Annotated in this window: 37 protein-coding genes and 1 pseudogene (1 of these 38 running past the window's edge); 22 read left to right on the top strand and 16 right to left on the bottom strand. The window is 62.4% G+C overall.

Going from position 1 to position 57,671, the window contains the following annotated elements; genetic code table 11:
- Positions 1-132: the start of a sulfolipid-1 biosynthesis phthioceranic/hydroxyphthioceranic acid synthase gene (pks2, locus tag AC5Y4F_RS25955; protein ID WP_499999458.1), read on the bottom strand. Its footprint begins 6,213 nt before the window's first position; 132 of the gene's 6,345 nt are visible here — the first part of the coding sequence; its start codon is at positions 130-132; its stop codon lies off the left edge, out of view.
- Positions 133-805: 673 nt separating this feature from the next.
- Here pks2 and AC5Y4F_RS25950 point away from each other — a divergent pair.
- The gene (locus tag AC5Y4F_RS25950; protein WP_067933392.1) at positions 806-1,036 is read left to right on the top strand and encodes an MbtH family protein; all 231 of its coding nucleotides are present in this window, start codon (positions 806-808) and stop codon (positions 1,034-1,036) included.
- Between the two features lie 70 nt (positions 1,037-1,106).
- Here the strand turns inward: AC5Y4F_RS25950 and AC5Y4F_RS25945 are convergent, their stop codons facing one another.
- Positions 1,107-2,540, bottom strand: coding sequence for a hypothetical protein (locus tag AC5Y4F_RS25945; RefSeq protein ID WP_499999455.1), 1,434 nt, complete (start codon positions 2,538-2,540; stop codon positions 1,107-1,109).
- Positions 2,541-3,470: 930 nt separating this feature from the next.
- Between AC5Y4F_RS25945 and AC5Y4F_RS25940 the strand changes: the two genes are divergently transcribed.
- Together AC5Y4F_RS25940 and AC5Y4F_RS25935 are read left to right on the top strand one after the other, a co-directional pair.
- Entirely contained in the window at positions 3,471-4,721 is a 1,251-nt protein-coding gene (locus AC5Y4F_RS25940; RefSeq protein WP_499999451.1) for a hypothetical protein, read from the top strand.
- 348 nt (positions 4,722-5,069) lie between these two features.
- Entirely contained in the window at positions 5,070-6,623 is a 1,554-nt protein-coding gene (locus AC5Y4F_RS25935; RefSeq protein WP_499999449.1) for a glycosyltransferase family 87 protein, read from the top strand.
- On the opposite strand, the gene AC5Y4F_RS25930 is transcribed toward AC5Y4F_RS25935, so the two are convergent.
- Complete coding sequence (locus tag AC5Y4F_RS25930; protein ID WP_067933379.1) at positions 6,565-7,503, bottom strand: GNAT family N-acetyltransferase; 939 nt, start codon at positions 7,501-7,503, stop codon at positions 6,565-6,567. The genes AC5Y4F_RS25935 and AC5Y4F_RS25930 overlap by 59 nt on opposite strands.
- Before the next feature lie 296 nt (positions 7,504-7,799).
- Entirely contained in the window at positions 7,800-8,555 is a 756-nt protein-coding gene (locus AC5Y4F_RS25925) for a class I SAM-dependent methyltransferase (protein ID WP_067933377.1), read from the bottom strand.
- 327 nt (positions 8,556-8,882) lie between these two features.
- Between AC5Y4F_RS25925 and AC5Y4F_RS25920 the strand changes: the two genes are divergently transcribed.
- Positions 8,883-9,809 carry a glycosyltransferase gene (locus AC5Y4F_RS25920; protein WP_067933375.1) on the top strand — a complete coding sequence of 309 codons (927 nt, stop codon included), beginning with the start codon at positions 8,883-8,885 and terminating at the stop codon, positions 9,807-9,809.
- Positions 9,810-9,893: 84 nt separating this feature from the next.
- On the opposite strand, the gene AC5Y4F_RS25915 is transcribed toward AC5Y4F_RS25920, so the two are convergent.
- The 3 genes from AC5Y4F_RS25915 to AC5Y4F_RS25905 form a co-directional block, all read right to left on the bottom strand.
- The gene (locus tag AC5Y4F_RS25915) at positions 9,894-11,012 is read right to left on the bottom strand and encodes a DegT/DnrJ/EryC1/StrS family aminotransferase (protein ID WP_067933374.1); all 1,119 of its coding nucleotides are present in this window, start codon (positions 11,010-11,012) and stop codon (positions 9,894-9,896) included.
- Positions 11,013-11,142: 130 nt separating this feature from the next.
- Positions 11,143-11,577, bottom strand: coding sequence for a sugar 3,4-ketoisomerase (locus tag AC5Y4F_RS25910; protein WP_067933373.1), 435 nt, complete (start codon positions 11,575-11,577; stop codon positions 11,143-11,145).
- Entirely contained in the window at positions 11,574-12,131 is a 558-nt protein-coding gene (locus AC5Y4F_RS25905) for a sugar 3,4-ketoisomerase (RefSeq protein WP_082947555.1), read from the bottom strand. The genes AC5Y4F_RS25910 and AC5Y4F_RS25905 overlap by 4 nt, the downstream gene beginning before the upstream one ends.
- 291 nt (positions 12,132-12,422) lie before the next feature.
- Here AC5Y4F_RS25905 and AC5Y4F_RS25900 point away from each other — a divergent pair, with 291 nt between their 5' ends.
- The gene (locus AC5Y4F_RS25900; RefSeq protein WP_499999443.1) at positions 12,423-14,030 is read left to right on the top strand and encodes a pyruvate, phosphate dikinase; all 1,608 of its coding nucleotides are present in this window, start codon (positions 12,423-12,425) and stop codon (positions 14,028-14,030) included.
- Positions 14,031-14,090: 60 nt separating this feature from the next.
- On the opposite strand, the gene AC5Y4F_RS25895 is transcribed toward AC5Y4F_RS25900, so the two are convergent.
- Positions 14,091-16,703, bottom strand: a complete 2,613-nt coding sequence (locus AC5Y4F_RS25895; protein WP_499999441.1) for an NAD-dependent epimerase/dehydratase family protein — start codon at positions 16,701-16,703, stop codon at positions 14,091-14,093.
- A 697-nt stretch (positions 16,704-17,400) separates the two neighbouring features.
- Between AC5Y4F_RS25895 and AC5Y4F_RS25890 the strand changes: the two genes are divergently transcribed.
- The 5 genes from AC5Y4F_RS25890 to AC5Y4F_RS25870 all read left to right on the top strand — a co-directional run bounded on the left by AC5Y4F_RS25890 (position 17,401) and on the right by AC5Y4F_RS25870 (position 23,155).
- Entirely contained in the window at positions 17,401-18,936 is a 1,536-nt protein-coding gene (locus tag AC5Y4F_RS25890; protein WP_082947559.1) for a glycosyltransferase 87 family protein, read from the top strand.
- Positions 18,937-19,373: 437 nt separating this feature from the next.
- Positions 19,374-20,066 (top strand): WbqC family protein, encoded by a 693-nt coding sequence (locus tag AC5Y4F_RS25885; RefSeq protein ID WP_067933436.1) that lies wholly within the window; start codon positions 19,374-19,376, stop codon positions 20,064-20,066.
- A 439-nt stretch (positions 20,067-20,505) separates the two neighbouring features.
- Positions 20,506-21,672, top strand: coding sequence for a dTDP-4-amino-4,6-dideoxygalactose transaminase (gene rffA, locus AC5Y4F_RS25880; protein ID WP_197520527.1), 1,167 nt, complete (start codon positions 20,506-20,508; stop codon positions 21,670-21,672).
- Positions 21,669-22,499 carry a class I SAM-dependent methyltransferase gene (locus AC5Y4F_RS25875; protein WP_499999436.1) on the top strand — a complete coding sequence of 277 codons (831 nt, stop codon included), beginning with the start codon at positions 21,669-21,671 and terminating at the stop codon, positions 22,497-22,499. Before rffA ends, AC5Y4F_RS25875 begins: the two co-directional genes overlap by 4 nt.
- A 2-nt stretch (positions 22,500-22,501) precedes the next feature.
- Positions 22,502-23,155, top strand: coding sequence for a class I SAM-dependent methyltransferase (locus AC5Y4F_RS25870; RefSeq protein WP_499999434.1), 654 nt, complete (start codon positions 22,502-22,504; stop codon positions 23,153-23,155).
- A gap of 290 nt (positions 23,156-23,445) precedes the next feature.
- On the opposite strand, the gene AC5Y4F_RS25865 is transcribed toward AC5Y4F_RS25870, so the two are convergent.
- The 4 genes from AC5Y4F_RS25865 to AC5Y4F_RS25850 form a co-directional block, all read right to left on the bottom strand.
- The gene (locus tag AC5Y4F_RS25865; protein WP_067933337.1) at positions 23,446-24,189 is read right to left on the bottom strand and encodes a class I SAM-dependent methyltransferase; all 744 of its coding nucleotides are present in this window, start codon (positions 24,187-24,189) and stop codon (positions 23,446-23,448) included.
- A gap of 167 nt (positions 24,190-24,356) precedes the next feature.
- Positions 24,357-25,568: an ATP-grasp domain-containing protein gene (locus tag AC5Y4F_RS25860; RefSeq protein ID WP_499999432.1), complete on the bottom strand. Its 1,212-nt coding sequence runs from the start codon at positions 25,566-25,568 to the stop codon at positions 24,357-24,359.
- Positions 25,561-26,517 carry a glycosyltransferase gene (locus tag AC5Y4F_RS25855; protein ID WP_499999430.1) on the bottom strand — a complete coding sequence of 319 codons (957 nt, stop codon included), beginning with the start codon at positions 26,515-26,517 and terminating at the stop codon, positions 25,561-25,563. Before AC5Y4F_RS25855 ends, AC5Y4F_RS25860 begins: the two co-directional genes overlap by 8 nt.
- Positions 26,518-27,094: 577 nt before the next feature.
- Positions 27,095-28,609, bottom strand: coding sequence for an MFS transporter (locus AC5Y4F_RS25850; RefSeq protein ID WP_067933334.1), 1,515 nt, complete (start codon positions 28,607-28,609; stop codon positions 27,095-27,097).
- A gap of 514 nt (positions 28,610-29,123) precedes the next feature.
- On the opposite strand from AC5Y4F_RS25850, the gene AC5Y4F_RS25845 reads away from it, so the two are divergent.
- From AC5Y4F_RS25845 to AC5Y4F_RS25830, 4 genes are all read left to right on the top strand, one after another.
- Positions 29,124-29,945, top strand: coding sequence for a class I SAM-dependent methyltransferase (locus AC5Y4F_RS25845; protein ID WP_499999427.1), 822 nt, complete (start codon positions 29,124-29,126; stop codon positions 29,943-29,945).
- 261 nt (positions 29,946-30,206) lie between these two features.
- Complete coding sequence (locus AC5Y4F_RS25840) at positions 30,207-31,226, top strand: putative sugar O-methyltransferase (RefSeq protein WP_499999425.1); 1,020 nt, start codon at positions 30,207-30,209, stop codon at positions 31,224-31,226.
- Between the two features lie 275 nt (positions 31,227-31,501).
- A complete protein-coding gene (locus AC5Y4F_RS25835) occupies positions 31,502-32,749 on the top strand; it encodes a glycosyltransferase (RefSeq protein ID WP_499999423.1) in 1,248 nt (415 codons plus the stop codon).
- 290 nt (positions 32,750-33,039) lie between these two features.
- The gene (locus AC5Y4F_RS25830; protein WP_499999420.1) at positions 33,040-34,041 is read left to right on the top strand and encodes a Gfo/Idh/MocA family protein; all 1,002 of its coding nucleotides are present in this window, start codon (positions 33,040-33,042) and stop codon (positions 34,039-34,041) included.
- A 35-nt stretch (positions 34,042-34,076) separates the two neighbouring features.
- On the opposite strand, the gene AC5Y4F_RS25825 is transcribed toward AC5Y4F_RS25830, so the two are convergent.
- Positions 34,077-35,717 (bottom strand): GMC oxidoreductase, encoded by a 1,641-nt coding sequence (locus AC5Y4F_RS25825; RefSeq protein WP_499999415.1) that lies wholly within the window; start codon positions 35,715-35,717, stop codon positions 34,077-34,079.
- Positions 35,718-36,115: 398 nt separating this feature from the next.
- On the opposite strand from AC5Y4F_RS25825, the gene AC5Y4F_RS25820 reads away from it, so the two are divergent.
- Positions 36,116-37,381 carry a glycosyltransferase gene (locus tag AC5Y4F_RS25820; RefSeq protein WP_499999413.1) on the top strand — a complete coding sequence of 422 codons (1,266 nt, stop codon included), beginning with the start codon at positions 36,116-36,118 and terminating at the stop codon, positions 37,379-37,381.
- Positions 37,382-37,455: 74 nt separating this feature from the next.
- On the opposite strand, the gene AC5Y4F_RS25815 is transcribed toward AC5Y4F_RS25820, so the two are convergent.
- Both AC5Y4F_RS25815 and AC5Y4F_RS25810 read right to left on the bottom strand, forming a co-directional pair.
- Complete coding sequence (locus AC5Y4F_RS25815; protein WP_499999465.1) at positions 37,456-38,529, bottom strand: NAD-dependent epimerase/dehydratase family protein; 1,074 nt, start codon at positions 38,527-38,529, stop codon at positions 37,456-37,458.
- Positions 38,530-38,916: 387 nt separating this feature from the next.
- Entirely contained in the window at positions 38,917-41,112 is a 2,196-nt protein-coding gene (locus AC5Y4F_RS25810) for an acyltransferase family protein (RefSeq protein ID WP_499999411.1), read from the bottom strand.
- Positions 41,113-41,386: 274 nt separating this feature from the next.
- Here AC5Y4F_RS25810 and AC5Y4F_RS25805 point away from each other — a divergent pair, with 274 nt between their 5' ends.
- Positions 41,387-42,655, top strand: coding sequence for a glycosyltransferase (locus AC5Y4F_RS25805; protein ID WP_499999408.1), 1,269 nt, complete (start codon positions 41,387-41,389; stop codon positions 42,653-42,655).
- A gap of 10 nt (positions 42,656-42,665) precedes the next feature.
- Here AC5Y4F_RS25805 and AC5Y4F_RS25800 read toward each other — a convergent pair whose 3' ends face one another.
- Positions 42,666-44,339 (bottom strand): GMC oxidoreductase, encoded by a 1,674-nt coding sequence (locus tag AC5Y4F_RS25800; protein ID WP_067933417.1) that lies wholly within the window; start codon positions 44,337-44,339, stop codon positions 42,666-42,668.
- Between the two features lie 236 nt (positions 44,340-44,575).
- Here AC5Y4F_RS25800 and AC5Y4F_RS25795 point away from each other — a divergent pair, with 236 nt between their 5' ends.
- The 6 genes and pseudogenes from AC5Y4F_RS25795 to AC5Y4F_RS25770 form a co-directional block, all read left to right on the top strand.
- Positions 44,576-46,180, top strand: a complete 1,605-nt coding sequence (locus AC5Y4F_RS25795; RefSeq protein ID WP_499999401.1) for a GMC oxidoreductase — start codon at positions 44,576-44,578, stop codon at positions 46,178-46,180.
- A complete protein-coding gene (locus AC5Y4F_RS25790) occupies positions 46,181-47,158 on the top strand; it encodes an aldo/keto reductase (protein WP_067933315.1) in 978 nt (325 codons plus the stop codon).
- 309 nt (positions 47,159-47,467) lie between these two features.
- Entirely contained in the window at positions 47,468-48,433 is a 966-nt protein-coding gene (locus tag AC5Y4F_RS25785; protein ID WP_067933314.1) for an FkbM family methyltransferase, read from the top strand.
- 65 nt (positions 48,434-48,498) lie between these two features.
- Entirely contained in the window at positions 48,499-49,767 is a 1,269-nt protein-coding gene (locus tag AC5Y4F_RS25780) for a glycosyltransferase (protein WP_499999398.1), read from the top strand.
- Positions 49,768-50,488: 721 nt separating this feature from the next.
- Entirely contained in the window at positions 50,489-50,719 is a 231-nt protein-coding gene (locus AC5Y4F_RS25775) for an MbtH family protein (RefSeq protein WP_067933312.1), read from the top strand.
- Between the two features lie 23 nt (positions 50,720-50,742).
- Positions 50,743-57,671 (top strand): annotated as a pseudogene (locus AC5Y4F_RS25770) (amino acid adenylation domain-containing protein); the annotation flags it as partial.

Below are 57,671 nucleotides of genomic sequence, written 5' to 3'. Positions count from 1 at the left end.
TCCCCCTGGAAGTCGGCATGCCACACCGATAATGGCGACCGGGGTGGCAGGCCTGGCGGTCGCACCGGGCGAACAATTCAATGAATCCGACCGACGTGCGTCATCTTCATTGATGGCCCGGAATGCAACCATTCCGCCTCCTTACGGGCAATGACCACTGGCATTGCCCCCACTGCTTGACTCAAGATCTGCAGATCCCCCGACTGCCATCTCCACCACCGACGCCTATTGACCCTCCTCAAGTCGGCGCTTCGGTGCCGCAACCGGCGTAGATGGCAGGGAGATGGTAATACGCACGCGGCAGGCGAATATAAAAAAACGATAAGATCGTTACCTAACCGTGATATTAGCTGGGCTGCCTTCATTGGGAAGTCTGTTAACAGATAGGGAAAGCGTGATGAAGTCCGCCGTTTCGGATGTCATCCGACCATGACGCGCCAGCGCTCGGCAAAGATGTTGACCAATGCATGGCCGCGGATCAGTCCAGCTGAGGGCCTACGTGGGCGTCAATAAACGAAATCTCCCCAATCAGCGCTCTGGTGTGGCTACCGAGACGTATCGGGTGGCGCGCTGCCGGGGCACGCGTCGGCTTGACGTGCACACCGCCAACCGCGTCGCGGGAGTGACGGAGTGTTTGCTCGCGGCACCTGACCGCTCGGACCGCGACCCGCCAAGGCGAGCCGCGTGTCAAGGCAGGGCCGCGTCGCGGAGTCAACAAATCAGGGGAGACCCCGCACAACGCTGCGCGCCTCCACTATGGTTTGTAACGGTCTTACTCACCTCGACTAGGCGGGCTGGAGAACTTGTGAGCATTAATCCATTCGACGACGACAGCGGCAGCTTTTTTGTCCTGGTTAACGACGAGGAACAGCACAGCTTGTGGCCCACCTTCGCCGATGTCCCGTCCGGCTGGCGGGTGGTGTACGGCGAAGCGGACCGCGCCGCATGCCTCGAATACATCGAACAGAACTGGCCCGACATACGGCCGAAGAGCCTTCGCGACAGATTGGCGGCCAACCGCGCCTCTGACGGTTGAACCGCCTGGTCCTCATCTAGCGGCAGCGCGCCGGCGAATCAGTCACGTTCGCCCGGAGTCGGGCGGTTCGTCAATCGATCTCGCCGGTGAGGTCGAACTCAGCCAGCGTCCGCGCGGCGAGCTCACGCAAGGCGGGCTTTGTGTTCTCGCCGCCCGGTCGGTAGGCCTCCACGGTGATGCCAACCTTGTCGCCGATGCGCCAAGACTGAATCGTCAATTGCCCGCCCGCTCGCTCAAGCCATCGTCTGGTGACGTCCTGGCCGATCACACGTATGAGGTGGAGCGGATAGAGTACGCCGGAGATGGTGGCGTACTCGGTTTCATTGTGGGCGAGCGCCAAGACCATCGGACCGAGGTCGCGCAAATTCGAACAGAACACTGGAAGATCGGGATCGTCGACTGCCGCGTCGGCCAACCGTTTCAGCAACCGTTTCGGCGCATATGGGGCCAGCCATAAGAGCTGGCGCTCGTCTTCATCTGGCGTTTCGCGCAGCGTGGTCAGCGCCTGCTTGAGTGCAGCGCGGACGTCGCGCAGATCCGTCGTGACCCCCGTCGGGTCCACGCTGACGCGCGAAAACGACACCGCGACCGCACGCGTATCGTCTTGCGTGCGTTCGCTCATCGGTAGTTGCAAAGTGACGGCGCCGTCGCTGGCGCGTCGCCGGCCGACGTGCTCGGCGAGTTTTGCTGCCAACCCGGCGACCAACGTGTCACTCGTTCCGCCAAGCGCCTTGGCCCGGGCGTCCCAAGCCTCCGCGTCGATGTGGATCGTGATAACCGGCACAACGGCGATTTCATCGCCATCACTTCCATCTAGCACGACGGGTTGTGGCGCTGGTGCTTGGGCAGTGTCGCGGCGCTGACGACGGGCCAGTCTTGCCGCCGCGCGAAGCGCCCGCGCCGCCTGTGGGACGTCCTGCGCTGTTTGGCGGGCATCCTGTAGTACGGCGCGTAGCCGAGTTTGCGAACGTGGCGGTGGGTAGCCAAGGTCGCGGCCGATCTCCAGTGCTGCCTCAGCTATCGTCAGCGCCAGCCCGAAACCGTCTACGAGGTAATGGGATATCACCAGGCTGACCGCGTGGGAGCCGTCCGAAAGTGGAACGACACCGAGATGCCACCCGGGCCCCCGTTCCAAGTCAATCGGCAGCTGCGCGCGTTCGTCAGCCCAATCGGTGAGTTCCGCGCGCGGGCGGGCACGCTCCGCGATGTCGATGTCTGCCGGCCCCGGATCTGAGACCCACCGATGACGGGCTAGTAGCGGCGAGCGCTCGATGCGCCGTCCCGCCAACCCGTTGGCGAGATTGCGCCTTAATCTCCTCACGCTGTCGATGTCGAAAGCATCGTCATAGATCCACACAACCTGGATGACTACGCTTCGGCCGATGGCGCGATGCTGCGCGTACAGAGCGTGGTCCATGATGTCGAGCCGATGGTCCGGCCGCCCATCACCGTTGGTTGCACGGCGGGCCAAGGATGCGCGTGCACGGCGTATACGAGAAGGCACTAATCAGAGCCTTCGCAAAGATGGATCGGGTTCCGCGTGCTGCCTTCTGGGGCGTACATCTCATGTCGGAAGGCGATAATGTGCGGCATGAGATAGGCCGCGGTGGGGCCGAACCAACGCATCGCATCAGAGTAACCGATCCCTATGGCGGCATGGACGAGTTCGCATCAAGGCATAGTCCAACTAGACGATCCGCAGCTACGACACAAGCCTTCGAGCATTGATCAAGCGTGCCTATCGAATTGAGTGCCGTGGCATCATCACCAGACCTTCTTGGGCTTTTTCAAGCAGATCGCCGCGCCTGCCTCGAGCGGAACCTGAGACCCCGGCGATGGACAGCTACTCGACGCGCACACACGCCGAACTGAGGGACTGGCTGGCAGCCGACTAGTACTTGGGCCCGACCCTGCGTTCTGACTCAGCCTGGTCGCGGTATGGTCTTCCGTCATCGAACGCCATCTCGTGCAACCGGCAGCTCAACGAGCGTGCGCGATCACGTAAACGCCGTCAGAAATCGGTCGTGTCGTGGAATGATCGCCCAAACCCTTCGTCTGGACCAATATCGCCGATGACATCGTCAACAAAGCCAACAGCAGAACAACTTCAAACCCGTTCCACTGGGCCGCTACGCGCTGGATCTGGCGGAGTATCTTTTGTCGCGCGGCGTACGACCTCCGCACACGTTGATCGACGTTTACCCATCGCTCTGCCTTGGTTAGTCGGGCCGATCGCGCGCGAAGATGTAACGACTTATCGCGAGCGCAGCGGGAGTTGTGTTGAGCCATTTTATGTTTGGCGCGGTCGACAAGGTTGCTCCGGTCGACGTCGAACAGTAGTGGCCGGCGAATCCCCGTCCGCGTCCTTCAATTGCGCAATCGCTCGACCGACCTGGTGGGAGATGCAACCCAGCGCTACGGGAGTGCCTTCGCGATGACCGAGGTCGGAGGTACAGCAGCCGCCACCGGTCCGGTCGCGCGGGGCAACGTCGCCCGGGTCGGCACGGCGACCGCATTGACCTCCATTTGTGGTTACGTGGCGCTCTATCTGGCGGCTCGTGACCTGGCCCCCGCCGGATTCTCAGTGTTCGGGGTCTTCTGGGGAGCGTTCGGCCTGGTCACCGGGGCCACGAGCGGCCTGTTGCAGGAAACTACCCGCGAAGTCCGCTCGGCACCGTCGAACGACATCATCACGGGCCGTCGTACCCATCCGCTACGGGTGGCCGGGATTACCGGCGTCGTCGCGGCCGTGGCGATCGCAGGCAGTTCGCCGGTGTGGAGCAAGCAGGTATTCGTCGACGAACGCTGGCTGTCTGTGGGTCTCCTCAGCTTCGGGATGGCCGGCTTTTGTCTGCATTCCGCCCTGCTGGGCATGCTGGCCGGCGGCAACCGCTGGACACAGTACGCAGCGCTGATGGTGACCGACGCCGTCATCCGGGTGGTGGTCGCTGTGGCCGCGTTTGTGCTCGGATGGGGCCTGGCGGGATTCCTGTGGGCCACCGTCACGGGCGCGGCGGGATGGGTGCTCATGCTGCTGGCCTCGCGCACGACGCGAGCCTCGGCCCGGGTGCAGACGCCCGGGGGGACCGCGAAGTTCCTGCGCGGCGCGGCGCATTCAATGACTGCGGCCGGTGCCAGCGCGATTCTGGTGATGGGATTCCCGGTGTTGCTCAAAGCGACCTCAAATGAGTTGGGGGCGGCGGGCGGCGTCGTCATCCTGGCGGTCGCCTTGACCCGCGCGCCGCTGCTGCTCCCGCTGGGCGGGATGCAAAGCAACCTGATCGCTCATTTCGTCGACCAACGCGCGGATCGGCTTCGGGCGCTGATTACCCCGGCTGCGATCATCGGCGGGATTGGCGCAGTCGGCGTGCCGGCCGCAGGACTTGTCGGCCCCTGGTTGCTGCGCGTCGGGTTCGGTCCCGACTATCACGCCAGCGGGGCGCTGCTGGCCTGGTTGACTGCGGCGGCGGTGGCCCTCGCGATGCTGACGCTCACTGGCACCGCCGCGGTTGCCGCAGCGCTGCATCGGGCGTATTCGCTGGGCTGGGTCGGTGCGACGGTGGCGTCGACGTTGTTGCTGCTGCTGCCGCTACCGTTGGACATGCGCACGGTGATCGCGTTGTTATTCGGTCCGTTCGTGGGAATCGCCGTACATCTGGTTGCGTTGGCGCGGCCAGTCGGCTGATCTGGGGCTTACCTGGTTGGGTCGGCAGGGGTAGAGGCTGAAGTCTGGCCGTTGTTCGAGCCGGGCACGAGGCAGGCGGAATCGCCGATGGGCACTTGGTTTTCGGTCGAACCTTCTGTTTCGACGATGGGGGCGGCGACACCCTTGGCGGGATCGCCTCCGCTACGGGCGGGCCGGGCCCACCAGCGCGCCATACGCTCAACCTGGGCCGGACCTTGTCAAGGGCGCGGTGGCGGAGACCGCGCCGCGTAGCAAACCTCTTGGCTGCGGTGTTGACGCCTACTTTCCGTCAATGTTCGTTGCCGCCCACTTTGCTCCTGTTAGCGTCTGGCGAAGCAGGGAGGAGGGATGCGGTTGATTCGACCCCTTGAGTTGGTTCGCGGCGGAATCACCGCGATGCGGGAGCGGCGCCGGGCGGTCACCTCCCGATCCGAGCGCGCCCGGCTGCTCCGCACCATCCTGCTGGTGTCCGCGGCTTCGGTGGCCATCGGCTATGTCCTTATCCAGTGCGCCTCGGCCAACGTGCTGTCCTCTTTGTTGTGGATCCCCCAGGACTGCTGGCTGGATTGGGGCACGAACATCGGTCGCCACTGCTTCAGCGATTACTCCATGGTCGTAGACGCCGGGATGCGGCCCAACCCCTGGACCTACCAGGAGTTCTTACCACCGGATTACCAACCCACGCGGACCGCCTACCCGGCCGCCGCAATGATGCCCCATCTGCTGTTTGGGGCTCCCGCGAAGTGGTTGGGCGGGCCGCGGCTGGGTCTGGTCGGTTACCTGCTTGCGCTGACGGTTGCAGTTCTTTCACCGGCGGTCTGGGCGGCCCGGGGGACGCGTGGGCTGGAGCGTCTGGTGGTTTTTGTGGCTCTGGGGGTTGTGGCCATCCCGGTCTGGGCGGTCATTGACCGGGGCAATTCGGCGGGATTCGTGGTGCCGATCGCGTTGATGTTCTTGGTGGCGTTACGGCGGGGGCACTGGGGTGCTGTCACGCTCATGGTGGTGTTGGCCGCGGCGGTGAAACCCCAGTTCGCCGTCTTGGTGGTGGCGTTGCTGGCCGCCCGCCGTTGGCGGTGGAGCGGGATAGCCATTGTCGGTGTCATGATCGCCAACCTCGCCCCATATCTGTTGTGGCCCCGCGACTTTCCGCAGACAATCGCACAGACCATCCACGGTCTGTCTCACTTCGGTAGTTCGGAGCTAGGGCTCACTGACGTGAAGAACCTGTCTTTTGCAAGAGCGCTGCTGTTGTTCCCGGACGCCGTCGAGGCCGCCACATCGGGCGGCAAGCTACCGGAGGGCTTCCTGGCCGGTCCGCGATTGCTGATCGGGTATGTCGTCTTGATACTTATCGTTGTCTCGCTACTCGCTCTGGGCCGACGGATCCCGCCTGTCATGGCGGGTATTGTGCTGCTGGCCGCGGCCGCACTGTTCCCCTCCGAGGCGATGTACTACTACCTCGTATTCGTCTTGCCAGTCGCCGCGCTCGTCATCCGAGACCCGGATGGGCGGCTCGGTGAAGGCATATTCGACCGGTTCGCGATCAATGGCGACTGTCGTCGCAGGGTGGGCGCATGGGTAAGAGTGGCCACCGCGCTCAGCATCGCTCAGGTTGCCATCCCCGGCCAGCCGGTACCGGTACCGATCTGGGGACAGTTCGGGGCGAGGGGGGTCGTCGGCAGCACTCCGATCGTTCTCACCACGGCACCTTTGACGCCGATCTTGTGGATCATCGCGTGCGCGGTGATCATCGTCTCCTACGTGCGCAGACCGGCCAACTTCCAGGATGGTGACTCAGCGTCGCCCCTGGATGGTCTCCCGGAGACGGCTGTCAGCACCTCCTCTACAGCCTCATGCGATACCGGTCGGAGACCACAGCTCGGAGGCCGAAGCCTTCTTTGAAGTGCTGAAGTCCCGCGTTCAGCACGCGCCCCTTTTCCTCGGTGGATGTCCCGTAATCGAACCACTTCTTGTCGCGAAAACGATTTCGCAGAAGTTCGACCGCAATTAGGTTCTGGGCCCCCAGAACTCGACCCTCTTCGGTGGAGCCGGCGTACTGAATGTGCACGACGTTGACCGTCTCATACGCGACGAAGCCCGCCAGTACAGTTGACCCACGTTGGGCCAAGAACAGACGTATGTTCGCCGGGAATCGCGACTTCAGCAGTTTGATCTCGGACAGCGAATGCACGGGAGCCGCTTGATGTCGGGCCGCGAGATTGTGCTCCAAGATAGGCCAGAAGTCTTCGAAGCGCTCAGATTCTTGCACTTTGATGCCGGCCTCTTCTGCTTTCTGGATCCACCAGCGCACGCCTTTCGGGGGTCGCCCGATTTCGGCTGGACAGGCACAAGCTCCCACGTCCCGCTGAATGAGTTGCGCTTTCAGGCGAAATAGGGCGTACAGGTCCTCTTCGCAGGGCTCGAGATGATATATGTGAGGGACCGGCTTGTAGATGAATTCGCGGATCCCCGAGGCTGCTAAGAACTCCCTCGCTCGATCAAATACATCCAGCATCGACGCGGTGCGCGTCGATGCATCGACGATAAAGCCCCCGTACGTCAGTCCGTCGTGGCTGATGACACGGTCCTCCGCGCGATTGGCAGGGAGCATGGCCCTGATGCGACCTTGCTTGTCCCGGACAACCAGGGAGAAGTCTTCGAACCGGTCGGCGTGATACTCCATGTAGTCACGATCGAACAGAAAGGTGCCGTTTCGGCTCCTGCGGACGAAGGTGTTCCATTCGTCTTGCAGCTCAGGCCGATACCGCTCAACGCTGTGCACCGGTCAGCCCCGATCTACTGTGGAGGGTCGAAAGTGGTTCCATGGTTTCGGTTTTGGATGACTATGCATACGCTGCGCTTCGCTGGGGCAGCAGCGTGGGGGCTGGGATAAGCGACGGTCATCGATGCGATTCTCGGCAGCGTTGTTGGCTACCGATCCTGCGTTGGATGCTGAGACTGCCTCTCGCGCAGAGGTTTTGCGTACAGTCATGGTCGCCTTAAGGGCGCGCGATAAGCCGTGGTCGGCAGACGGGACGCGGTCGGGACCTGCGTGCGGACTCGCCTGCATGCGGCCGGTCAGGGCCTTCTGCAGAGCAGGTCTTCGCGACGGTTGGCGAAAGGAAGATCCGGTCTCTGCGGAACGATATAGGCGTCGAATCCTGCCGCGCGCGCCCGCAGCATGAGGCCGACCAGGACGCCATCGTCGATTTTCTCGAATTCCAATTTATTGAATTCCACCTCAGGCTCGGTATCGGTGCCGGTGAACGACTTGTGGAATGCTCTTCCGGCATCGCTGCTGAAGAACCGTCGGCGCATCGACTGATTGGGGATGTCGGCGACGAGGAGTTGTCCCCCCGGTGCGAGCAGGTTGAGCGCCCGGTCGAGAAAGTCGAAGGGGTTCCCGTCGAGCACAACGACATTGAAGACACCATAGGCGATCACCACGTCTGCCTTGCCTGCCAAGTCCACCAGCGATGCAGCGGATTCCTGTGGAAATCGCCCGCCAACTTTGCGGACGTGAGGCTCGTCGGGCAGGTGCCTGAGCACCTCGGCAGAGTCCACGAGGACATGAAGGTGGCCCATTTCTTTGCACAGCGAAATGAGCCTGAAAACCAGGGCACCGCAGCCGCAGCCGATGTCGATGACTCTGCGTCCCGGTGTGTCCAGGTTGGACAACTTTGTCCTGATGTCCTGCAAGATAGCGTCTTGGCGGCCTTCATAGTATGAATCGGGGACGCCAATGCGCTCGTGGATCGATAGCCCCTCTTCGGTGGCGAGTGTTTTGAAATCGTCGTAGCGCAGCTTTGCGAATCGGCCCGGATCGACCGGCATTAGGGCTCCTTCCAGTGAATTCGTAGCAACGCGCCATCGGTCTCGATTCGTATGTATTCAGGATTGCGAGCCCCGAACGTCACGATGTACTCAAGCCAGGTGGCTGCGCGACCTACATCATCAGATGATCCCACACGGGTCTCGCGGGGGTTCCCTATCCGCCGTTCAGCAAATTAGCGTCTGAGATGTTCATAGGATGCACCGCAAGTACTTCTTATATCGGAGGTATTACAGCATGAGTGCAGCGCGGACCGGCCGGTACCCGTTCCGGGAACGCGGTAACCCGCTCGACACCCCGCCGGTGGGCCGGCCGCTGAAGGAGAAGCCATGAAAACGGTCTCGGTCGTGGTTCCGGTCTACTACAACGCCCAATCGCTGCCGCTCCTGTTCGCCGAACTGCGAGAAGTCGAGAGGGAACTCCACGAGCGCGACTGCGGCATGGAACTGATCTTCGTCGACGATGGTTCGGGTGACGAGTCGATGATCGAGTTGATGAAGATCAAACAGCAGCGTCCGGATACCCGAGTGATCAAGCTGACACGGAACTTTGGCGCGATACATTCCTCCAAGGTCGGGCTCAACTATGTCACCGGCGACTGCACAATGTGGCTGGCGGCCGACCTGCAAGACCCGCCGGAACTCGTAGTCAAGATGACCGATCAATGGCTGGCGGGGTCAAAGTTCGTGATTGCGCTGCGGCAAAGCCGGGTCGATCCGCCGCTGACCACATTCTTCGCCGGCATTTATCACTGGCTGGTGAGGAGGGTGATCAGCAAGGACTACCCAAAAGGCGGTATCGACATCTTATTGATGGACGCGGCGCTGGTGCCACACATTCGCGACAGCAGCAAGAACGTCAACACCGAACTGCTCGCACACTGGTTGGGCTACAAACCGGCGACTGTTCCTTACCAGCGACGGAAGCGGCAACACGGCAAGTCACGCTGGACGTTCGGCAAGAAGCTGACCTACTTCTTCGACTCGATCCTTGGCTTCTCGGTGTTACCCATCCGCTTCATCTCGCTGACGGGCTTCCTCGTCGCGCTGCTGTCGTTCGCCTACGGCCTCTACATAGTGGTCGATGCGATCTTCGGCGGCCACCGAGGCGTTGCAGGGTTCCCCACCCTGGTTGCCCTGATCAGCTTCTTGCTGGGCGTGGTGATAATCATTCTGGGCATCATCGGGGAGTATGTCTGGCGGATTTTCGACGAAGTCACCACACGACCGGAAGCTGTGGTGGATGAGGTCTATTGAACGTTGACCGAAAGGCCCCATTACCGAATGCATTCCAAACATCCCGATCTCCAACAACTTTCACAAACAGTCGACCTTGCCTGGTTATGGGCGAAACGAGCGACAGGCATCGATCACTCGAGTGACGTTTTCCTCCGATAGATGGGGACCTATGGGCAGGCTGAGGTGGGTTCGCGCCGCCCGCTCTGCGATGGGGAACGTGCCCTCGGTCAGTCCAAGTGAGGCAAACGCACCCGACAGGTGCGGGGGGATCGGATAGTGCACCAATGTTCGGATCCCGTTGGTAGCCAGGTGCTTCTGCAGTTCATCGCGCGACGCATGGTCGACGACGTACAGGTGCCACACGTGTTCGCGGCTCGGCGCGGTATCCGGCAGATGTAGACCCGGGATATCGGCGAGTTGTTCGGCGTAGCGGTTTGCGATGGTTCTTCGCCGAGCGTTCCAGCTGTCAAGATGTTGCAATTTGACACGCAATACCGCCGACTGAATCTCATCGAGTCGGGAGTTCATCCCGGGAAGGTCGTGCACGTACTTCTGGCTGGTTCCGTAGTTGCCGAGGGAACGAACGCGGGCAGCGACACCGGCGTCGTCGGTGGTCACCGCGCCCCCGTCACCGAAAGCACCCAGGTTTTTGGCGGGATAGAAGCTCCATGCCACCGCGTGGGCATGAGCACCGACGCGACGGCCGTTGTAGCGCGCCCCGTGGGCCTGTGCGGCATCCTCCACGACCACCAGCCCATGTCGTTTCGCCACCTCCAAAAGCTCATCAAGGTCAGCGGGTTGACCGAAGAGGTGTACCGGAACGAGGGCGCGAGTTCGGGGAGTAATAGCTTCTGACACCCGAGCGGGATCAAGGGTCCACTGACCATCGATCGGCTCCACCGCTACCGGACGAGCACCGATGTGCGCTACCGCGAGCCAGGTCGCAATGAAGGTGTTCGTTGGCACGACGACCTCGTCACCGGGGCGGATGCCGAGCGCCCGCAGCGCCAGGCCAATCGCGTCCAAGCCACTGCCCACTCCCACCGCATGCTTCGCGCCGGTGAAAGCAGCGAACTCCCCCTCGAATGCTGCTGTTTCTTCACCCCCCACGTAGCGGCCGCTGCGCACGACTCGGTGAACGGCTTCCTGAACGGGCGCTTCGATCTCCCGCGTGGCGGCCTGGACGTCCAGAAAGGGCACCGCATTGGGAGGATTGGTCATTGTCGCCCTCCGAGCCAGGACCTATGATTTCCCACGATTAATCCAGCACGATGCAGTCCGGCGAACCCTGGCCGGCTTCGCGTCATCGGCCGTCAGAGGTGCCAAAACCCCGGCAAAGCTGATCAGCCAGTCAGTTATCGAGGCCGCTGTTGGTTGGGCTGCGGACCGTCGTCAGGAACTCGTGATAGTCACGAATGTAGTCGTCTTCGTCATAGGGCAGCGAGGCGAACACCAGGCAAATGGCTCCCGTGCAAAAACCCGTGAGCTCCCGCCAGATCATCGTCGGTAGGTACAGGCCATAGTAGGAACGGTCGAGGGAAACGGTTCGTCGACTCCACCCATCGTCGAGAGTCACCGCGAACGATCCCGTGGCAGCCACTATCAATTGTTGGAGCGACCGGTGCGCGTGCCCGCCGCGCTCGGATCCACCGGGAAGGTCGTACATGTAGTAGACCCTCTTGATCGCGAAGGGAACGTGACTCTCACCATGGAGCGGAGTCAGGTTCCCTTGATCGCTCTCGAACTTCTCAAGATGGACCAGTCTGCAGTCGTCGATGCGACTCATTTCGCCCTCTTGAGTCGCAAGAATTCTTCGTAGTCATGCACGTAATCGTCTGGTGCTAAGGGGCTGGAGGCGAGGACGAGGGCCACCGCATTCGTAGAGAAGTTGGTCATCTCCCGCCAGACGAGATTCGGAACCAACAAGGCATGGTAGGAACGATTCAACGTGTAGCGGCTTCTGCGTGAACTGTCGTCCAGCACGACGTCGAAGCTCCCGGACAGCGCCAGGATGCACTCGTGGACTGATCGGTACGCGTGCCCTCCTCGCATCGAGCCGCCCGGAACGTCATAGATCCAAAATGCTCGGTCTACCCCGAACGGCGTGTGCCTACCCGCTTCGATGAATGTCAAATTTCCTCGAGGGTCCTCAATTCTGGGCAGGTCGATCAGCCTAGGTTCATGACCATTGGCCAGAGGCGACGCGATCGGTGTGACGTCCGTCTGCCGGCCGACGCCCCGCGCTAGAGGTGGCTTCGGGGAGGTGGCCGGGGGCGCGCCACAACGTGAGCTGGCCCCCAAGCTCCGCCCGAGTAGCAGTCTTTTGCCGCTCGAAGCCATTTGCACCGTACCCCGCACACCGAATACCAAGTCGTGCTGGGATGATACGTATAACTCCCTCCCGCCACAATCTATTCATAGAATTTGCTAAACCGTGTACTGGGGACACTGTGACCGCGTTGAGTGTGCGCGGGCGAGGGATGGTCTGGGCCGAATCATCGGCGCCAACCTCGCGAGGTGTGCGACAAACTGAGAGGTGGTACCGAGTATGTCTGTACGTTTAGGCTCCACTCTTGCTCTTTCCGCGACACAGGGTGGCCGGCCCTGACCGAGGAACCGCTGGGGGCGGACATGCGAGACACCGGCAATCCGCGGGTCGTAGTGCTCGATGGCAGCACGAATCTGCCCCGCGAGCTCCTTGGCAATAAGGGCTACGGCATCAACGCGATGCGCAAGAACGGCTTGCCCGTCCCGCCTGCATTCTGCGTAACGGCTGACGTATGCGCCGCCTGGTTCGCCGAACCCGGACCCGCGGTCGATGAGGTGCTGCGTGACCACGTTCGCGACAAGATCGCCTACCTGCAAGTCCTGACTGGGCGTACTTTCGGGCACGGGCCGCGTCCGCTGCTTGTGAGCGTGCGAAGCAGTGCAGCGCAGTCCATGCCGGGGATGCTGGATACCGTTTTGGATCTCGGGATCAATGACGAGGTCGAGAAGGCGCTGGCCGAATTACATGGTGCGCGTTTTGCCGCGGACACCCGGCGCCGATGCCGCGAGATATATCGGCGCATCGTCTCCGTCGACGATGTTGCCGTCCCCGACGATCCTTACGATCAACTTCGGGGTGCGATTGAAGCGGTGTTTGGCTCGTGGAACAGTGATCGTGCACGAACCTATCGCAGTCACCATGGTCTCGACGACCTCAGCGGTACCGCAGTTGTCGTGCAGGCCATGGTGTTCGGCAACATGGACGATGACTCGGGCACGGGAGTGCTCTTCTCGCGCAACCCGATTACCGGAGTCGACGAGGCTTTCGGGGAGTGGCTCAAGTGCGGCCAGGGTGATGACGTCGTATCAGGCACGTCCGACGTCGAAAGCCTAACTGCCTTGCGCGACGAGCAACCCGCCGTCTACGGCGAGTTGACGGCCGCAGCGAAAAAACTCGAAAAGCTTGCCGGAGATGTCCAGGACATCGAATTCACGGTGGAAAAAGGCCGGCTGTGGCTGCTGCAGACACGGACTGCCAAACGTTCAGCGCAAGCCGCGGTGCGGGTCGCCTTGGCGTTGCGGCACGAGGGTCTTATCGGCGAGGCCGAGACCCTACGCAGGGTCACGCCCGAGCATGTGCGGACGCTGTTGCTACCGACGCTACAGCCGGAGGCCCGTCTGGCCGCGCCGCTGCTCGCCAAAGGCTTGCCCTGCTGCCCAGGAGTTGCGACCGGTATGGCCTACACCGACGTCGATGACGCCATCGACGCGGCCGGCTACGAAGATGTCATCCTCGTTCGCCCGACAACCAGCCCCGACGACATCCAGGGGATGATCGCGGCGCGCGGCATCGTCACCGAGATCGGTGGCGCCACCAGCCACGCCGCAGTCGTCAGCCGTGAGCTTGGTCGTCCATCCGTGGTGGGGTGTGGTACCGGTGTCGCCGCACGGCTGTCGGGCAAGTTGGTCACGATTGACGGCACCGAAGGTGAAGTGCGCGAAGGAATTTTGGAGGTCAGCGCTTGGTCTGAAGTCGACTCGCCGGAACTTATAGAACTCGCGGAGCTCGCGCGCAAGCACAGTCCACTGCGCGCCCACACCGCTGGTGACCATCCGCGCCTGGACAGCTCGACCAAGGATGAAATCCGTGCGGCGATGGCCGAGGGGCATACGGACGTGGTGTCGAGTACCCCTCTGCCCATCATGCTGATTGCCCTTGGGATCAACGACTCGACGCGTAGTGACACGTGACGTAATCGGCTGCGCTGCAGATGAAGTCGCGTCGATCACCGCGGATCCCTACACCGCTGGTTAGCTTTCGTCGATGATACGGACCGTGCCAGCCGTGCCGTCGACCTCAACCAATTGGCCATCTTTGAGCCGTTGGGTCGCGATCAGTGTGTTGACGACGGCGGGTACCCCGAACTCGCGGGCCACGATCGCCGCATGCGACAACATGTCGCCGATGTTAGTGACCACTGCGGCGGCGCAGCCGAAGAAGGGCGTCCACCCGGTGTCGGTGACATTGGTGACCAGAACCTCTCCGGGTTCGAAGTCGTCGTCGGCCTCCGCCATGATGCGTGCTCTGCCTCGAGCTACGCCTGGCGAGACGGCAAGCCCACTGATAACTTGCTCGTCATCGACGGCAACTTGGGCGGCCGGTCTCCACGGATGGCGGAAGTGGATCGGAAATTCCAATTCCGCGAGGCGCTTTCGTTCGGCCCGACGTCTGGCCACTCGATCCGGGGAATCTGCAGGCGGATAGTAGGCTTCCTCAACCGCAAGATAGTGCACGTCGTCGGCGGACTCCAGCGTCCCGCGTTCGACCAGTCGCCGTCCCCATTCGCGCAGCGCGAGTCGGAGCTCATAGGCGATGCGCATGCACACGTCGCGCCCACGCTCCCGTCGCCCGATGGCAGCGCCAGCGAGGCGAACCAAAACCTTACCCAACGTTGTCGGTACTGAAACCCCCTGGGCGGCACGGCCAGTGCGGATGCTACCCATCACCGAGCGAAGGAAAAGCTCCGGGGCGTCGATGTAGACGGGATTACTCAATTCTGTCTCGCCCGGTCCGCGGTGCCCGCATTCGGCCAGCAGATGGTCGAACTTGGCGGCGAATGCCGGTGCGTTGCCGCGTAGTCTGTCCAGCACCGTTTCGCTAGGGCTGTCTTCGATCAATCGGCGCAGACCGTCATCCGCCGCCACGATTTCGGCGAGTTCGAGCACCCCGCCGAGCAGGGTGGTGCTGCGCAGATTCTCGGTGCGCAGGTTCATCGCAACGTCATCCCCGTAACGCTGCGCGATGACATTCGTTAGGAGAATGACCATGAACGTTTCGGTCAGGTTGATGTCCCACGTTCGGACCACCATGTCGCTGGCCAACTCGATGCGGGCCAGCAGTTTCTGATCGGTGAGGGTCCGCAGGTCTGGGCGGTGAGCGATCAGCCGCAGGGCCCGGCGCTCCATTTCTGAGAGCTCGCTACTTAGACCGGCGAATTGGGGGCCGGCCTTGACTGCTGCGCGGACGCCGGTGAGTGCCTCGGCGGCGGACATGGCGACCCCCCGGTACCCCTCGGGCAACGGGGTGCCGTTGATGTGATGATCGAAGCTTTCGGGTGTCTGGCCGGGAATGGCTTTTGCCAATTCCTTCATCACCGTTACGTTGTTGTAAATCCGATGCCCGATGGAACCCACTTTCTTGGTGTTGACCAAGGTCGCCAGGTCCGGCTCGAGCGGGAAGAGTTGCTCGAATAGGCTTGCCGCACTGAACATCACGCGAGTCGCCAGACCGAGTGAGAAGGGTGTCATCGGACCCGGAAACGCCTCGGCGACATTCGCCGCACTCCACTCCGGGAAGGCTGGATCGCCGGTAACGTTATCGAACTCGCCTGTGTACTCCGGCGGTACGATCCGCACCGCGTTCCCGTCGGAGCCAGACGTTTGGCGCGGGTGGACGACCGTCGGGGCCAACCGGCTGGGCTTGCGGACCGAGCGTGCACCCACCGTCCACACGGTCGAGGACCAGTCGGTCATGTCGGCCACGGCCTCGGCCGAGCTGTAGGCGCAGGTGAAGCCGAACGTTTCACGAAGGTTGCATGTGTCACCAAGCGGGTAATGCGTCAACAACTCGATGACGTCTGGCATGAACTCGTAGGTCTCGGCCCTGCCGATCGAGTTGGCCAGCAGTCGGGTGAACCCCTTGCCGGGATTCACGACGCGCCGTCCGATGATGTCGGCGATCTCGGTGAAGGTCAGTGCATCATCGGCGTTGAGATTGACGGTTCCGGTGGGCCCGCCTAACGCCGCGGATGCAATGAACCGGCCGACGTCGTCGACATGGACCAACTGCATGCGCGCGTCACGGCCAGGAGTGACGATTACGGGCTGGCGGAAGATATTCGCCCGCGCGCTCCAGGCCGAACGCCCGACAATCACGGTGGGCCGCACGATGACCGCCGCGACGCCGGACTCGGCGATCATCTCCTCCGCTCGCACCTTGTTGCGCTCATAGGAAAGTGAGGCCGCGGGTTGCGGTGTCTCGTCCTCGGTGAACGGCTGTGGATGGTCAGGGCGGCCGCCGTAGACGGTGAGCGAGGAGGCGAACACCATCCTGCGGCAGTCGTGGTCGGCCATCGCGCGCAGCACGTTGGTGGTACCGCCGATGTCGATACCCTCAGTGCCCTTGGCGCTCCACATTGCTGCGGGAGTCCAGGCGAAATGGGCTACCGCATCGCAACCCGCCAGCGCGCGCGACACCCCTTCTGAATCCTGGATGTCCGCAACCACATAGGTCACGTCGACTACCGGTACCGCCGGCGGGCGCCGGGCCAACACGACGACGTCTGCTCCCATTCGCCGCAGCCATTTGACGGTTGCCGCGCCGGTCGCGCCGGTGCCTCCGGTGACCAGAACTCTTCCCGACATCTCACCTCCAGCCATCGTGGAACCGGCAGGATACCGATCACCAGGCCGCCGTACTCCGCTGCATTGTCGCCGACGGAATAAGGCATGTTTCCCGCTTCGGACAATTCGGCGCACCACGACGAACGAGCGGCAGCGATGGCTGCGTGTTTTCGGTCCCGCCGCGGCCGCGCTGCGTCGGGCGTATTCGCTGGGCTGGGGCCGACCGACGGTGGCATCGACTACTTATTGCTGCTGCCGACACCGTTGCAGACGCGCGCGGGGAGCCGCTGTTATTCGGTCCGCTGATAAGAATCAACATGCATCTGATGCGTTGCCGCGGCGGCCCGCCGGCCGTATCCAATAGATTCCACGTGGTTGGCCCGGCATCTGGATCGTCGTTCCAGCCGGCAACTCACCCAGACGGAATCGTTGATGGGCACTCGGCTTTCGAGCAAGTCGAGCGCGGAGATGAAGTAGCAGCAATGGCCCGGCGAGATCGGCCTGCGAGCGGAGCCCGCTCAGCGCGCCATCCGGCCCACCTGGCCAGCTTGCGTCACCAGACTGGTGCCGTTTAGCACCGTGTCAAGGATGTGGCCGTGATGATCAATTGGCTCAGCAAACCGCCCTGCACCGGAGTTGCTGCCACCTTTTCGGGCAAGGCCCGTTGCGACCCGTTTGCTCCTGTTAGCGTCTTGCCGAAGGAGGGAGGACGATGCGGATGATTCGACCTCTTGGGGTGGTGCGCGGTGGGGTCGCTGCGATGCGGGAGCGGCGCCGGGCACTCACCTGCCAATCCGAACGCACTTTGATGCTGGGCGCCATCCTGCTGGTGTCGGCGGTGTCAGTGGGCACTGGCTACATCCTTGTCCAGTGCGCCTCGGTCGATGTGTTGTCCTCTTTGTTGTGGATCCCCCAAGACTGCTGGCTGGATTGGGGCATGAATATCGGGCGGCACTGCTTCGGTGACTACGCGATGGTCGTGGGTGCTGGAATGCAGCCCAATCCCTGGGCCTACCAACAGTTCCTCCCCCCGGATTACCAGCCGGTGCAGCTCGAGTACCCGGCGGCCGGATGGCTGCCGCATATGTTGTTCGCGCTTCCCGCGAAATGGCTGGGCGTCCCCAGACTGGGGTTGATCAGTTATCTGCTTGCGCTGACGGTGGCGGTTTTTTCGCCGGCGCTGTGGGCGGCGCGGGGGACACGTGGGCTGGAGCGGGTGGTGGTTTTTGTGGCGCTGGGGGTTGCGGCCGTCCCGGCGTGGGCGGTGATCGATCGGGGCAATTCGGCGGGGTTTGTGGTGCCGATCGCGTTGGTGTTCTTGGTGGCGTTGCGTCGAGAGCGGTGGGGCGTTGTTGCGCTCATGGTGGTGTTGGCCGCGATGGTCAAGCCTCAGTTCGCCGCCTTGGTGGTGGCGTTGTTAGCGGCGCGGCAATGGCGGTGGGGCGGTGCTGCCGTTGTCGGGGTCGTGGTCGCCAACCTGGCCGCCTACCTGTTATGGCCGCGTGACTTTCCGCAGACAATCTCCCAGTCGATCCATAACCTGTCCCACTTCGCTACTTCGTTCGGGGGGCTCACCGATGTGAAGAATGTGTCGTTCGGCAGAGCGCTCTTGTTGATCCCGGATGCCGTAAAGGGTGCTCAAACAGGGGGCAAGCTACCGGAGGGCTATTTGGCCGGTCCGCGGTCGGTGATCGGCTATGCCTTGCTGATCTTGGTCGTGCTATGTGTGCTGGCGTTGGGGCGGCGCATCCCGCCAGTGATGGCGGGCATTGTGCTGCTGGCGACCGCCACACTGTCTCCCTCTGTGGCGATGCTTTACTACCTAATATTCGTGTTGCCAGTCGCTGCACTCGTTGTCCGAGATCCCAACGGGCCGCCCGTGACTGGATTATTCGACCGGCTTGCACTTCACGGTGACGGTCGTCGTACGGTGGGCATCTGGGTGAGTTTGGCCGTGGCGCTCAGCATCGCTCAGGTTGCGATACCCGGCCAGCCGGTCCCGATACCGATCTGGGGACAGTGGGGGGCGCGGGGGGTTATCGGTACCACACAAATCGTTTTGACGACAGTGCCTTTGACGCCGATCCTGTGGTTGATCGCTTGCGTGGTGATCGTCGTCTCCTACACGCGCAAACCGGCTCCGGCAGTTGACGATACGCGCCAGCCGACTCGACGAGATCTCCCGGATACCGATGGCGGTACCTCCTCATCGACATTCGAGCTGATGACGCAGTCCGAACAAAGTTCGGCGTAATCAGCCGAGAGTTCTTGCGATAGGAAGGCTGCCGGCGCTAACGCGAGGCGTGGAGAGTTTTGACTAGCGTATGCCGCCGCGTGCATGGCAAACGCCCCCGATTCGCCTCGATGCAGGTCTCTCCTGTATCTGCTTTCGGCTCGGTGTTGTTCGCGTCCTTACCCCGCGACGGCCTAAAGCAGTATTGACAGCCAATTCTCAGGAATCACGTTGTATTCGGTCGGGATATCCAATTTCCGAAAATCTACCGGCCAGAATATCCGCTGCCCGAACCGCTCGTAGCCGCTGGCGTGATTGGGGGGATGGCCAGCGCGAAGTTCCAGCGTGTCGATGTTTTACACTGACGTCAAAACGGCGTATTGTGCGTGTGTGCAGTGCCGTCCAGCCGTGTGCGGCCTGCTTGGATGTATACGTTTCCGTTTCAGGGGGGTGCCTCATTGAAGCGTGTCGCGATCCTGCAGTCGAATTATGTCCCCTGGCGTGGATACTTTGATCTGATCGCATCCGTTGATGAGTTCATAATCTATGACGATGTGCAATATACGAAGAATGATTGGCGGAACAGAAACCGGATCAAAACCAGAAAGGGCGTGCAGTGGGTGACTGTCCCTGTGCACGTGAACAGCCTCCAGCAGACGATCCGTGAGACACAGATCCACTCAACCCACTGGGCGAAGAAACACTGGCGAACACTAGAATATAACTATCGTCCGGCTCCGTACTTCGTAGAGATAGCTGATTGGCTCGCGCCTATCTACCTCGAAGAACGGTACACAAATCTTTCACAGCTCAACCGGCGTCTTTTGGAAGCCATTTGTGGCTATCTCGGTATTGTCACCCGCTTGACAAACTCGTGGGATTATGAATTATCGGGTGGTAAGACAGAGAGGCTGGTCCACCTCTGCCGCCAGGCCGGGGCAACGGATTATGTCTCTGGCCCCGCGGCCCGCTCCTATCTCGAAGAGCAATTGTTCGACGACAGTGGAATTCGGGTCAATTGGTTCGACTATGACGGGTACCTCGACTATACGCAATTATGGGGAGCGTTCGAGCCGGCGGTGTCAGTTCTGGATCTCCTTTTCAACGTTGGAGAAAAAGCTCCACGTTATTTGAAGTATTGTCCGAGTTAGATTCTCCTCGTCTCCAAGCTTTGTCGTCGAGGGACATGGCGATTCAGCCGTCGCATCGCGGTGGAGTGCACCGGCCAGCGCGAGGCGTGCCGAGTATCACGCCGCAATAGCGGCGCAGGATGATCTCAGCGCGTTGAAGTTGTTGGTGTTGCTCGGATTCGAGCTCGCAGACGTCATCTGCCCGGTCGATCTGCCATACCGCGGGTGTCCTCATCCGAGGGCACGGCTCGGCGCGGGCCACGGCCGGTGGAAACCTCTCCGACTCCGACAGTGCTTGACTTTCGCGCAATCGGGCCAATCGCGATGCAGGCTCCCAAGGCGCGTCGCGGCCGAACATGTATCTCACCAGGTCATTCGGGCCTTGGGTTCTGGTTTTACGTCAGCAGAACATGGGGGAAGTTGCTGCGGTTAGCAGCGGATTGCGATACAAAGGCACGTGATGACGATCCGCATCCCGTTCAACAAGCCCTCCGTCGTCGGGTCCGAGCTGACATACGTCGGCCAGGCAGTCGCGGGTGGGCATGCTAGCGGTGACGGGCCCTTCACCAAGAGTGCCCAGGCCTTGCTGGAGAAAGCCTTCGGCGCGCGGCGGGTGCTGCTGACCACGTCCTGTACCGCGGCGCTCGAACTGGCTGCGCTGCTATGCGACTTGCGGCCGGGTGACGAGGTGATCGTCCCCTCCTACACATTCGTCTCCACGGCCAACGCCTTTGTGCTGCGTGGTGCCAAACCGGTGTTCGTGGACGTCAGGCCCGATACGCACAACATCGATGAGCGCCTGATCGAGCAGGCGATCACTGCGCGTACGCGCGCCATATTCCCCATCCACTACGCGGGCGTCGCGTGCGAGATGGACGCCATCATGGACATTGCTGGCCGCCATAATCTGTTGGTCGTGGAGGACGCCGCTCAAGGCGTCTACGCCCGCTACAAGGATCGTTGGCTGGGCACGATCGGTCACCTCGGTTGTTACAGCTTCCACGAGACCAAGAATTTTTCTTGCGGCGAAGGCGGCGCGCTCGTCATCAACGATCCGGCCATAGAACAGCGTGCGGAAATTCTGCGCGAAAAAGGCACCAACCGTAGCCAGTTCTTGCGCGGCCAAGTTGACAAGTACACCTGGGTGGACGTCGGCTCCTCCTACCTCCCTTCCGATATGCTTGCCGCGTTTCTGATGGGCCAGCTCGAGAACATGGAAAAGATAACCAGGCGGCGTGGCGAGATATTCGCCCGTTACGCCGCCATTTTGGCTCCGCTGGTGCAGCGCGGCTTGATCCGGATTCCCGTTGCGCCGCCGCACTGTACCCCCAACTACCACATGTTTTATGTCTTGACTGCCGACATCGGGGAGCGGACGGCGCTCATCGACCATCTGCGGGCGGCGGGCGTCCTTGCGGTGTTCCATTACGTGCCGCTGCATTCGTCGCCATTCGCGCAGTCGCTCGACGTGCCACAGAGGCACTTGCCGAGGACCGACGAGGTCAGCGCTCGATTGGTAAGGCTACCAATGTATTTCGATCTCACCGACCAGGAGGTAGAAGAGGTGGCTGGTCTGGTGTTGGACTTCTACCAAACCCATCACTCGCGGCGGATGCATTTCGCATGATGCTGGACCTTGCCAGCGTTGCCCCTGGCCTTGAACGGGGCGCGGACGGCATCTGGTTTGCCGATCGCCAGGAGCCGGTGTCGTATCCCGAGCACGCCAATGCGACCTGCCTGCAGGTCGAGGATCGCTCCTTTTGGTTCCGGCACCGCAACCGTTGCATCGCAAGCGTGGTGCGCCGCTTCACGCCTGCCGGGGTCCTGCTCGATATCGGCGGCGGCAACGGATATGTCGCGAAGGGACTAACCGAGGCCGGAATCCCTTGCGCGCTAATGGAACCGAGCATTGACGGTGCACTCGCGGCCAAGGCGCGCGGCGTCGAACCGGTGATCTGTGCGCGGTTGGAGGACAGTGGCATGGCTGCGGGCAGCATCAGCGCCGCCGGTATGTTCGACGTGCTCGAGCACATCGAGGATGAGGCCGATGCGCTGCGGCGGGTTCATGAGTTGTTGCGCCCAGGCGGGTTGCTGTTCTTGACGGTGCCGGCCTATGCCTTTTTGCACTCTAGCTACGATGTCGCGGTGGGGCATTTTCGCCGTTATACGGTGCGCAGCTTGCGGCAGGTCGTGACCGCTAATGGGTTCAGGCCGTTATACGCCACCTATTTTTTTGCTCCGCTGGTGCCTGTGGTTTTTCTGCTCAGGACGTTGCCCAGTCTGTTGGGTGTGCGGCGACAGGCTGATGCCGAGCTGTACTCCGCAGAGCATGTGCGGCAGGGGTTTTCAGTGGGCAGTATCGACGGGCTGCTTGGTGTCGAGGCGCGGCGGATCTTGGCGGGGGGCACTATTGCATTCGGCACGAGTTGTCTTGCGGTCTGCGTTAAGGATTGAGCATGGCGAGCGAACGTACCCACGGCCTTTATGCGGCTTTGCGGCATCCGACGTTGTACAAAGTGGTGCAGCGTGCGATGGGGGCCGACAGCGGGTGGCGCCGCTTTGCGCAGGATTTCGTGCGTGCTCAGCCGGGGGATCGTGTGCTGGATATAGGTTGTGGGCCCTCGGATCTGCTGGCGTACCTGCCGGAGGTGGAGTATGTCGGCTGGGAGCCTAATGCTGCCTATGTGGCGAAGGCGCGCAGAACTTTTGGGGACCGTGGGACATTTTATGAAGGTTTTTTTGGGCCCGAGCAGGCGCGCGTGCTGGCCCCTGTTGATATCGCCATCGTTTCGGGGGTGTTGCACCACATGGACGATGCGCAGGCGAGCCAATTGTTCGCGCTGTTACGGCAAGTTGTTAAACCCGATGGGCGCGTGATCACGGTCGATAATGTGTTTGTCGAGCGGCAGAATCCGATCGCGCGGTTGTTCATCAGTCTTGATCGTGGTCGGCATGTGCGCTCGCCGGCCGGTTATGAGGCATTGGCGCGCAGCGCGTTCGGCGATGTGCACGGCACGGTCGTCGCGCAGGTGTTTCCGCCCTACACCTATTTCTTCATGACGGCGCGGATGTCGCCCATCGAGAACTCGGCGGGCAGCGATCCCAGCTAGACACCGATTGCGCGGCTGCTAAACCCGCTACCAGCTGCGGATCTCGACCGTGCCTGCGCGCGCAACCCGTCACTCCAACGTTGGCTCGACCTGGCACTATCCGCGTGTGGGAGTTTGCTCACGCGTCCCAACCGCTGACGTCCTCGTTGTCCGCCTGCGCTCGGGTTAATCGAGGCCGCCGTCGGCATCCTGTGCGGATCCCAAGGCAAGTATGTGCGCGAGCCCTTTGCGGCCTTTTTACGCATCCCGGCAGGGCAGTCCCAACCGTGAGCGCAGCGAGGCTGCCCCAGTCAGGGCTTTTCGAGTGAGAGGACGGTGTAGTCGGCGAGCAGAGAGGGAAACCGTTGCGTAAGCCGCTCGCTCGACTCATAGACGGTGCGTGTCACCCCTGGGAAACGCTCGAACACGGGCTCGGCAAGTACCATCCGCGCGGGGAAGCAGAGGAGCCCGCCGCGATACAGCTGACGTAGACCCAGCGAGGTGAAGAGGGCGGCGACCTCCGCCGGCTTCATTTTGCAGCCACGCGTGAGCAGCCGCCCCGTGTGGAACGGTTCGATCAGCGTGACGCGTCCGCGTGGCTTCAGAGCTCGGGCAATCTTGCTTGCGACATCGGGAAGCGTCGCCGTCGTGCACGCCGTGGAGACGCAGCCGAGAGAAAGGATAAAGTCGAATCGTTCGGGCGGATATTCGTAGTCCGCAACGGTGGCTGCCACGAATGACGATGCGAGCGCGGGGAACCTGCGCCCCGCCTCGGCGACCATGGTGTCGAGATCGACGCCCGTGTAGCTGTCGAACCGCGCGGCGAGCCGCTCTGCGACCCGCCCGGTGCCGCAGCCGAGGTCGAGAACCGCGCCTCGCTGTTCGGGCAGTGTCGCCTCGATGATGGACCACTCGTCACGGTCGACGAGATCGTTGAAGACACGGTTGTGCCACATCACGCTCATCGTGCCAGGATCGTCGGCGCGCTCGCGCCAGTAGGCAACGTCGAACCCGTTGCTTCCGACGGCGATCCGCCGTGCGATCTTCTTCCACATACAATCCTCCTTTGGCACTTCGTGTGCGAAAGATCGGGATCGGCGGCGGCGACTGTCTCGACCAAGGTGGCTGCACCGCGCCTCGGTAAGCCCGCTCGCCGGAATTGATCCTAATCTTTGGGTGAGGTCAACGCAGTCATGATCGCTGACCTTTTGCGATTTCGCATTCACATGATCCGCAGGTCAAGTGTTGTACATGCCTGCTCTATAGCCGCGTCAGCGGCCTCTGTTGTCATCCCCTGCGCGATGATCTCGCCGAATCGATGACGCCCGTTCATGAAAGGGGAAACCATCTTTCCGGGATCCCAGTCGAGGACAATGCGTTTGACGCCCTCGACCTTTCCAGCGGCGGGTAGCCGACCCGGATCGTATTCCAGTCGTCCTCCTTTGCGTGAGTGCAGAAGCACAACTTTCGAGGTGCCGGCGTACGGCTGCTGCTCGGTGATGGACGCCGTACCGGTGAGTGCGAGATCAATCGCGAGGTCCTCCAAGGACAAATTGCAATGGTAGAGGGCAAGCTGGCTCAAAGAGTTCCCCCCCAACCTTGGAGTGAGCTCCAGAAATTTGGGCTCATCGCCGCTCCAGACGAAATCGGCGTCGAACACCGTATCAAAGATAGACAGAGATGTGAGGAGCTTTTGTACGTCGTCGAGAACTCGCTCGGTTTGGTCTGGAGAGAGACCAGAAGGAATGGTATGCCCTGCGGTGGCGAGCACCGGCGGCGCAGGAATGTGTCTCGCTGTAACGAAGGAGAAAGCGATCTCTCCGTTGAGAAGGCACCCTTCCACGGTTCCCTGGAAACCGGCTTCGTAATGCTGTACCAGGGCCCGCCCTGACGAGGAGTGGTGTAACGCAAGCTCGATGGCGGATGTCAAGCGTGCCGGGTCGCTGACCAGCGTGACCCCCTTGCTGCCCGACGAGTCGTCTGGTTTGACAACGCAAACCGGAGAAGGCGGCAGATAGACCTCTGATGGAGCGTAAGAGGTCAGACAGTCAAACTGGGGGACGGCAAAGCCGAGTTCGCGTGAGTAGTCGAAGAACGCTGATTTGCTGGTAAGAATACGCGCCGCTGAAGGGCGCGGTCCAAATAATCCCAGCTCGTCCGCTACGATGGCCTGGGTGGTGACGGCGACATCCGTTGCGGGTGAGATGATTCCATCGATTTCCGAATCCTTGGCGATGCGCAGGACGTCGTTTAATTCTGTAGTGCTGACGACGTGTGACTCGTCAGCAATCCCATGTCCGGGGTTGTCCGCGTATGCATCGACTACGACAACTCGTATGCCTCTTTGTCTGGCCCGGTGGATGAGGTGGCATTGATACGTGGAGGCGCCGAGCACCAACAGTGTCTGAGGTTTAGGCATAAACCAGCTACTCAATTTCGGCGAGTCGATTGCTGAGCCGGCCCGAGACGACCGTTAGGTAAATCCGAGAGAGGTAGATTCCGAATACCAAGAGCGCCAGCAGGATGAGCCCGTTAAAAAAGGTCGTGACCACGATCAGGCTCGCCCAACCGGGGACACTGACGTTTTGAGCAAGCGCGTTCCACACTGTTCCTATCGCTAGGACAGTAGAAAAACCGAAGGCTACAGCGCAGAGGGTAGCGACGAACACGATCGGATAGGCCGAGTACGAAAAGATCAGACTCGCCGCGAGGGACACGCTCTTGCCCAGCGTGTAATTCGAAGTTCCGTGCGCTCGCGGTTCATGGACGACCGGGATATTCACTCGGTTTGCGGAATTAGCCAGCAACATTGCGGTTATGTATGGTCGGTCGCTGGCCTGTCTAACCGCACCTTCCGCGACCGAGCGTTTCATCGCACGAAAACTGGTGAGCTCGAACGAGCGCGGCAGATTAAAGAGGCGCTTTATTAGCGAATCAACAAGCGTGCCCGCGGTATTGCGCATCGGATTGTGATTTTTATGGGAGTAGCTGCCGATCGCAAGATCGTATCCTGAGCACACAGCTTCCACTAGATTGGTGACGTCCGCCGCCCGATGCTGAAGATCATCGTCCATCGTTACCACGATGTCCCCGGTTGCCAAGGATAATCCGGCCTGAATAGCCCGGTGTTGTCCCCCATTTGTGAGGGCACGCGCAATACGAAGCTTGGACCCGTACGTCGCTTTTGCCCTTTTCATAGCCGCCCATGTGTCGTCCGGACTGGCATCGTCCACTGCGACGACCTGCATTTCCCAGCCGTTTGCTTCCTCGATTTCAAACAGCTGCTGCAGCAGCACCGGAAGCGATTGCGCAGACCGATATGCGGGGATGACAACGCTGACCTTGCGTTGTGTTTGGGGTTCGGACTCAGAAGAAGCAGTCATCGAAGCGGGTGGAGGCGGGCCGAGAGATCTACATACCAGTTTGCCAGCCCGTTGCGTTGGCGTGCACTTTCACTCGTGCTTGCACGCACGCGAGCTGCCACTGCGAGCGACTGATGCCCTTCAGCGGAATTGTCTTGCTTGGCCTGGCCGATGGTCTTGTCGATAGCCTCACCCGTGGGTAACTTCTTGTTGCCCACGTCTGGCACCTGCATCGGCCTCCCCCCTCACCGCTTTCCGGTTTCTGGTCCCGACCTGAAGGGTGGAAATGCCCCCTATGGTCAGAGCGAGTTTAAAGCAGCAACCGGCCGACTACGGAAGGAACGCGCATACAGACCAAGCCAGATGTCTTTAGGCGGCCGCCTGTTTCGCTAGCGCCAGCGGCGAGATCGGCCGGGGGGCGGGCTCTGCCACGGCCGGTCCTGTTCGTGCGGCTCGCCACCGTGTTATTGACTGCGCCGCACCCGGTTTCGCGAGTAGCCGCTTGACCTGGCGTCGCCTGCCACCCGATATCGCTGGCCGCCCGAGAGAAGTTGCCGCGATCAAGCCCGCCGTGGAAGAAATGTTCTGTCCTGGGGTATTAGAGCTCTAGGTCCCCGGCGTCGAAGGCTTTCTTGACATCTTGCGCGTGCGCAACCTGCCGCGCCGAGTAGCCGATGAACAGCGCCACCACACCGAACACCAGGGCCACCCCCGCCAGCCACAGCATGCCGAAGGTGTAGCCCTGGTCCAGCGCGTGCAGTTGAGCGGGGTTCATGGAATTCACCGGCCCGTTGGTACCGCCCAGGGCCCGCGTGCGCGACATGATGACTACCTGGATAAAAGCAAGCACCAGTGGCCCGCCCAGAGCCTGCAGCATCATTGCGATCGCGGTTGTGGGCCCGATCCGGTCGACACCGACGCTGGCGATCACCGACAGGGAGAGTGGGACGTTGACAATCCCGATCCCGATTGCAGCAAAGATGAGCGGCACCATCAGATGCGGGAAGAATGGAAGGCCGCGGTGGAGCGTCGAGCCGTAGAGCATCGCCCCCAGCACCGGGATGCCGCCGGCGAACACCAGCACTCGCGGCGGGTACCGCGTCACCAGCCGCGATGCCAGGCCCGACCCGACGGCCGCCGCAACGGCGAACGGGATGAAGTAGACGCCCACGTGCAGACCGTCGTAACCCATGATGTTCTGCACGTACAGGGCGACCTCAACGGTCAGGGTGAACAGCACGCCGCCGGCCAGAAAGATGGCCGCGAACGTGGCCAGGCGATTGCGGTCGAAGAACAGGTCGAACGGCACGATCGGGTTTTCGGCGGTCCGCTCCACCACGGCGAACGCCACAAAAGCGCCCAGGGCCACCAGAGCGGAACCGATCGTCGGAACCGACAGCCAGCCGGCCTCCGGTGCCATCGAGACCCCGAAAACCGCGGCGGTACACATCAACGTGGCCAGCGCGGCCCCGGTGACATCGAGCTTCTTCCGCTCCTTCTGGGTTTCCGTCAACGCGCTGACGGCCAGGCAGAGCACTACCAGCCCGATCGGCAGGTTGATCAAATACACCAGGCGCCATGACACCTGCGCGATCAGCCCGCCCACCACCAGGCTTGTGACGGCGCTGATGGCGCTCATTACAGCCAGCCCCGCCACCGCTGCGTTACGCGGCGGTCCCTTCGGGAACGTGGTCGCGGCCAGCGCGAAACCGGTCGGTGTGGCGATCGCCGCGGCCACGCCCTGCAGCAGTCGGGCCACGACGAGGCTGGTCGCATCCCAGGCGATGCCGCACACCGTTGATGCGATGGTGAACAGTGCGAGCCCGATGATAAAAGTCCGCTTGCGCCCGATGGTGTCACCGAGGCGGCCGCCCAGCAACATCAAGCCGCCAAATGCCAGGATGTAGGCGGTGATAACCCAGCTCAGCGCGGCATTGGACAGGCCCAGCTCGTTCTGGATCTTAGGAAGCGCCACGACCCCGATGGAGCCATCCATCATCGCCATCAACTCCATGCCGCCGATCGCGATGATTGCGGCGATAAACCGGCGAGACCAAAGCGACGTCGTGGACTCGTTGCTCGTTCGGCCTAGCGTGGTCGGTTTGACGGGCATCGCGGAGGCTCATTCCAGGTCTGGTGTCATCTAGTGGAGTCGTGCCAGCCTCCATCGTCTGAGCTGGCACGGGACGTTACGCTACAGCAACCTCGGGAACTATTAGCCGTAAACCGTCTGGATGAAACTTTCGGTGCGATAAGCCTTATTGTGAACACCCACTTGGGACTCGCTCCAATCGTTCACCTCCGCATTGCTCGGGCCCAGGGCCACATGCGAAGGCCTACACGCCGCATCCCGGCCGCAAGTCGCCAGCTAGCGGTAGGTGCTCCGCTCGATGTCCGGAAGGAGGCTGCGGATACAGGGCCCACCTGAGCGACGGGGCCATCGAACCACCACACGTTGAACAGGGTGTTGCTGCGCGGTCAATGACGCAAAGCATCTCCCACCCCGGTGACTGGCCCTGCTAGCATCCATAGACCCTGGTCAGCGACTTGCTGAAGTGGTGCATGGATTAACTGCACGGATCGAGCCGACGACAAGACTGATCGACCTTGTCAAAAAGGCTAGAAACATGGACGGACTGACAAACACAACCAAAATCCGTTTGTTAACCTCCTACTTTGCATTTTTGGTAAGGCTTGGAAGTGGACGGCCTTCTGTGCTGCGGCACTATCTTGCAGACAATCTGCGATATCTTTTGGTCGGTACAGGCGTGCTATCGGACCAGGCAAAGCAGGTAGCCAAGGTTCGCGAATTATTTCAGGCGCAGGCAGCGCAGGGCGAGTTCAAGGAATTTTGGCTCGATATGAATATTGTGCCCTGGTCTGTGACTTTTTCGAAAGTCTTTACTCGCAAGGAGCCCGTCCGGATCCTTGAAATCGGGTCATGGGAAGGACGTTCCAGCCTCTTTCTTCTCACGTATTTTACGAACGGGCATTTAACCGCCGTAGATACCTGGTCCGGCGAAACCGAGGGTTACCGGTACGATGCCACGCCGGACCGTCACGACCTTGAAACGCGTTTCGACGGCAATGTTGCCGCGTGTGCGACGCGGCTGACGAAGCGAAGGGGGTCTTCGCTGCAGGTGTTGCCACAGCTACTTGATGAACAGCAAGAATTCGATGTGATTTATGTGGATGGATCGCATTTCGCCGACGATGTTTTAACCGATGGTATTACGGCGTGGCGCCTCTTGAAGCAAGGAGGAATTTTAATCTTTGACGACTTTGTGGGCCCTTTCTATCCGCGGGCGCGCGCCAATCCCTGGTGGGCGATCAATTCTTTCATGGACTATCACGCTAAAGACTACGATATTCTGAGCGTCAACTTCCAACAAATTATCCTGCAGAAAAAGGTGAAGTTTACCGATCACGCCATTCCACTTCAGAACTGAGCTCCGGTCCACGCGCCCGGGGCACGAATCCCAATCGCCACCCAGCGACCCCGCAGGTCAAGGCCTTCCAGCAGCGCGGAGGCCCCAACAGTGATAGATGTCGTGATGGGTCGCCGAGGTCGGCCCGGCCGCAACTGGCAGCGCCCCGACGGCGCGGCGCTGCAGTGATTTTGTATTTTGTGCCCCAGTGCCTTTCGCTGGGCGCCATGATGTGGCGGGAGACAAAGCGGTGACGGGAGCATGGTGAGGGAAAATCACTCGTTGCAACAGCGCGTCGAGGCGCTGAGGTGGTTGATCGCGTTCCAAGCGCGGCAGCCGATCAACGGCGCGCGGGAGCGAGCAGAGTCGTGGCGTCGTCGCCGGAGGGGCCACTCCGGCCGGGGCATCGTCCCCGATGACCGCGCCACCCTCTGCGCGACGAATCCGGAGCTTGAGGCGCTACGTCAGCGCTATGGCGGCGTTCAGGACGTCATCCGCAGGTCGCCGGTTTGGCGTGCCGGTTATGTCTCGGCGGACGATCTGCTCTACTTCCGGGGAGACAATGCCTACGTTTTCCAGTTCAGGGACAAGAACACACCCGAAAAATATGTCCTGACATACTTTTATTTGAAAACGATTGACACGCTTGGGCTTCTGGACACCTTTACCGAAGACGGTGACTACGGTGTGTTTACATTCCCGACAGGCGATGTGGACCAGAGTGGCAACCAGAGACTCGTCAGCCGCGACCTGTTGGATTCAGTCTCTGAGTTACTCTTCCTGGAGCGTGTGCTACAGATCTCGAAACGGCCGAACCTGAAGGTGCTCGATATCGGCGCAGGATACGGCAGGCTTGCCTACCGGGCGGTGACCGCGCTGAGCAACATCGATACCTATTTTTGCATCGACGCTATCCCGGAGTCGACTTTTCTTTCCGAGTATTATCTGCGGCAAAAGGGCGCCGCACGCGCGCGTGTCGTCCCGTTCGACGATCAACGAGATCTCACCCCTGGAACGATCGACCTGGCGGTCAACATCCACAGCTTCTCCGAATGCTCAACGGAGGCTGTCGATTACTGGGTTTCCCGATGCGCAGAGCTGAAGGTCGAATACCTTTTCATCGTTCCTAACATGAGCATCGAAGGCGAAAAAGCCGTAAGGATGGTCGACGGCACCGATTTCAGTCCGCTACTCGAACAGCATGGATACCGGTTGTGTCATGTCGAGCCGAAGTACGGAAACCCAGAGGTGCAGAAATTTGGTGTTTCGCCCAAGTGGTATTACCTCTTTCGCGCTGCCTGATCGGCGTCGACGGGGGACGCGCTGTGGCGAGAAACCTCTCAGCGCCGGCTGAACCGCACAACACAACCGATGAAGTTCTAACGCCGGCGTCGGCGACCGCAACGGACTGTCCAACATGACGTCTCTGACCGCATCCGAACAAGCAGCGGCTGGGAACGGTCAGATGGCCGTCGATGGCGGTCCTTGTGGGTTAAACTGCCGGGCGGCTGAGCCGGGGCGCGGGCTGCCGCTCATCTACGCCGAAGCGCACGGGAAGTCGGGGGCTTAAATTCGCAATGAGGTTTGTGCTGGCGAGTTATGGGAGTCGTGGCGATGTCGAGCCGTGCGTTGCGGTCGGCCGCGAACTGCTGCGCAGAGGGCACGACGTGCGACTGGCCGTGGCGCCTGAACTCGTTGGCTTCGTCGAGGCGGTTGGACTTCCCGCGGTCGCCTATGGGCTCGAGACGCGGCGGTGGATCCCCGGACAACGGGATTTCGAGACGTCGTTGTCTCGCCGCTTCTGGAAGGTCAAGGAGCTGATCAGGTCGGGGCGCGAGTCTCGGGAGTTGTTTGCCCAGTGTTGGGACGAGATCAGCGGAACGCTGATGTCGCTGGCCGAGGGCGCCGACGTCCTGGTCACCGGACTGGCCTTCGAGGGACCCGCCGCCAATATCGCTGAATACCACGGCATTCCGCTGGCCACGCTGCATACCTTCCTCTCACGGTCCAACGGTCAGGGACTGCGCCGCTATTCGGGTACGGCGGTCGAGTGGCTGGTTTGGCGCCTTTGGAAAAAGGTCGAGGACGCGCAGCGCCGTCGACTGGGTCTGCCGAAGGCCACACGCCCCTGGCCGTGGCGGATCGTTGAACGGGGGTCGTTGGAAATTCAAGCCTACGAGGCGATTTGCTTTCCCGAGCTGGCCGCCGAATGGGCGAATTCGAACGGTCAACGGCCCTTTGTCGGCGCGCTGACGATGGAGCTGCCCACCGACGCCGATGAGGAGGTCCTCTCCTGGATCGCCGCGGGGAAAGCGCCGATCTACTTCGGTTTCGGCAGCATGCCGGTCGAATCTGCCACCGACACGCTTGCCATGGTGAGCGCGGCGTGCTCGGAGCTAGGCGAAAGGGCGCTGGTGTGCGCGGGCTGGACCGACTTCAGCGAGGTTGCCCATTGTGATCAGGTCAAGGTGGTGGACGAGGTCAACCACTCGGCCATCTTTCCTGCCTGCCGCGCCGTCGTACACCATGGCGGTGCGGGGACCACGGCCGCCGGCCTGCGCGCCGGGATACCCACGTTGATCCTGTGGATCTTGGGCGATCAACCGCGCTGGGCAGCTGTGGTCAAACGGCTGAAAGTCGGCTCCGGACGGCGCCTTTCGAGCACTACAAAAGAATCGTTGGTCGCTGACCTGCGCACCATCCTTGCACCGCAATACGTCACCCGTGCCCGTGAGCTTGCCACCCGCATGACCAAACCCGCCGAAAGCGTTGCGGCCGCCGCCGATCTCTTGGAAGATTTCGCCCGCTCCAAGCGTGTCGGGTGATCGGGCAGTTGACCGTTCGGACGTCGGCGCCGCAGCAGAGTCACGCTGAAGGTCTCGAGAATCGAAGATGACCCGCCGCCGTCAGTCGCCCACCGTTGACGGCCGGCCAAAGTCGTGCAGTAGCCGCAGTGCCGCTTGGTTTTTCGTGGGTCCGGCGAGGTAGCTGACGATTGCACTGGCCCAAAAACTGCAATCATCGCGATGCCGGTGCTGACCGCCGAGGCGATTGCGTGCCGGAGGTCGCCGCAATCGGCGGTCAGTCAACTTCTCAGCTGCTAGCATTGGGTCCCGTGTCTAGACGCGGGACCCCGGTACGGATCGGCATACTGGGCACCGCCCGCGTCGCACCCGCCGCCGTCGTCAACCCGGCGAAGGACACCGCCGAGGTAGAGGTGGCTGCGGTGGCATCGCGCGAAGTGGCCCGCGCTCAAGCCTTCGCCGTCAAACACGGCATCCCCCGAGTGCACGACACTTACGAGGCGCTGGTCGCCGATCCAGAACTGGACGCCGTCTACATCGCCTTGCCGAACGGCTTGCACGGCAGATGGGCTCGTGGTGCGCTTACCGCGGGTAAACACGTGTTGTGCGAGAAGCCTTTTGCCGCCAATGCGGCCGAGGCCCGCGAGATCGGCGAGCTGGCCGCGAAGTCCGACCGAGTGGTGATGGAGGGGTTCTATTATCGCTATCTCCCTTTGACTTTGCGCGCGGAGCAGATCATCGCCTCCGGCGAGTTGGGCAAGCTGAAGCGAGTGGAAGTGGCCCTGTGCACGCTGCTGCCGAAGTTCTCCGACATCCGTTACGACTACTCCCTTGCGGGTGGTGTGACGATGGATCTTGGCTGTTATGCGGTCAATATGGCTCGCACGTTCGGTGGCTCGACTCCGGAAGTCGTTTCGGCACATGCCAAATTGCGCGGTGCTCAGGTGGACCGGGCAATGACGGCCGAGTTGCGGTTTGCGGCTGGGCATACTGCACAGGTCCGCTGCTCGATGTGGTCATCTGATCTACTGCACTTGAGCGCCAAGGTGATTGGTGACCGTGGGCAACTGGGTGTGCTCAGCCCGCTTGCGCCTTTTCGTCGGCTGACGGTCCGATCTTCCGAGGGCAATCGGACAGAGCGCTTCCCGGGACGCAGCCCCTTCGCCTATCAGCTCGACGCTTTCGCCGCGGCGGTGCTGCGCGGTGAGCCGGTCAAGACGACGCTAGAAGACGCGATCGAGAACATGACCGTCGTCGATGCAATCTATCGCGCCGCCGGCCTCCCGGTTCGCCAGCCGACCGAACGAACCTAGCGTCGGCACCGATACCGCAACGGCACCCTTCGTTCTCAGGCGGCGAAATGCGCCTGGTTCACATGCGCCGCCACCCGCAAGGCGTTGGCGGCGATCGTCAAACTGGGATTCAGACCGGTGCTGGACGGGAAGAACGAGGCGTCCACCACGTAGAGGTTGTCTACTTCGTGTGCCCGGTTCTGTGGGTCCAGCACACTGGATTCCGGATCGGTACCGAACCTGCACGTTCCGCACACATGGGCTACGGCCGCGTTGTTCGTGGCCCCGCGCAAGGTGATTTTGCGAAAAGGCTCGAACACCTCTTTCAACTGGCGTAAGAACACGGAGCGGCGCTCGAGCTCACCGGCATGCAGACGATACTCGACCCTCGGCCGCCGGCAGCCGTCCGAGGTCGTCCAGTCGGACGGCAGCACGCGGTTGTCCAGATAGGGCAGGTCTTCCATGATCAGGGCCAGCAGATGACCGCTATTGAAGAAATGCCGGTAGAGCGGACGTAGCGCTGGTCGCATCGGGCGCAGCGCCCTGCTCTGCCAGCCCGGCTGACTGGTCAGGACCTCCATGGGCGGCACCAAACCCGCTGACTGTACGGTGCCGTACTTCTGCCCCTCCCAGAAGTAAAAATCATTCAACCCGATTTCCTTGTTCGGGCCTCTGATCTTCCAATCCCGCTGCGGCCAGATCTCCACCCAGTCAATCAGATGACGCATCAGGTTGCGCCCCACCAAGTCTGAGCCGTTGGCCAATCCGCGCGGCCAATCACCCGAGCGGGAACTCAGCAATAAAACCGGAGTGAGCAGCGCCCCGGCAGCCAGCACCACCACCTTCGCTTTGAGGGTCAGCGTGCCGGAGGGATGCTCACAGATGACTTGCTGGACCCGGGTGGTGTCGGCGTTCAGCCGCACGACACGACACTGTGTCAGGAGCTGGGCGCCGTGTTCGTTGATGGCCGGCAGCAGGCAATTGCGGGCGGCGTCGTTTTTGCACGACTGTTGGCAGAGATATCCCTGACAGCTGGTACACCCGTCGGTGTAGTCGCAAGCCATCGGCAGGTGGTAGGGATGCAAACCCCGACCGGCCAGGTAGTCGACCAACGGCCGAACGTCGGCCGAAAAGGGTGGTGCCGCAGGCAAACCGACCTCGGCCGCCTCCGGTCGCAAAGGGTCGGGCTGGCCGCGAACCCCCAACAACTTCTCGGCCGCCGCGTACCAGGGCCGCATTTGGTCGTAGGTGAGCGGCCAGGCCTCCGGGACGGTGGACTCGCCGGGGTCGCGAAAATCCTGCCGCGGAGTGAAGTCACGGGCGAAGAACCGCTCGCAGACCATCCCATACAGCGCCGAGGACCCGCCGGTCCCGCTGCCGAGGTAGGGCACAAACTGCCGCGCGGAGCCGTTGACCATGAATTCGATCGCGTCGGTGGTGCGCCCGCCCCGGGCCAACGCGTCGTAATAGGTGTCCACGGAACGACTCGCCAGCGGCTCGGCCAGTTCCGGCTCCGAAGACCGGATCGTGCCCGGCACCCCGGGCAGTGTCGAGCGCCCCTTCTCGACGAGCAGCACCCTGCGGCCCGACCTGGCCAACGAGTAGCCCAGCATCCCGCCGCCCATGCCCGTGCCGACGACAATCACGTCCCACATGACGCGTTCCGCCTCGCGCGGACTCAGCTCGCCGTCAGCCAAAATCGAGTTCCTCAACGGATGAATGCCCAGAGCTTTTGCCCGGTTTGAGCGATCACGACCATAGCATCCGCCCCCGCGGCGGGCTGAACCGTCCAACAACGGTCACGTGGGCAACCCAGGTGTCGCGCAAAGACCCGCGGCCCGCACTCCCTATCGAATGCGGGCGACGGCGCACCGCTCGTATGTATCAGTGATATGTAGGACGACGTTATGCGGGCGCGAATCCTGGTCGACCCTTAGTCTGTCTGGACGAGGTGGATCGCTTCGCCCACGACTGCTGGTTCCCAGTCGATAGCGTGGGTACGGGGTTATGCAGTGAGATGGCAGCTGGCGGACGGGAGGCGCCCGCTTGCGTCTCGCAGAACGCGCACGAATAGGTGAAAGGCTAACGCTCCGCGATGAAGATTGTGCTGGGATGCTATGGGACTCGCGGTGATGTTGAACCTTGCGCTGCCCTTGGACGGGAGCTGCTGCGCAGAGGGCACGAGGTGCGTATGGCCGTGGCGCCGGATCTGGTCGGCTTTGTCGAGTCGGTTGGGCTAACGGCGGTTGCTTGCGGACCGGATGCGCGGGAGTGGCAGGATCTGCACCGCGAATTCTTGACGCGGTTATTCCGGAATTTCTGGAAGGTCCGGAGTGTGATCAGGCTGGGCCGCGAGGATTGGCACCTGCTCAACCGGAGCTGGGACGAGATCACCACGACTCTGCTGTCGCTGGCCGACGGAGCCGACGTTTTACTCACCATGGTGATTGGCCAGGAGGCGGCTTCCGATGTGGCCGAGTATTACGACATTCCATTGGCCCTGCTGCATACCTCTCCGATGCGGCCCAACGGGCAGCTCGTGGCGCGGCTCCCGGCGCCGGTGGCACGCTCCGCAATGCGGGTGAACGACTGGCTGGGTTGGCCCGTGACGAGGAAACTCGAGAACGTCCAGCGCCGCAAAATGGGCCTGCCGAAGGCCACCAAGCTCTGGTCGCGACGGATCGCCGAACGCGGATCGCTGGAACTTCAGGCCTACGACGAGGTGTGCTTTCCCGGGCTGGCGGCCGAATGGGCGCAATGGAAAGCCCAGCGGCCCTTTGTCGGCGCGCTGACCTTGGAGTTGCCAACGGATGCCGACGAGGACGTGGCATCGTGGATCGCGGCGGGAACACCGCCCATTTTCTTCGGCTTTGGGAGCACGGCAGTCAAATCTCCCGCCGACACGATCGCTATGTTCAGCGCGGCCTGCACGCAGTTAGGCGAGCGGGCGTTGGTATGTGCGGCCGAGACTGAGTTCGGCGACTTCGCCCATTTCGAGAACGTCAAGGTGGTGGGCACGCTGAATTATGCGGCCATCTTTCCCGCCTGCCGTGCGGTCGTGCACCACGGGGGAGCGGGCACCACGGCCGCTGGCCTTCGTGCCGGAGTCCCGCAGTTGATCCTTTCGACGTTTCTCGATCAGACGCTCTGGGCAGCCCAGGTTGAACGCCTGAAGGTGGGCACCGCCGGCGGCTTTTCCACCACCGAAGAATCGCTCGTCGCGGATCTGCGCCGGATCCTCGACCCGCAGTACGTCGCGCGGGCGCGCGAGATCGCGACCCGAATGACCAAACCGGCCGAAAGCGTTGCAACCGCAGTCGATCTGCTCGAAGATTTCGCGCGCAAGAGGCGGGCTGGATAATCGATTGAGTTGCGCTCGGCGACGGTCGGCAACCTTGGCCGACGGCTAAACCGGTGCGCGGCAAGCTGTCAACGCTATCCGTTTGGCTCCAAAGGTAATTCGGGTTGCTCGCCAATCCACTTGAGCAGTGCATGAAGACCGTCCTCGAGTGTCCACTTCGGACGCCAGTCGAGTGCGTCGTGCGCCGCCTCGACGGTGCAGCTCGCGGCGCGTACATCGCCGTCGCGAAATTTGGGTACGACAATCGGTTCCGGGGCGCCGCAGATGGCGGCGATCTTGCGGGCCAGCTCGTGAATGGTGGTCGCGGTTCCCGACCCGACATCGACTCGGCGTGGTTCAGCCGTCGGCCTTCGCACCGCTGCGAACAACGCGTCGACGACATCGTCGATGAAGACGAAATCGCGTACGATCCGGCCGTCTTCGTATACCTCCAACGGGCGTTGCGCGCGCGCCAATCGTGCGAAGAGAGTGACGATTCCGGTGTAGGAATTGGTCAGCGATTGGCCCGGCCCGTAGACATTCTGCAGACGCAGCACACTGAGACCGGTGTCGTGGGCGGCCGTCCAAGCCGCCAACATGTGCTCCTGAGCGAGTTTGGTCGCTGCGTAGATGTTGGTGGGGCGGGGCTCGGTTTGCGCCGCGCTGCTCGGAAGGGCCACCGCCGGTTCGGAGTTGGGCCCTTGGGGATCCCAGATACCGGCCGATAGTTGAGCATGGCTGCGGGGTCGCGGGTAGAAGGTCTGCGTACCGCATTGCCAAGCGCCCTCGCCGTAGACGGCCCGTGAGGACGCCAGCACAAGCTGGTCGGGCACGACTCCCGAGCGACTCAGGGCGTCCAGAAGCTGGGTGGTGCCTACCACGTTCACCGAGCCGTGGCGCGTTGCCTCGGAAAGCGACTGTGCCGTTCCCGTTTCGGCGGCCAAATGGACGACTTGAGAAGGGCGAAACAACCGAAGCACCGCATCCCAGTCAGGGGCATGGGTGACGTCTCCGGTGAAGAACCGCACCGATTTCGGCAGGTCTATCGGCTGATATCCGGCATGCACCTGCGGATGCAGGACGTCCATCACCCCGACGTCATAACCGGCTTTGACCAGTCGATGGGCGAGCGCGGACCCGATAAATCCTGCCCCACCAGTGACGAGCACGGACGTTGACAAGACCGACGCCTCCCGGTTTGTCTACTGACGAATTAGGTGACCGGCACGCGCCAATATCTGTGCGGTCTGGTCGATCATATCCGGGTTTGGGGTGCGCGCTTTCTACCACCCGTTGCCGAACGGCTTGCCCGGCCCAGTGGGCCGGAGCCGGGCTGGTGGCAGAGTGTTTGCACCATCGATGCGGCAGGTGGACGTTTGGCCGGTCCTTGACGCGCGGGGCAAACCCCCAGCATTCGATGGTCCGAGTTATTCCCGAAATTCGCTGCCACACAGGTTGATTGGATGGGAGTACCGTTCCTGGAAAAAGTAAGGCGAGAACCCACGATGCGACGGCGTCCTCCGCCTATCGATCAACGGGGCAGGTTGGCATCGCACTCAACCGTCGGCCAGCGCGCGGTCTGCAAGCGCTCCGATTGCCGGTGCCAAGAGCCGCGCGTATTCGCCCGTGACGTGGCCTCCCTCGAGGTACACCAGGGAGTTGCCCACGATGGCCGGGCAGCGCTCGGCGGTGCAGAACAGCTCGGTCAGGTCGGCGTACTGTCCGCCGCCCGCGTTGGTGGCCGCGGCCTCAGCGCCGATGCCGGATTCGTTCACCACCATCGACCTAGGCGACGCGCAGCCCGTCGGATCATCGAGGTGCCCGGAGACGCAGATCGGCACCACCGACAGCAGAATCGGGACCGGACCGAGCACGAGCACCTTCGCGCCAAAGCCCCGCAATTGCTGCGTTAGACGGCTCAGGCTGTCGAACCACAGTGGGTCATACGATGTGAAACCCGGCTGCCAACTCTGACCGGCGCGATAGCCGCGAGCCATGCTGACCACGACCAGCTGGGGACGCTCGACGCGTAACCGGTTGAGAACCTCGCCACGCCACTGCTCGCAATGGGTGACCCAGCGACGGAGGGGGTTGGTAATGGGCAAGTCCATCAATGGGCAGGCCGCTTTCGTCAGGGTCTCCAGCCGCCAGTGCCGCTGCTCGGCGACCCGCTGGAGCGCCGGAGCCCACATCGCGGCATTCGAGTCGCCGACCAGGGCCACCGTCGTCGTCGAGGCGGTATCGCCCGTCGCGCACTCGGGCTGACTGACTTGGCGGATCTGCAAATTGCTCAGCAGGCAGCCGTTGAGGAGCAACGCCTGCAGTTTGGCTGCCGCGTCGGCAAGCGGCGGATCAAGGTTCGATGGAACGGCTTTCAGCTGGGCGGACGCCGCGACCGCCGCCTGCACCTGCGCGAACGCTTGCTGCACCGCCGCGTCGTACGCGTCGACGTTATGGCCCGTCCAGGGAGGCGCCACAGCGACTTTGAGCGCAGCGGCCGGCGCGCCGCGCCCGACGGGATTAGGCACCGATTCCAGAAGCGCCGCGCCCACACAGACGGCTACCGCGGTGGCGGCACCACCAAGCGCAAGGCTCCCGAGGGAGGACCGGCGCAGGGCAGGGGCGAACCGCAGCGGGTTCTCGATGAGACGCAGTGTGAGCACCGCCAGCCCGGCGGACACGATGGCCGCTCCCAACCGAGCGGCCAGCCCCAACGGGTGGCCCAACAAATGCGGTGCGAGCACTAGCACCGGCCAGTGCCACAGATACCACGAATACGATATTCGGCCGACGGCCCGCATCGGCGGCGATGACAGCAAACGGGCGCATCCCCGAGAAGCTGCGGCACAGCCCGCCCCGATGACCAGCACCGTGCCTAAGACAGGCAACAGCGCGGCGGTGCCCGGATAGAACGTGGTCGCGCGCAACAGGGTGCAGGCCAACAAGATCAGGGCCAGGCCCGCCCATCCCGCAATGGCGGCAGGTAGTGCCGGGAGCCTGCGCCATCGGCCGGCCGTGAGGGCCACCAAGCCGCCGGCGGCCAACTGCCAGGCCCGGGTGGGCAGCGAAAAAAACGCCACCGGAAGCATCACGTAAGTGATTACCAGCGACACCGCAAACGAACCGGCCCCGACCAGCGCAAAGACCACCACATAGGGGCTCTCCGACGAGAACGCGTGGCTCCTAGTGCGCTGGCGCGCACGCCTCATGAGCCACGCCGCACCGATCATCACCGCCGGCCACACCAGGTAAAACTGTTCCTCCACACCCAAAGACCAGTAGTGCAGGAACGGCGAAGGCGGCAGGTTGGCGGCCAGGTAATCGACGCCTTGAACGACGAACCAGTAGTTGCCGATATACAGGGCGCTGGCGACGCCGTCAGCGATCACGGTTTGGGCCTGCAACGGCGGCAACAGGAGAGCCGACGCGATCGCAGTAATGACTCCCACCGTGGCCGACGCCGGCAGCAGACGGCGGGCCCGTGCGCCGTAGAAGCGGCCCAGCCGGACGGTACCGGTGGTGCTCACCTCGCGCCAGAGCAGCCCGGTGATGAGGAAGCCCGAAATAACAAAGAACACATCCACGCCGACGTAGCCACCGCCCACACCGGGCAGCTCAGCGTGAAAGAGGACGACGCCTAACACCGCGACAGCGCGCAAACCCTCGATATCCGGACGAAATCCCGCGGGCGCGGAGCGCTGACCCCGCGCCTTTTCGACATGGCGGGCGTTATTGGCCTGGCGCAAGGTCATCAACTTCGTAAGAGGACGCGGTCTTCGAACAGAGGCCATTGTTACACTTCGGCAGCCGCCATACGACTTTAGTTGCGGGCCTTGTCGACCCGTCGCAACACATTGCCGCGTACTTTCTTCGCCATCTGAGAAGGATGCGAGGCTTGATCAGGTTGGGCGCGGGTTTTCGCGCGGGTGCCGTCGGTGTCGGGTTAGGCTGCCGAGCGGTTGAGGCCCTTTGGCGGTGTCGTTTTCATCTCGCAGAGCGCGTCGGAAGTGAAAGGCGAATCACGCGATGAAGTTTGTGTTGGCGGGCTACGGAACCCGAGGCGACGTCGAGCCGTGCGCGGCACTAGGCCTGGAATTGCTGCGTCGTGGTCACGAAGTGCGCATGGCCGTATCGCCGGCCCTGGTCGGTTTCGCGGAGGCGGCCGGGCTCGAGGCGGTGCCCTACGGCCTGCACGAGGAGGCGATGTTCGACGCGCACCGCGACTTCTGGCGGGAGTTGTCCAGCCACTTCTGGAGGGTTCGCAACCTGGCCAAGGTGTGGCGCGAATCCTGGGAACCAAGTGTGCGGTGCTGGGGGGAGATGAGCGCAACGCTGGTCTCCTTGGCCGAGGGGGCGGATTTGTTGTGCACCGCCATGGCTTATCAGGAGGTCGTTGCCGACGTCGCAGAATACTACGATATCCCTTTGGCCACACTGGATCACATGCCTTTGCGGACCAATGGCCAGCTGTTGCCGTTGTTGCCCGGCCCGCTCGGCCGGGCAGCAATGACGGTGGGCGAGTGGCTGATTTGGCACATGTGGAAGCAGGTACAGGACACACGACGCCGAGAGTTGGGGCTGCCGAAGGCGACCAGCCCGGGGCCGCGGCGGATCACCGAACGGGGGTCACTGGAAATTCAGGCCTACGACGAGGTGTGCTTTCCCGGGTTGGCGGACGAATGGGCGAAGTGGAATGGCCAGCGGCCGTTTGTCGGTGCGCTGACGATGGAGTTGCCCGCGGATGCCGACGAGGAGGTCCGCTCCTGGATCGACGCGGGAACGCCCCCGATTTACTTCGGTTTCGGCAGCATGCCGATCGAATCTCCCGCCGACACGGTCGCCATGGTCGGCGCGGCCTGCGCGGAACTGGGCGAACGAGCGTTGGTCTGCGCGGGCTGGACCGACCTGGGCGACGTCCCGGATCTTGAACACGTGAAAGTGGCGGGCGCAGTGAACCATTCGGCCATCTTTCCGGCCTGCCGCGCGGTGGTCCACCACGGTGGGGCGGGCACGACGGCAGCCGGGCTACGCGCCGGAGTTCCCACCCTGATCCTGTGGATGCTGGGCGATCAGCCCCTGTGGGGGGCTCGAATTAAACGATTGAAAGTCGGTACCGCACATCGCTTTTCGAGCCTGACGCAAAAGTCGCTTGTCGCCGACCTGCGCACCATCCTCGCCCCCGAATGCGTCACCCGGGCCAAACAGGTCGGTGCCTCGATGACCAAAGCAGCGGACAGCGTCGCGGCCGCCGCCGACCTCATTGAGGATTTCGCCCGCAAAAAACGCGTGGGCTGACCGAACGCCGCTACGTCGCTACCGTGTGCTGGTTTGCCTGCGGTGTTGTGGCGAAGTGCACCTGGTCCACGTGCTCGGCGACCCGCAAGGCGTTGGCGGCGATCGTCAAACTCGGATTTAGGCCGGTGCTGGTCGGGAAGAACGATCCGTCCACCACGTACAGGTTTTCCACCTCGTGCGCCCGGTTGTTCGGGTCGAGCACGCTGGATGCGGGATTGGTACCGAAGCGGCACGTGCCGCAGACGTGGGCCAGCACAGCGTTGTTCGTAGCGCCCCGCAGCAACTTCGTGCGGAACGGCTGGAAAACCTCTTTCAACTGTCGTAAGAACACCGTGCGGCGCTCGATCTCGCTCGCGTGAAGCCGGTACTGAAGCTGCAGGCGCTGACGGCCGTTAGAGCTTGGTCCACCTAATGGCAGCACGCGGTTATCGAGATAGGGCAGGTCCTCCAACATTGCCGCCAATACCAGTCCGCCGCTGAGGAACCGCTCGTAAATCGGCCGCGCCGCGGGACTTACCATCCGCAGCGCCTTGTACTGCCAGCCGGGGTGGTTGGTGAACGCTTCTATTCGCGGCATCGCGCCCCCCGATTGCAAAGTGCCGTATTTCTCCCCCTCCCAAAAGTAGAAGTCGTTCAGCCCGATCTCTTTGTTTTCGGCGGTGATGTTGGAGTCGCGTTGCGGCCAGACCTCGATGAAGTCAACCAGATGACGCATCAAGTTGCGCCCCACCCAATCTGAGCCGTTGGCCAGGCCTCGCGGCCAATCGCCCGAGCGGGAGTTGAGCAACAACACCGGGGTGAGCAGCGCACCGGCGGCCAGCGCAACCACCTTGGCCTTGAGAGTCAGTGTTCCCGAGGGATGCTGGCAGATGACCCGCTGAACCCGTTTGGCGTCGGCGTCCAAATGCACGGCCTGACACTGCGTCAGCAGGTGGGCGCCGTGCTCGGTAACGGCCGGCAGCAGGCAATTGCGACCCGACTCGTTTTTGCACGACAGGTGGCAGAGATAACTCTGGCAGGTGGTGCAACCGTCGGTGTAATCGCAGGCCATCGGGAGGTGGTAGGGATGCAATCCCCGGCCCGCCAGGTGATCCACCAGCGGCTGGTTGGCTGCCGAAAAGGGCGGCGCTCCCGGCAGACCGTCGTCGGCCGCTTCGTGGCGGAGGGGATCGCGCTCGCCCCGAACCCCCAGCAGCTTCTCGGCCGTTGTGTACCAGGGCCGCATCTGTTCGTAGGTGACCGGCCAGGCCTCCGGCACGGTGGAGTCGCCGGCGTTACGGAAGTCCTGCCGGGGAGTGAAATCGCGGGCGAAAAACCGTTCACAGACCATGCTGTAGAGGGCCGACGACCCCCCGGTCCCGCTCCCGACTCCCGGCAAATACCGCCGCGAGAAGCGGCCGCTGACGTCTTCCACTTCGTCGGTGGAGCGTCCGGCTCTGGCCAAAGCGTCGTAATAGGTGTCCACCGAACGAGCCGCCTGCGGCTCGACCACTTCTGGGATCGACGAGCGAATCGTGCCCGGCACTCCAGGCAGTGTTGAGCGCCCCTTTTCGATGAAGAGCACCCTGCGGCCTGACCTGGCCAGCGAAAAGCCCAACATCCCGCCGCCCATGCCAGTGCCGATGACAATGACGTCCCACATGACACGTTCCGCCTCGCGCGGACTCAACTTCTGGTCAACCAAATCGGTTCCTCCGAGATGATGCCCAAACTGGGTCCAACTGGGCGGATCAGGATCCATATCGGTCGGACGCCACGGGCACATTAATTTTCCCCGAGGCCAGAATCACACAATTGACTGCCGCGCGGGGGCGTTTTTGGCAAGGCTTACCGCTGCGTCAAATCGACGTGGACGGCGGCAGGCACGCATATCCTTGCCGATGGCCAAGCGTAAGCACGCATGAAACGAGATGAAGACGCATGCCTGGAAGCGAAGCACCGTATGACGCCATCGTCGTCGGCTCAGGAGCCGCTGGATCGTGGGCTGCCAAGGAGCTGACGGAAGGCGGACTGAGCGTTGTGTTGCTCGAGGCCGGAAGGAACCTAGACATTCCCCACGACTTTCCTGCCGACGCAGAAATGCGCGTGATGGGGATCGGGGGGCGGATCAAATGGGCGATGAAAGGCCAGCATATCCAGGTGCGGTGCTCGTCCTTCGCCGAGACCACCAGGCAGTTCTATGTGAGCGACCGGGACAATCCGTATACAACGGCCAGGCGAAACAGGTTCCTGTGGTTTCGGGGCCGTCAACTGGGCGGACGCCTGCACACGTGGTGGAGACACGTGCCACGGATGTCGAATTACGAGCTCAAGGCCGCTAGCGTTCGCGGCGATGGTCTGGATTGGCCCTTGTCCTACGAAGACCTTGCGCCGTACTACGACGTGGTCGAGCGGACGCTTGGCGTGTATGGGGAGAACGCGGACATCGCGAATTGTCCGGATGGACAGTTCATCGGGCCTGCGAAGACAACAAAGATCGAGGAAGCGTTCCGGAGCAATGTCGAGCAACGCCTTCCGGACGTGCGTGTGACGTATGCCAGGAAGACCAAGTACGACACGAATAGGGTCCCGCTTCCCGTCAGGCTCGCTATGGCGACCGGTCGCCTCGAAATTCGGACCGACGCCGTCGTGAGCCGACTGCTGATGGATGCGGGGTCGCGGAAGGCGACCGGGGTTGAATACGTCGACCGATTGACGAAGGAGACGCGGACGGTACGCGCTAAGGTCGTCGTGCTGTGCGCGTCGGCGATCGAGAGCGTCCGGATCCTGCTGAACTCCAAATCCGACATCCACCCGGCAGGTGTGGGTGGATCCTCGGGCCATTTGGGTCGTTATCTGTGCGACCACGTCGCCTACACGCAAGTTGGCACAGTGCCCGAGGCAGATGTCGAGGCCGATCTGAACGAGGATGGCTTCGACTTCGGCGGAACGGGCCTTTACATCCCGAGCTTCTGCGAGAAGGAATCACCAAACTTCCCCGGCGGCTACGGAATCCAACTGGGAGTTGGCCGCGCCGCGCCGGTGTGGATCATGAGTGCATTCGGTGAAATGCAGCCTCGGTATGAAAATCACGTGTCGCTCGACACCAGCGTGAAGGACGCCTGGGGAATACCGGTAGCCAGGATCCAGTGTGCTCATTCGCCCAGCGATGTCGACATGGTTGCGCACATGAAGCGAAAGCTTCCAGAAATCGCATCCGCCGGCGGTCTGCCTGTCGACAAGAGCCTCGAGATCGGTCGCTGGAACATTCCGGTGCGGCGCCTTCAATCGCTGGTCCTCGCCGAGTGCGGCGCGTTGTGGCCCGGTGGGGCCATCCACGAGACCGGGGGCGCCCGGATGGGTGACGAACCGGAGAACTCGGTGTTGAACTCCTACTGCCAGTGCTGGGATGCGGACAACGTATTCGTCACCGACGGCGCGTGCTTTGTCTCGCCGGGATTCCAGAATCCCACACTCACAATGATGGCCCTGACCGTTCGAGCGTGTCGATTCATCGTCGATGACTACGTGAAGTCTGTGAGCTGAATGGATTATCGGAAGGTCGCCGGCATCGAGCAGCCGGTCTCTCGGATCGTCTTCGGCACCGATCGACTGCGGGGCCGCGGACTGCCGGGCTTGCCCAGTCGAAGCCTTGAGCGACAAGCCTTTTCGCTTCTGGATCGGTCTTTCGAGCTCGGGTGCAACGCGTTCGACACGGCACGCATCTACTGGGACAGCGAACGAACGCTGGGGGCCTGGATCCGGCAGCGCCGGAACCGCGACCAGATTGTGGTCATCAGCAAAGGATGTCATCCCAACCTCTTGTCGAAACGTCCGCGACTCTCTGCGTCCGACGTGACGCACGACCTGCACGCATCCCTCAAGGCGCTCGGCACTGATTACATCGACCTGTACCTGCTGCACTACGACCACCCCTGCGCGCAGGTCGAGCCGATCATGGAACGCCTCAACACTCACATTGGCGAGGGCAAGATCCAGGCGATAGGCGCGTCGAACTGGTCTCACGAACGAATCGCCGTCGCCAGCGCGTTCGCCGCGGGCAGCGGGCTGCACCCATTCAGCGCGTCGAGCGTCCAATTCAGCCTTGCTGAGTGGAAAAGACCTCCCTGGCCCGGCGCTGTGACGCTCGGAGGGGATGAGCAGCGCGGCGCACGAGAATGGTATTCGACGCAGGGGCTTTCGGTGTTCGCATGGTCCAGCCTCGCCCGCGGTTTCTTCTCCGAACACTACGATCCGAAGCACCCCGGCGGCAACCGGGTGAGCCGCTGGAGCGAATCTTACTTCGGCACCGAGTCGAACGTCGAAAGGCTAAGGCGCGCAACCGCAGTCGCGCGAGACCGCCAGGTCACCGTGGCCCAGGTCGCACTGGCGTACGTACTCTGCCACCCCCTTGAGGCATTTGCCGTGGTCGGCTGCACGACGGCTGAGAAATTCGCCGACAACGTCAGCGCGCTGTCGTTGAAGCTTGATGACGCGACGCTTCAATGGCTCGCCGGCAGTTGAACCCCGAGCCGAAAATTCTCCTAGCGACACCTCAGCGACTCCGCGGCTCCGGCCCGCGCGGCGCGCGACTCCGCGAAACGCTGCTAACTTTGTGAATCGGACACAACATCTTTCGGATGACGGCACTATGTGTCAGACGACAAACAGCGAGCGGGGGATGGTGACAGGACACACTTTGCCAGGCGGGCGCACCCGGACGGGTAGGCGGCTGACATCGCGCCGGGCGCGGCGTCGGTTCGACGGACCCGAACGCGTGCTCGCCGGCCCTGCCACAACCTCAACCGCCCTCCGAACGGAGCCGCGCGGCGAATGTTAGCTTATCTCAATAAGGCGCCGCGGCTTTTTCACCAAATCGCACTCGGGGCAATCGTCTATATAGCTCGGCTCCCGCTGATCCGGGACGTTATTTCAACGGTCGAGATATATTTTCTGGGACGAACCATAGACCACACGATGACGTCTGGACCCACTGGCCGCGCAATGGGCTACCTATTTCGGAATCACGACCCCGAGCTGACCGCGAAAGAGATCTACCGGGACACCTTTTCTCCCGAGCGGCTGAAGCAGGGCTACCAAAGCCAAATCGGCCAGGACTTATTTCTGAATCGATGGTTCTTCAACAATCGAGGGCCCGGCTTTTTTATTGATGTCGGCGCATACGACGGAGTCGTAGGCAGCAATACGTTCTACTTCGAGAAACATTTGCAATGGCGCGGTATTGCATTCGAGCCCAATCCGGCGACATTTGAGACGCTGAAAGCGAATCGCTCCTGTCGCTTGATCCAGGGGTGTGCGTACGATGAAGACGGCCAGATTTCCTTCCTCGGATTGTCGAAAGATGGGCAGGGTAAGGCTAAGTCGCGTCCACCGGGGAGTTTGCTGTCGATGATATTCGACTCAAGCCACGGGGGAACCATGTTGGGGGGAATACCCGAACACATGAATCAAGTTCGGTGGGTGGAATGGATAGGTAAGGCCATGAAACTCGAGCGAACTGTAGAAACCGTGCCTTGCCATCGTATCGATACCGTACTCAAGGAGTGCGGCGTGAAAACCGTGGATTACCTCTCAATCGATGTCGAAGGTGCCGAACTCGAAGTTCTGCGGGGTATTGACTTCGATAGGGTGCAGGTAAATGTCATAAGCATAGAGCACAATCATGAGTTCTCTAAAGTCTATGACTTGCTGACAACATCGGGCTTCGAGTATGCCGGTCTACTTTTCTTTGACGAAATCTTTGTGCACAAACGTCCGCGCTATTCCTGGGACGTCTAGCCCGGATCTTCCTGCGGGCGAGTTGGCGCAGGGCGCCGCACGATGGGTGAAAGGCTGATTCCGCGATGAAGGTTGTGCTGGCGAGCTATGGAACTCGTGGCGACGTCGAGCCCTGCGCCGCCCTTGGCCGTGAGTTGCTGCGCCGCGGGCACGAAGTGCGCATGGCAGTCGCGCCTGACCTGGTTCGCTTCGCGGAGTCGGCTGGGCTTGACGCGATCGCTTACGGGCTGGAGACACGGGTTTTGCTAGGAGCCTATCGCGACTTCTGGATGTCTTTTTTCGGCAATATCTGGAGGGTTCGAGATCTGCGTAGGTTGTGGGCCGAACTCCGGGAGCCGGTAACCCAGTGCTGGATGGACATGAGCACCACCCTCACGTCGCTGACTCAGGGGGCCGACCTGCTATTCACCGGGTTGGCTTTCGAGCGTCCTGCCGCCAACGTGGCCGAGCACTACGGCATTCCGTTGGCCACGCTGCACTACGTCCCGGTGCGGCCCAACGGCCAGTTCGTGCCATTCTTGCCGGCGCCGTTGGCCCGCTCGGCGATGAGGGCGTTCGACTGGCTGGATTGGTTTGTGGAGAGAAAGGTCGAAAACGAACAGCGCCGTCATCTCGGTCTGCCAAGGGCAAGGCGCCCCGCACCGCGACGGATCGCTGAACGCGGATCGCTGGAAATCCAGGCCTACGACGAGGTGTGCTTTCCCGGGCTGGCAGCCGAATGGGTGAAATACGACGGCCGCCGGCCGTTTGTCGGCGCGCTGACGATGGAGACGCCGACGGATGCCGACGAAGAAGTCGGGTCGTGGATTGCCGCGGGACGACCCCCGATCTTCTTTGGCTTCGGCAGCATGCCGATCACCTCGCCGGCCGACACGCTTGCCATGATCAGTGCGGCTTGCGCGCAGCTGGGTGAGCGGGCATTGGTTTGCTCGGGCTGGAGTGACTTCAGTGATCTCCCGCATTTCGAACATGTCAAGGTGGTGGGTGCGGTGAATTTCGCCGCCATCTTTCCCGCTTGCCGCGCGGTCGTGCACCACGGTGGCGCGGGCACGACGGCCGTAGGCCTTCGCGCCGGAGTGCCCACGTTGATCCTTTCGATGGACGTCAATCAGACACTCTGGGGAACTCAGATCAGAAGACTGATGGTCGGCACCACCCGTCGCTTCTCGCGTACTACCCGCGAATCGCTGGTCACGGACCTCCGCACCATTCTCGACCCGGACTACGTCGCGCGGGCGCGCGAGCTTGCCGCACGGATGACGGATCCCGCCGAAAGCGTGGCGGCCGCGGCTGATCTGGTGGAAAACTTCGCGCGGCCGCGCCGTGTCGGCTGAACCGGGTAAGACCACCTATCGAGGCAGTCCAAGGCACGTGTGAATCCTTCAGAACCGGGGCGAGGGGCGCTTTAGCTCAACGGCCTTAGTGGCGGACGTCGTCCGCCACACCGCTGCACGAAATCTGGGTGGGACCGCGCAATCTCCTCGGAAAAGACTGCCTCGACGTTGTCAACTAAACGTCGGACATACACGCAAAGGTGGATTGCACAACCACGATTCGATGTCGCGTTTATTACAGTTTCTTACCGCAACTGGGATGGTCGCCTATTGGCGTGAACGGCCCCAACATCGCGTTTGACCACCAAAAATTACCTACCGCTTAACAATGGCGCCAAGCGCAATCGCCAATGAAATACCATCGCGGGGCCCGTGTAAGTTGACGGGGGCGTTCTCATTGGGAACACTCGTATAAGCGATCGGAAGCCGCCGTTGAGCGAGCGGCGGCACCCGAGGTGGTTCGTAGACTACGAACAACGAAGCCGAACTCGTTGCAGTCCGCGTCCGCCAGCTCTCGGATCGGCACGCAGCCAAGCCCGTTGGCATGTCACGAAACCGAGAGCTGTCGTTGCCAAACCCCTCGCAGCGCAGGGGTCAGAGCTGTGTCAGGCATCACCTTCGCTAGCACCAGGAACTTTGCCGAAACACCGGACAGGCCAGGTGGCCTCCAGTACCGTTTTCAAAGGAGTTTCGCCCACGTTGACTAGAGGTATGGAGAATCGTGAGTGTCAATCCGTTCGACGACGAAAGTGGCAGCTTTTTCGTCTTGGTTAACGACGAGGAGCAGCACAGCTTGTGGCCAACCTTCGCCGACGTCCCCGCCGGCTGGCGGGTGGTGTACGGCGAGGCCGACCGCGCTGCGTGTCTGGACTACATCGAACAGAACTGGCCCGATATACGGCCCAAGAGTCTGCGCGACAGGCTGGCGGCGGACCGGGCCTCTGACAACTAGACCGTGGGTTTTGGGGGAGTCGTATGGGACCTGATGACCAGTCACTTCCGCTGACAAGGGGTCAGCTGGACATCTGGCTTGCCGAGGAGACAGGTCGCTTCGGCGCCAGGTGGCAACTGGGTGTGTTTGTGCGGATCGCGGGTCCGATCGACACCGATTTGTTTGAGTCGGCGATTCGTCGTGTGGTGCGTGAGGCCGAGCCACTGCGAGCCGCCTTTTTCCAGGTCGATGGCCAGGTTATTCAGACGATCGTTCCTGACCCGCACGTTGAGCTCGCACGCTATGACCTCATGGGATCGCCGAATCCCGAACAGGACGCTTATCGGCTCGCATCGTCGATTCAGCGAACGGCGATGCCGCTCAGTGGCCCGCTGTTTAAATTCGCCTTATTGCAGACGCGCGTAGATGAATTTTATTTCTTTGTGTGCTGCCATCACATAGTCACCGATGGAATTGGCCTCGCTCTAGTCCTCCACCGAATAGCTACCACCTATAGCGCTATTGCTTCTGGTGAGGCTATTGCTCCCACTTACTTCGGGTCGCTGCGTGATCTGATTGATTGCGAGTTGGAATACGAAGCGTCCCCCGATTACCTTGACGATCAGGAGTACTGGACCAGGAACCTGCCGCGGCAAGGTGAACCGCGCTATCGGCTCGCGGACGCCGCGAATGGAAATCAGGGCGATGGATCGTCCGTGCCTGTTCAGTTGGACTCCCTCGCCGTCGCCGGGATCGACAAGTTGGCGAAGACGCTTGGCATGCGTCGATCGTCGGTGATCACGGCGGCGTGCGCGTTGCTGGTCGGTGGGTGTGACGTCGAGAGTTCGGAAGTCGTATTCGATTTTCCGGTGAGCAGGCGTGTGCGTCAGGAGTCAAAGACGGTGCCCGGGATGACTTCCGGGGTGGTGCCATTGGTGTTGAAAGCGGCGCCGGGTTCGACGGTCGCCAGCTTTTGTGAGCACGTCGACACGCGAATCCGGGAAGCGTTGCAACATCAGCGATTCCCGGTGCACTCTCTCGAGAATTCGGCGCATTTGCGCGGCTCCGGCGAGGGGCCGGACCGGGTCGCGGTCAACTTCATTCCCACAACGCACCTGGCGGATCTTGCTGGTTCTGCGGTGACGGCGACCCTCACCCATGATGGTCTCGGGGATCAGTTCAGGCTAACCTTCTTCCGCGACGATGATCACCTGTTCCTCAGCACTCCTGGTGCGGGGCAATTGCTTCCGAACTGCGATTTGCGCGATCTGGCGAAGCGGTTGGAGCGGGTGTTCGTGGCGATGGCTGCTGACGCGGGTCGGCTGCTGTCGTCAGTGGATCTGGTCGACGAGGTCGAACGGGCTCGCTTGGGCGCGTGGGGTAACGAGGCGGTCTTGACCGAGCCGGCGGTACCCGCGGTGTCGATTCCCGCGGTGTTCGGCGCGCAGGTGGCCCACGCGCCCGACGCGGTGGCGTTGGTCTGTGGGCAGCGATCATGGACCTACCACGAACTCGATGAAGCGGCTAATCGATTGGCCCATCTGCTCACCGCTCAGGGAGCAGGTCCGGGGCAGTGCGTGGCGTTGCTGTTTTTCCGCTCGGCTGAGGCAATCATCGCGATGTTGGCGGTGCTGAAGACAGGGGCGGCGTACCTGCCGATTGATCCGGCGCATCCGAGGTCCCGGGTGGAGTTCATGCTCGGCGACGCTGCACCGATCGCCGCGGTCACCACCACAGAGCTGGCCGATCGACTGAATGGGTGTGACCTCGCGGTCATCGATGTCAACGAAACCGCCGCGGACACCCACCCCTTGACCGCGTTGCCTGGGCCGACCGCGGATGATCTTGCCTACATCATCTTCACCTCGGGCACCACGGGTGTGCCCAAAGGGGTGGCCATTACTCATCGCAACGTCACCCAGTTGGCCTTCTCGCTCGATGACGCGGGCCTGCCGCCCGGGCCCGAGCGGGTGTGGTCGCAGTGGCATTCGTATAGCTTCGACATTTCGGGCTGGGAGATCTTCGGCGCGCTCCTGCGCGGCGGGCGGCTGGTGGTGGTACCTGAGGCGGTGGCCGCCTCGCCGGAGGATTTTCACGACTTGCTGGTGGCTGAGCGGGTCAACGTACTTAGCCAAACCCCGTCAGCGGTCGGGGCGCTGTCGCCCGAGGGTTTGGAGTCGGTGGCCTTGCTGGTCGGCGGCGAGGCGTGCCCTGCCGAGGTGATGGATCGGTGGGCGCCGCGGCGGGTGATGATCAATGAATATGGCCCGACCGAGACGACGATGTGGGTGGCTATCAGTGCGCCCTTGACACCCGGGTCGGGCGTGGTGCCGATCGGGTCCCCGTTGCCGACGGCGGCGTTGTTTGTGCTAGATGGGTGGCTGCGGCCGGTGCCGACCGGGGTCGTCGGCGAACTCTACGTTGCCGGTGCCGGGGTGGGCTGTGGCTACTGGCGTCGGGGCGGGTTGACCGCATCGCGGTTTGTCGCAAGCCCTTTCGGTGGCTCAGGTGCGCGGATGTATCGCACGGGAGATCTGGTGTGTTGGCGCCCCGACGGGCAGCTGCAATACCTCGGGCGCGCCGACGAGCAGGTCAAGATTCGTGGACATCGCATCGAGCTCGGTGAGGTGCAGGCAGCTCTTGCCGCGGTGGAGGGGGTCCAGCAGGCGGTGGTGATCGCCCGCGAGGACCGTCCCGGCGACAAGCGCCTGGTGGGCTACCTCACCGGCGCAGCGGACCCTGGTGCGGCGCGCGCCGTATTGGCTCAACGGCTGCCCGCGTATATGGTCCCGGCGGCTCTAGTCGCGGTGGAATCGCTGCCATTGACCGTCAACGGCAAACTCGATAAACGGGCGTTGCCCGCGCCCGAGTACCAAGACACCGGTGGGTACCGCGCTCCCGACAACCACACCGAAGAGATTCTGGCCGCTGTCTACGCTCAGACACTCGGTGTCGAGCGCATCGGCGTTGACGACTCGTTCTTCGACCTGGGTGGGGATTCGCTGCTGGCGATGAAGGTAGTGGCCCGGGCCCGTGCCGCTGGCGTCTTGTGCCGGCCGCGAGACATCTTCGTGGAGCAGACGGTGGCCCGGCTAGCTCGAGTTGCCGTGGTGGCCGTGGGCAGCGAGGACGGCGTAGCGGATGACGGCGTAGGCCCGGTATTGGCCACCCCGATCATGCGCTGGTTGCAGGACATTGATGGTCCAGTCGAGCAGTTCAATCAGACGATGGTGGTGCAGGCTCCCGCGCGAGTCACCGAAACCGACGTAGTGGTGGTGTTGCAAGCCCTGCTGGATAGCCATCCGATGTTGCGGCTGCGTGTCGACGACGATGGTTCCGGCGGCTGGTCTTTACAGGTGCCTGAGCCTGGGTCCGTGGATGCCGGCGAATGCGTGCAATCGGTGGATGTGCTGTCCCACGAGGCTATGGTGAAGGCGCGGTCGCGGCTGAATCCGGCCGCCGGGGCGATGCTCAGTGCGGTGTGGGAAGCGTCAACAGGTCAGTTGGCATTGATCATTCACCATCTCGCGGTCGACGCGGTGTCTTGGCGGATACTGCTGGAGGATCTCAATACCGCATGGGCGCAGCTTCACGGCGGCCAGCCGGTGGCGTTGCCGGCCGGAGGCACGTCGTTTGCGCGGTGGGCGTCGCTGCTGGTTGAGTATGCCGGCGCCGCGGAGGTATTGAATCAGGCCGAGGCGTGGCGTGAGGTGGCGGCCGTTTCAGCGGCGTTGCCGGCAGTGCAGCCTGGGGTGGATACGTTTGCCACCGCAGGCCACCTATCGATGGAGCTGGACGTTGACACGACCCGGACGTTGCTCGCCGAGGTGCCTGCGGCATTTCGCGCCGAGGTGGACGAAATTTTGTTGATCGCGTTCGGGTTGGCGTTGACGGAATTTTTGGGCACCCATGGCGCCCCTGTGGGCATCGACGTCGAGGGGCACGGGCGACATGGAGAGCTGGCCGCCGACGTTGACCTTTCCCGCACTGTGGGGTGGTTCACGGCGAAATACCCGGTGTCGTTGACGATCGGTGAGGTGAGCTGGGCGCAGGTGCGAGCCGGCGAAAACGCCCTCGGAGAGGCGATCAAAGCCGCCAAAGAACAGCTGCGCGCCCTCCCTGATCCGCTGACTTACGGCGTGCTGCGCTATCTGAATGCCGATGTTGACCTGACCGGGTTCGATTCTCCGATTGGGTTCAACTATTTGGGACGGCTGGGCGGGCCTGCTTTATCTTCGTCATCAGGCGATGTGTGGCGCATCAGCGAAGAAGGTTTGTCGTTGACCGCCGCATCCGCCGGGGTGCCGATGCCACTGCTGCACACTGTGGAGCTCAACGCGGGCACCGTGGACACCGATACCGGCCCGCATCTGCACGCCAGCTGGACCTGGGCGTCCTCGGCGCTGGAACGCGCGCAGGTCAGCCGGCTAAGCCGTTTGTGGTTCGACGCCTTGACCGGCATTTGTGCGCATGTCCGGCGGGGCGGGGGCGGGTTGACGCCCTCGGATATCGCTCTTGCCGGTCTCAGCCAGCAGCAGATCGACGAGCTCCAGCGACAATATGCGGATTGCTGACGTCCTGCCGCTGACACCGCTGCAGGAGGGGCTGCTTTTTCACACCAGCACAGCGGTGGGCAGCGACGACCTTTACGCGGTGCAGCTGGATATCACGGTGGTCGGGCCGCTTGATCGGCAACGCCTGTGCGACGCGGTGCACGTAATGCTGAACCGGCATCCCAATTTGATGGCCCGCTTCTCCGACCAGTTCGACAAGCCGATGCAGATCATTCCGGCGGACCCCGCAGTGCCCTGGCGGTATGTCGAACTGTCGGGCGACATCAACGTTGATGTGGAAGACCAGGTTCAGAAAGTCTGCCTTGCAGAGCGCGCCGCCGTCTGCGACCTCGCCAACCAGCCCGCCTTCCGGGCGGCCCTGATACGCGTCGCCGAAGATCGGCATCGGATTGTGTTGACAATCCACCACATCGTGGTGGACGGCTGGTCCCTCCCGATCCTGGTCGGGGAAATATTCGCGAGCTACTACGGGCAGTTTCTCCCCGCGGCGACCCCTTATCGAAGTTTTGTCAGCTGGCTGGCCGATCGGGACCTCGAGGCCGCCCGGGCAGCCTGGCATCAGGTTCTCGCAGGGTTCGAGCACCCGACGTTGGTCGGCCCGCCCGACCGATTGAAGGTTGGCGAGCGAGACGTCGCGTCGTTTCGGCTTTCCGTGGACACCACCCGGGCGCTCGGCGAACTCGCGCGCTCTTGCCATACCACGGTCAACACCGTGTTACAGGGCGCTTGGTCGCAGTTGCTGTGCTTGCTGACCGGCCAGGCAGATGTGGTGTTCGGCGTCACGGTCTCAGGTCGGCCTGCCGAGGTCGTCGGCGTGGACTCGATGGTGGGGTTGTTGATCAACACCGTCCCCGCACGGGCTCGCATCACGCCGACAACCACCACGGCGGACCTGCTCGATCAACTGCAAAGCGATCACCTCAACACGCTGGAGCACCAGCATTTGGCGCTGCGCGAGATTCACCGCATCACCGGCCACGACCAGTTGTTCGACACGCTGTTCGCATTCGAGAACTATCCGATCGACACCACCGCGTTGTCGGGCGCCGACGGGTTGGCCATCACCGAGTTCAGCAATCGCGAATACAACCACTATCCGCTGGCGATCCAAGTCCTGCCAGGGGCCGAGTTAGGCCTGCGGCTCGAATTCGACACAAATGTGTTTGACGCGGCCAGCATTGAGGTGTTGATCGAGCGGTTGCAGCGGATATTAGCTGCGATGGCCACCGATCCGGGTCGGCGGCTTTCATCGCTGGATGTGCTGGATGCCGGTGAGCTTGTCCGATTGGAGGGCTGGGGCAACCGGGCGGCGCTGAGGCGGCGGGCGGTGTCGGAGGTTTCGATTCCGGCGTTGTTTGCTGCGCAGGTGGCGCGGGCTCCGGAGGCGGTGGCGGTTAGTTTTGAGGGCCGATCGCTGACATACCGCGAGCTGGATGAGGCCGCGAACCGGTTGGCGCACCTGTTGGCCGGTCATGGTGCGGGGCCGGGTCAGCGGGTGGCGTTGTTGTTGTCACGGTCGGCCGAGTCGATCATGGCGATCCTGGCCGTGCTCAAGACCGGGGCGGCGTACGTGCCGATCGACCCGGCGGTGCCGCCGGCGCGGGCTGAGTTCGTGCTCGGTGATGCCAAGCCGATCGCTGCGGTCACGAGCAATGCACTTCTCGACCGGCTGGATGGACATGACGTGCTGGTCATCGACGTCGACGATCCACGCATCGAGACGCAACCGAGCACCGCGCTGCCGGCGCCGGCCGCCGAGGACGTCGCCTACCTGATCTACACCTCGGGCACCACCGGTGTGCCCAAGGGCGTGGCGATCAACCACCACAATGTCATCCAACTGCTGGACGCGGCGGGCAAAGATATGGAGCTCGCCGGTCAGGTGTGGTCCCAGTGGCATTCTCTGGCCTTCGACGTCTCTGTGTGGGAGATGTGGGGCGCGCTGCTGCATGGTGGGCGGCTGGTGGTAGTGCCTGAGTCGTTGGCGCGCTCGCCGGAGGAATTCCATGCGTTGCTGGTGCGTGAACAGGTCAGCGTGCTCAGCCAAACGCCCTCGGCGTTTTATGCGCTGCAATCCGTCGGCGCTCAATCACGGGAGCCCGAGCGAGGGCTCGCGCTGCAGAGTGTGGTATTCGCCGGTGAAGCGCTCGACCCCCAACGTGTTGGGAAGTGGCTGCAGCAACACCCGGGATTACCGCGACTGATCAATATGTACGGCACCACCGAGACGACGGTGCATGCCTCGTTTCGCGAGATCGTCGACAGCGACACCGTGAAAAGTGCGAGCCCGGTCGGGGCGCCGTTGGCGCACCTTTCCTTCTTCGTGCTGGACGGCTGGCTGCGTCCGGTGCCGGCCGGTGTGGTCGGCGAGTTGTATGTGGCCGGTTCGGGGGCGGGGT

This window comes from Mycobacterium sp. NGS56, from assembly GCF_059812425.1.
This window is presented reverse-complemented; position numbering and strand designations above follow the sequence as displayed.

Excerpts from the sequence above, each read along its gene's own strand:
- AC5Y4F_RS25940 (WP_499999451.1), top strand. The coding sequence starts at position 3,471 with ATGACCGAGGTCGGAGGTACAGCAGCCGCCACCGGTCCGGTCGCGCGG.
- AC5Y4F_RS25935 (WP_499999449.1), top strand. The coding sequence starts at position 5,070 with ATGCGGTTGATTCGACCCCTTGAGTTGGTTCGCGGCGGAATCACCGCG.
- AC5Y4F_RS25925 (WP_067933377.1), bottom strand. The coding sequence starts at position 8,555 with ATGCCGGTCGATCCGGGCCGATTCGCAAAGCTGCGCTACGACGATTTC.
- AC5Y4F_RS25920 (WP_067933375.1), top strand. The coding sequence starts at position 8,883 with ATGAAAACGGTCTCGGTCGTGGTTCCGGTCTACTACAACGCCCAATCG.
- AC5Y4F_RS25915 (WP_067933374.1), bottom strand. The coding sequence starts at position 11,012 with ATGACCAATCCTCCCAATGCGGTGCCCTTTCTGGACGTCCAGGCCGCC.
- AC5Y4F_RS25910 (WP_067933373.1), bottom strand. The coding sequence starts at position 11,577 with ATGAGTCGCATCGACGACTGCAGACTGGTCCATCTTGAGAAGTTCGAG.
- AC5Y4F_RS25905 (WP_082947555.1), bottom strand. The coding sequence starts at position 12,131 with ATGGCTTCGAGCGGCAAAAGACTGCTACTCGGGCGGAGCTTGGGGGCC.
- AC5Y4F_RS25900 (WP_499999443.1), top strand. The coding sequence starts at position 12,423 with ATGCGAGACACCGGCAATCCGCGGGTCGTAGTGCTCGATGGCAGCACG.
- AC5Y4F_RS25895 (WP_499999441.1), bottom strand. The coding sequence starts at position 16,703 with ATGTCGGGAAGAGTTCTGGTCACCGGAGGCACCGGCGCGACCGGCGCG.
- AC5Y4F_RS25890 (WP_082947559.1), top strand. The coding sequence starts at position 17,401 with ATGATTCGACCTCTTGGGGTGGTGCGCGGTGGGGTCGCTGCGATGCGG.
- rffA (WP_197520527.1), top strand. The coding sequence starts at position 20,506 with ATGACGATCCGCATCCCGTTCAACAAGCCCTCCGTCGTCGGGTCCGAG.
- AC5Y4F_RS25875 (WP_499999436.1), top strand. The coding sequence starts at position 21,669 with ATGATGCTGGACCTTGCCAGCGTTGCCCCTGGCCTTGAACGGGGCGCG.
- AC5Y4F_RS25870 (WP_499999434.1), top strand. The coding sequence starts at position 22,502 with ATGGCGAGCGAACGTACCCACGGCCTTTATGCGGCTTTGCGGCATCCG.
- AC5Y4F_RS25865 (WP_067933337.1), bottom strand. The coding sequence starts at position 24,189 with ATGTGGAAGAAGATCGCACGGCGGATCGCCGTCGGAAGCAACGGGTTC.
- AC5Y4F_RS25855 (WP_499999430.1), bottom strand. The coding sequence starts at position 26,517 with ATGACTGCTTCTTCTGAGTCCGAACCCCAAACACAACGCAAGGTCAGC.
- AC5Y4F_RS25850 (WP_067933334.1), bottom strand. The coding sequence starts at position 28,609 with ATGCCCGTCAAACCGACCACGCTAGGCCGAACGAGCAACGAGTCCACG.
- AC5Y4F_RS25845 (WP_499999427.1), top strand. The coding sequence starts at position 29,124 with ATGGACGGACTGACAAACACAACCAAAATCCGTTTGTTAACCTCCTAC.
- AC5Y4F_RS25835 (WP_499999423.1), top strand. The coding sequence starts at position 31,502 with ATGAGGTTTGTGCTGGCGAGTTATGGGAGTCGTGGCGATGTCGAGCCG.
- AC5Y4F_RS25820 (WP_499999413.1), top strand. The coding sequence starts at position 36,116 with ATGAAGATTGTGCTGGGATGCTATGGGACTCGCGGTGATGTTGAACCT.
- AC5Y4F_RS25810 (WP_499999411.1), bottom strand. The coding sequence starts at position 41,112 with ATGACCTTGCGCCAGGCCAATAACGCCCGCCATGTCGAAAAGGCGCGG.
- AC5Y4F_RS25805 (WP_499999408.1), top strand. The coding sequence starts at position 41,387 with ATGAAGTTTGTGTTGGCGGGCTACGGAACCCGAGGCGACGTCGAGCCG.
- AC5Y4F_RS25795 (WP_499999401.1), top strand. The coding sequence starts at position 44,576 with ATGCCTGGAAGCGAAGCACCGTATGACGCCATCGTCGTCGGCTCAGGA.
- AC5Y4F_RS25790 (WP_067933315.1), top strand. The coding sequence starts at position 46,181 with ATGGATTATCGGAAGGTCGCCGGCATCGAGCAGCCGGTCTCTCGGATC.
- AC5Y4F_RS25785 (WP_067933314.1), top strand. The coding sequence starts at position 47,468 with ATGTTAGCTTATCTCAATAAGGCGCCGCGGCTTTTTCACCAAATCGCA.
- AC5Y4F_RS25780 (WP_499999398.1), top strand. The coding sequence starts at position 48,499 with ATGAAGGTTGTGCTGGCGAGCTATGGAACTCGTGGCGACGTCGAGCCC.